This window comes from Halomonas garicola (genome assembly GCF_055382465.1).
In genome coordinates this window covers 2,424,298-2,480,845 of sequence record NZ_AP043931.1, presented here as the reverse complement: position 1 = coordinate 2,480,845, position 56,548 = coordinate 2,424,298, and the positions used below count along the sequence as shown (strand labels likewise).

Below are 56,548 nucleotides of genomic sequence, written 5' to 3'. Positions count from 1 at the left end.
TCTTGGCCAGAAGGCTCAGGTTCTGCAGCCGCGAGCGCAGCTCGTTGGCGTCGGCCACTTCGCGAAACGACGCCGCCTGCAGCATGTAATGGCCGGGCTCGGTGGGCGCCTCGCGGTCGGCGGCGGGCTCTTCGTCGGAGCGGCTCTTGGCGGCGATGACCTGGGCAATGGGGTCGCCGCCCTCGTCGTCCGACGCCGACGGCTCGGGCGGGGTTACCCGGGACGGCACCGCGCCGCCCGGGGCGATGACCTCGGACTCGGGCAGCAGGGTGTAGAACTCGAAGGTGGGCATGCCGTCGTCGTCTTCGGCCTGACTTTCTCCTTCGGCGCCCTTGCCGTCGCGCTGCTCGGAGGCAATGTCGTCCGAGGGCGGGGCGTCCTCTTGCCAGGGGGCGGTGCCGTTCAGGTGCTGGGCGAAGAAAAAGCCGGCGATCACCCCGCCAAGCGCCCAAAACCAGCCCGGCAGGTGCAGGCGGCGCTTTTTGGCCGGCGCCCTGCGCTGGGAGGTGGCGCCCCGGCGGGGCGGCGTCTTGCGCTGCTTGGCCATGGGTTACATCTCCTCGGGTGCGCTGACGCCCATCAGGTCGAGCCCGTTGCGCAGGGTCTGGCGGGCGGCGAGCCCCAGCGCCAGCCGGGCGTTGCGGGTGGCATCGTCGTCCACCATGACCTTGACGGCGTTGTAGCAGGTGTGGAAGTCGCCGGCGAGGTCCAGCAGGTACTGGGCAATTTGCTGGGGTTCGCGGTTTTTGGCGGCGTTTTCCACGGCTTCGGGGTAGCGCGCCAGGCGGTTGAGCACGGCCTTTTCCTGGTCGGTTTCCAGCAGGGACAGGTGATCAAGCGCCTGGGCGTGGTCAAAGGCTTTATCGTCGGCCTCGGCCCGGCGCAGCATGCTGCACACCCGGGCGTGGGCGTACTGGACGTAGTACACCGGGTTGTCGTTGGACTGGGAGCGGGCCAGGTCGATGTCGAACGTAAGCTGGGAGTCCGCCCGGCGCGCGGCGAGGAAAAAGCGCGTGGCGTCGCGGCCAACCTCGTCGATCAGATCGCGCACGGTGACGTAGCTGCCGGCGCGCTTGGAAAGCTTCACCTCGACGCCGGAGCGGGTGACCATCACCATCTGGTGGAGCACGTAGTCGGGAAAGCCCCGGGGGATGCCGGCCTCGAGCGCCTGGAGCCCGGCGCGCACCCGGGTGATGGTGGAGTGGTGGTCGGCGCCCTGTTCGTTGATTACCGTGGTAAAGCCGCGCTGCCATTTATCCAGATGGTAGGCGACGTCGGGCAGAAAGTAGGTGTAGCTGCCGTCGCGCTTGCGCATCACGCGGTCTTTATCGTCGCCGAAATCGGTGGTGCGAAGCCAGGTGGCGCCGTCTTCCTCATAGGTGTGGCCGTTGTCGACCAGCGTGTTGACCGCGGCTTCGACCTTGCCGTTTTCGTAAAGCGAAGATTCGAGGAAGTAGACGTCAAACTCGACGCCGAAGGCCTTGAGGTCAAGGTCCTGCTCTCGGCGCAGCCAGGCCACGGCGAATTCCTGGATGGCGGCGAGGTCGTCGGGGTCGCCGGCACCGGTCACCTCGCGGTCGTCGGCGACCACGGTGTGGCCGGCCAGGTAGTCGCGCGCCACGTTGGCAATGTACTCGCCGCGGTAGCCGTCCGCGGGCCAGTTGGCGTCGTCCGGGGTTAGCCTATTGACCCGGGCCTGGACCGAGCGGGCGAGGTTTTGGATCTGCACGCCGGCGTCGTTGTAGTAGAACTCCCGGGTGACGTCGTAGCCGGTTGCCTCGAGCAGCCGGCACAGGCAGTCGCCAATCGCCGCGCCGCGGCCGTGGCCCACGTGCAGGGGGCCGGTGGGGTTGGCGGAGACAAACTCGACCTGCACCTTTTCGCCCTGGCCGATCAGGCTGCGGCCGAAGGCGTCGCCCGAATCCAGCACCTGGGCGACGATTTGCGCGGCGGCGTCGGTGGCGGCGAAGAAATTGATGAAGCCGGGGCCGGCGATTTCCGTTTTCTGCACCGCGTCGTTTTCCGGGAGCTCGCCGATGATGGCCTCGGCTAGCTCCCGGGGCTTCATGCCGGCGGGCTTGGCGGTGGCCAGCGCGAGGTTGGTGGCGTAGTCGCCGTGGGCCTTGTCTCGGGTCTGATCAACCTTGATCGCCGGCTGGAGGTCGTCAGGCAGCACGCCCTGTTGCTTGAGCGCGCCGAGCGCGCTTTCGAGCAGAGAAATGATGGTGTCTTTCATGTGGGTATCCGGGTACGTCGGTGGCGGCGTGCGCGGGCGCCGGTCGGGGCGCGCCGCTGGTATGGCGATGGAGCGCTTGCGTCTGGGCGCTCATTATCAGCATTTAGCGGCGAGTTTCAAAGCGCCGTTCAGGCCAGCGTCTGGGGGTCGATGTCCAGCGACCAGCGCACTCGGCGGGCCTCAATGCTTGCCTCGAGCCACTGGGTAAGAAAGCTCGCGGCGGCATGCAGGCGGCTGCGCCGGTCAGCGCTTATCATCACGTGCAGGTGGTAGCGGTTCTGGCGCCGCTCCATGGGGGCGGGCACCGGCCCCAGGCATCGGGCGCGAGTATCGGTCTGGGTAAGCCAGTCGCCGAGCGCGGCGGCGGCGCTTTGGGCAAGGGCGGTCGCGGCATCTACGTGGGGGCTTTCTACTCGCAAAAGCGCCATGAAACCGCAGGGCGGAAGCCCGGCCAGGCGGCGCTCTTCCAGCAGCTCCCGGGCAAGCGCGCCGTAGCCGCGCTCGGCGAGAAGTGTCAGGTGCGGGTCGTCCGGGTGCAGGGTCTGTACCAGCACGCGGCCCGGGTCGGCGGCGCGCCCGGCACGCCCGGCGACCTGCTCGAGCAGCTGGGCGTTGTGCTCCATGGCGCGAAAGTCCGCGGCGTAAAGCCCGCCGTCGGCGTTGACCACCACGACGAGAGTGACGTGGGGTAGGTGGTGACCCTTGGCCAGCATCTGGGTGCCTACCAGCAGGCAGGGCTCGCCGCGCTGGATCTCGCGGAGCGCCTGCTCGAAGCTGTCCTTGCGCCTTGTGCTGTCGCGGTCGATGCGGTGGATGACGGTGTCCGGGAACAGCGTCTGCAGCGTTTCTTCGCTGCGCTCGGTGCCGCTGCCCAGCGCTCGCAGGTCGCCGCTCTGGCAGTCGGGACAGGCGTCGGGCAGGCCCCGGCGGCTGTCGCAGTGGTGGCAGGCGAGAAGCGGCGGGGCGCGGTGCAGGGTCATGCGCGCGTCGCACTGGCCGCATTCGGCCATCCAGCCGCAGGCGTGACAGGCTAGCGTCGGCGCAAAGCCCCGGCGGTTGATGAACACCAGCACCTGCTTGCCGGCGTCGAGGGTGGCCTTGACCGCCTTGACGGCGTCGGGCAGAAGCCCGCCCTGGCGGCGACGGTGGCGCAGGTCGATGAGTTCGAGTCTGGCCGGCGGGTGGCGGCTGGCGCGCTGGGTCAGGTGCAGGTGGCGGTAGTGGCCGCCAAGGGCCTGGTGCAGGCTCTCAAGCGACGGTGTGGCGCTGCCCAGCACTACGGGAATGCCGTGGTAGTGGGCCCGGGCGACGGCCAGGTCCCGAGCGTGGTAGCGCAGGCCGTCCTGCTGTTTGTAGGAGCCGTCGTGCTCTTCGTCAACGATGATTGCTCCTGGATTTGCCAGCGGGGTAAAGATCGCCGAGCGGGTGCCGATGATGATCCGCGCTCGGCCGCTGGCGGCGGCCTCCCAGACGTCCAGACGCTCGGCGTCGGTGAGCCCCGAATGCAGCGCCAGCACCGGGGCGTTGAAGCGCTGGCGAAAGCGCGAAAGCGTCTGCGGCGTGAGGCCTATTTCGGGCACCAGCACCAGCGCCTGCTGACCCCTGGCGGCGACCGCTTCGATGAGCTGCAGGTAGACCTCGGTCTTGCCGCTGCCGGTGACGCCTTCGAGCAGGCAGGGATGAAAGTCGGCGAGCCTTTCGTGGAGTGCGGCGAGCACGTCGGACTGCTCTTGATTAAGCGGCAGCGCTGGCGTCGCCAGCAGCGAGCCGCCGGCGGAACCGGCGGCGGCCGTTTCCACTTCCCGGCGCTCGAGGAGCCCCTTGTGCAGCAGCCGATTGAGCACGTCGTGGGTCAGGCCGTGGGCGGTAATCGCCCGGGTGGGTAGCCCGTAGGGGTGCTGCCCCAGCAGTTCCCACAGCTCGGCCTGGCGAGTGGCGCGGCCGAAATCCGGCGCCTCGGGGGCGTCGGGGTGACGGCGCCACAGGGTATGGGTGCGCCCGGCCATGGGAAAGCCCTGGCGCAGCCGCGCGGGCAGGGCATGGTGCAGGGTGTCGCCCAGGCTGTGCTGGTAGTAGCGCGCGGCAAAGCGGCACAGCCACCGCCAGTCCGCGGGCAGCGGGGTATCGTCCAGCGCCTCGCTCACCGCGCGCAGCTTGTGGCGGGGCAGCTCGCTTGTGTCGGCAAGCTCGATGACCACGCCTACTACTTCGCGGTGGCCAAAAGGCACGCGCACGCGAAGCCCCGGCTGCCAGCCGCAGGCCGGCGCCCGGGCGGCGGGGAGGTAGTCGAACAGCCGGCGCAGGGGCGAGGGCAGGGCCACGCGCAGGATGGACGCAGGCGAAACGGCGGGAGTGGGCAATTGGCCTCCGGCGTCAAGTTTGCTAGAATACGCGACCGCTTTGCGCTACGACGAGATCAAGGTCCGGCGCAACGGCTAACCGGTTAGCACGTTTTTCAACCCGTATGCGGTGCCTGGCAGGCGATCAGGTGGCGGCATACAGCTTTGTGAGGCTCACGATGAAACAAGGTATCCATCCGGATTACAACACGGTCACCGCGACCTGCTCCTGCGGCGAGAGCTTTACCGTAGGCTCCACCTCCGGCCATGACTTTTCTCTGGACGTTTGCTCCAACTGCCACCCCTTCTACACCGGCAAGCAGAAGCAGGCGACCACCGGCGGGCGCGTCGAGCGCTTCAACAAGCGCTTCGGCGCCGCCATGAAGCGCGGCTAAACGCCGCCCCGGCACCGCCCGGAAAGACACAACCCACGCTTTCGGCGTGGGTTTTTTGTGTTGGCGAGGAAAACGGCTGCCGCCGGCCGCCCCGTGTCGCGCACTGACCTATGCCATTTGTCGTATTGACGATAAAATCCGCTATGCTTGGGGAGCGAGAACATGCGTTCGGCGCCGTTTTGTGGAATACTTTTCCATAAATCGCTCTGAGCAAGCGAGAGGCGCGCCGGCGGCGACCGACGCTCCCGGCCTTAAGGCGCTTTTTTGCGGCGAAAAGCCGCGAAAGAAACGCGGAAAAGAAGGAAAATAGCCTTTCTTTTGGGGTGGCTGATACATTTGAGGCGGTTTGGTTTTTTCTATACGCTGAAACGCTTTTCCATTTTCAATGCTGAACTGGACTCTGACCATGAAGGATGCATTCAAGCAGGCGGCTCTGGACTACCACGCCAAGCCGATTCCCGGAAAACTTTCGGTAGAGCTCACCAAGCCGACCGCCACCGCGCGGGATCTGGCGCTGGCCTACAGCCCCGGCGTGGCAGAGCCGGTGCGCGAGATCGCCAAGGATGTGGAAAACGCCTACCGCTATACCGGCAAGGGGAACCTGGTCGCCGTCATCTCCAACGGCACCGCCATCCTCGGCCTTGGGAACCTGGGCGCCCAGGCGAGCAAGCCGGTCATGGAAGGCAAGGGCGTGTTGTTCAAGCGCTTTGCCGGCGTCAACTCGGTGGATATCGAAGTGGATACCGAAGACGCCCAGACGTTCATCGATACCGTCGCCAACATTGCCGATACCTGGGGCGGCATCAACCTGGAAGACATCAAGGCGCCGGAATGTTTTGAGATCGAGCGCGAGCTGATCAAACGCTGCAATATTCCGGTCTTCCACGACGACCAGCACGGCACCGCGATCGTCACCGCGGCGGGCATGCTCAATGCTTTGAACATCGCCGGCAAAAAGCTCGAAGACGCCCGCGTGGTCTGCCTGGGCGCTGGGTCGGCGGCCATTGCCTGCATGAACCTGCTGATTGCCTGCGGCGTGCGCCGGGAAAACATCTTCATGCTCGACAGCAAGGGCGTGATTCACACCGGACGCGACAACCTCAACGACTACAAGGCGCAGTTTGCCAACGAGACCGACAAGCGCACCCTGGACGACGTCATCGAAGGTGCTGACGTTTTCGTCGGCCTGTCCGGCCCCAACCTGCTGTCCAAGGAGCAGCTTGGCAAGATGGCAAAAACGCCCGTGGTCTTTGCCTGCTCCAACCCGGATCCGGAGATTCATCCCGACGACGCCCGCGCGGCCCGCCCGGACGTGATCATGGCCACCGGCCGTTCGGACTACCCCAACCAGGTCAACAACGTGCTGGGCTTCCCGTTCATCTTCCGCGGGGCGCTGGACGTGCGCGCCACGGCGATCAACGAAGAAATGAAGGTGGCGGCGGTTCACGCCATTGCCGACCTGGCCCGGGAGCCGGTACCCCAGGAAGTGCTCGACGCCTACGAGCGCGACGAGATGACCTTCGGTCGCGAATACATTATCCCTACGCCGGTGGACATTCGTCTGCTCGATCGCGTGTCTTCCGCCGTGGCCCAGGCCGCCGTGGACTCGGGGGTGGCGCGCAAGCCGTTCCCCGCGCACTATCCGCTGTCGTCCATCAGTGCCGTTTACGGTGGCTAATCCGGCTTTCTAGGCCTGCTTGACGCCAGCGCCGGCGCCCGCCTTTTGTGCGGGCGCCGGCGTTTTTGTGCCTAGCTTTCGGCGGTGGTGTGCAGCCGGGTCAGGCCTTCCTGGGCGGTTGAGGCCACAAGCGTGCCGTCGCGGCGGTAGATATGGCCCTGAGCGAGGCCCCGGGCGCTGCCGCTCCAGGGGGATTCGAGGACGTACAAAAGCCACTCGTCCACGCGAGCGTCGGCGTGCAGCCAGAGGGCGTGGTCGAGGCTGGCGATCTGTAGCCCCGGGTCGCTGAAGCTGACGCCGTGGGGCTCAAGGGCGGTGCTCAGCAGGTTGAAGTCGGACGCGTAGGATAGTAGATGACGATGCAGTGCCGGGGCGTCCGGCAGCGTGCCGTCAAAGCGGAACCACAGGCAGCGCCTGGCGGGGTGGGTCTCGCCCGGCGGCCGGGGAACCGGAAGAAATCGGCTCGGGTGGCCCAGGGTCTGCGCGTGCCGGGCCGCGCTGCTTTTTTGCAGCAGCGCCTCGGGACTCGGCACCTCGGGCATCGGCCGCTGGTGGGTCAGCGGACTTTTTTCCGAGATCTGGAACGAGGCGCTGCAAAAAAAGATCGGCCGGCCTTTCTGGATCGCGGTGACCCGTCGGGTGGTGAAACTACCGCCGTCGCGCACCTTGTCGACCTGGTAGACCACCGGGCGGTGGGAGTCGCCCGGGCGCAAAAAATAGCCGTGCTGGGAGTGGGGGCGACGCTCGTCGGGCACGGTGTGCGACGCTGCGGCCAGCGCCTGGCCGAGCACCTGGCCGCCGTAAAGCTGGGGCAGGCCCAGATCCTGGCTCTGGCCGCGAAACAGCGTCTCTTCGAGCGGCTCAAGATCCAGCAGCGCCACCAGCTGGCCGAGGGCATCGGTGCCGGGTGCAGGCGTGTGATTCATGGGGCAACTCCTTGGGGTATTATGCGACAGTCTGCTTACTTTAACGGAGTTTGTGCGCCATGCGCAGCGATGAGTATTACATGCACCGCGCTCTGGACCAGGCGCATCGGGCGGCGGCCGCCGGCGAAGTCCCGGTAGGCGCGGTGGTGGTAGGCGCGGCGGGCGAGATCATCGCCGCCGCTCACAATGCCCCGGTGACCGCGCTCGACCCCTGCGCCCATGCCGAGGTGCAGGCGCTGCGCGCGGCGGGGCAGACACTTGGCAACTACCGGCTCGACGGCTGCACGCTGTTTGTGACCCTGGAGCCCTGCATGATGTGCGCGGGGGCGGCGGTCAACGCGCGCCTGGAGCGCCTGGTGTACGCCGCCGCTGAGCCGCGTACGGGCATGGTGGAGTCCAGAGCCAACCTGCTGGCGCAGCCGTGGTTCAATCATCGGGTCGCGGTGACGCCGGGGGTGCTGGCGCCGGCATCGAAGCGGCTGCTCAAGCAGTTTTTTGCCGCCAGGCGCGGGTGAGTCTGAAGGGGCCGCTAATTCAGCGGCAGCACCAGGTCGAACGGCATCAGCGTTTCGCCAGAGGGGGCGTTTTCATTGAGCTGGAAGAACTGCTGGCGGCTGCGCTCGACGTATTTCAGCATTTCGTAGTAGCGGCGGATATTGCGCACATAGATGACCGGCTCGCCGCCCCGAGCGTAGCCGTAGCGGGTCTTTTCGTACCACTGGCGCTGCTGTAAAAGCGGCAGGGCCTCGCGCACGTCGCGCCAGCGGTCGGGGTCGCCGCCGCGCATCCGGGCCAGGTCCCGAGCATCGAACAGGTGGCCGAGGCCGACGTTATAGGCGGCCAGCGCCATGAACAGGCGATCATCGCCGGTGACGCTCGCGGGCAGGCGCTTTTCCAGCTGGCGCAGGTAGCGCGCGCCGCCCTCGATACTTTGCGCCGGGTTGCGCCGGTTGGTAACGCCGAGGTCCTGTGCCGTGGGCGAGGTCAGCATCATCAGGCCGCGCACCCCGGTCGGCGAGACGGCATCCGGGTCCCAGTGGGACTCCTGATAGCCCACGGCGGCGAGCAGCTGCCAGTCAAAGCCGGTATCGCGGGCGGCCTGCTGAAAAAGCGTCCGGTAGCGCGGCAGGCGCGAGTCCAGGTGGCCGAGAAACGTCCGCGTGCCGACGTATTCCAGGTAGTCGTCGTGGCCGAAGTAGCGCTTCACCAGCCGGGAGAGCTCGCCGCTTTGCCGAAGGTCGTCGAGAAAGCGATTGGCCTGCTGCAAAAAGGCCAGGTTTTGCCGGCCGGGGAGGGCCCAGACCATGGAGCTTGGCTTGCCCAGCAGAAAGCCGCGCTCGACGTTTTTAAAAAACAGCCGGTTGACGCGAAACTGATGGGCGAAAACCACCGCGGCGTCAAGGTCGTTGTTTTCTACCTGCGCCAGCAGGTCGGCGACTTCAAGCTCGCCGGACTCTTTCCAGCTGAGCGCCGGATAGTCCTTTTGCAGCTCGCGCAGGGTAGCGGCGGTGCCGGCGCCCTCGGCGCCGCGCAGCGTGCCGATCTCAAGCCCGGCCAGGTCTTCGGGGCCGCTAATGCCGTGAAGCCCCCGCCGGTAGACCAGCAGCGGCTGCATGTCGATAATTGGCCGGGTGAAGCTGATGCCCGGCGTGGTCGACGTCAATACCAGCCCCGCGGCGCCCAGATCCCCGCGGTCGCGTACGGCGGGCAGGACGTCGTTCAGGTGGTGGTCGGCCTCGAGGTTGAGGCTGACGCCCAGGTGGTCGGCGAAGCGGCGCGCCAGCTCGTACTCGAATCCGCCAGGGCCGCGGCGCCCCTCATAATAGATCGTGGGCGAGGTGCGGGTGTGCACGGTGAGAAAGCCTCGCTGCTTGATGGCGCGCAGTTGCTTGCCTTCCGGAAGCGGCGGAAAAGCCGGCAGCATCACCAGCAGGAAAACGGCGACACAGGCGAGGTAGCCGCCGGTGCGGGCGGAAAAATGGCGGCTTGGCGTCAGCATGGCGGCGTTAACATGGCAGGGTGTCGGCATTTGACATGGCGCAACGATACTAAGCCCCGGACGGGCTGTCACCCGGGCGATTTCGTCTGTCAGGCGCTTTCCAGTATCATGGCGCGAATTGCCGCTGTGCGGCCTGGTGATTTCCCTGCTCGAATTTTCCTGCTCTAGAGGCTTTCCGGATATGCTCGAACTGCGAGGCGCCCCCGCCCTTTCCGCGTTCCGTCATGCGCGACTGCTTGAAACCCTGCGCGAGCGCGTAGGCGACGTTGAAACGCTGACCGCTGACTATGTCCACTTTGTCGACCACCACGGCGAGCTTCCGGAGGCGGAGCGCGAACGCCTGGTGGAGCTGCTGGACTACGGCTGGGAGGGCCACCACGCCGACCGGTCCCGGGGCGAGACGGCGGTGGAAGGCGCCCAGCGCTTTCTCGTGGTGCCGCGGCTCGGCACTCTGTCGCCGTGGTCGTCCAAGGCGACCGATATCGCCCATAACTGCGGGCTGGAAAAGGTGGCGCGCATCGAGCGCGGCATCGACTACCGGATCACCTTCGCCACGCCGCCGGACGAAGACGCCTTCGAGGCGCTGATTGCGCTGCTGCACGACCGCATGGTGGAAACCGTGCTGTTCGACGCCTCGGATGCGGCCAAGCTGTTTGCCCGCCGCGAGCCCGCACCGCTTGCCAGCATCGACGTGCTGGGCGGCGGCCGCGAGGCGCTGGTGACGGCCAACCGCGAGCTGGGGCTGGCGCTCGCCGAGGATGAAATCGACTACCTGGCGGTGGCCTTTGCCGAGCTCGAGCGCAACCCCACCGACGTCGAGCTGATGATGTTCGCCCAGGCCAACTCTGAGCACTGTCGGCACAAGATCTTCAACGCCGACTGGACCGTTGACGGCGTCGAGCAGCCCCAGTCGCTGTTCAAGATGATCAAGAACACCTTTGCCAGCTCGCCGGACAACGTCTTTTCCGCCTACAGCGACAACGCCGCGGTGATCAAGGGCTCCCAGGGCGGGCGCTTCTTCCCCGCGCCGCTGACCGGCCAGGCCGACGAAACCGCCCGCTATAGCGCCCACCCCGAACCCATCCACATTCTGATGAAGGTGGAAACCCACAACCATCCCACGGCCATCGCGCCGTACCCCGGCGCCGCCACCGGCGCCGGCGGCGAGATCCGCGACGAGGGCGCCACCGGCATCGGCGGCAAGCCCAAGGCGGGGCTTTCAGGCTTCAGCGTTTCCAACCTGCGTATCCCCGAGTTCGTCCAGCCCTGGGAAACCTTCGACTACGGCAAGCCCGAGCGCATCCAGTCGGCGCTTGCGATCATGCTCGAGGGCCCGGTGGGCGGCGCGGCGTTCAACAACGAGTTCGGCCGGCCCAACCTGGCCGGCTACTTTCGTACCTACGAGCAGGACGTGCTCAGCAACGACGGCGTCGAGCGGCGCGGCTACCACAAGCCCATCATGCTCGCCGGCGGCTACGGCAACATCCGCGCCCAGCACGTGCAGAAGGGCGAGATCCCCGTAGGCGGCAAGCTGATCGTCATGGGCGGGCCGGCGATGCTCATTGGCCTTGGCGGCGGCGCGGCGTCGAGCATGGCTTCAGGGGTGTCCAGCGCCGATCTGGATTTTGCTTCGGTGCAGCGGGAAAACCCCGAGCTTGAGCGCCGCGCCCAGGAAGTTATCGACCGCTGCTGGGCGCTGGGGGATCATAACCCGCTGCGCTTCATCCACGACGTCGGCGCCGGCGGGCTGTCAAACGCCCTGCCGGAGCTGGTGAAGGACGCCGGCCGCGGCGGGCGTTTTGCGCTGCGCGACGTCCCCAGCGCCGAGCCGGGCATGAGCCCGCTGGAAATCTGGTGTAACGAAGCCCAGGAGCGCTACGTGCTCGCGGTGGCGCCGGAGGATCTTGAGACCTTCGAGGCGCTGTGCCGCCGGGAGCGCTGCCCCTACGCCGTGGTCGGCGAGGCGCTTGAAGATCATCATCTGGAAATCCACGACGGCCACTTCAACACCCGGCCGGTGGATTTGCCCATGAGCGTGCTGTTCGGCAAGACGCCGCGGATGCAGCGCGAATTCGAGCGTCAGTCGCCCGAGCGCTCGGACATGATGCTCGACAACCTTGATCTCCGCGAAGCGCTCAGCCGCGTGCTGCGCCTGCCGGCAGTGGCGTCCAAGAGTTTTTTGATCACCATTGGCGACCGCTCCATCACAGGTCTCGTGGCACGCGACCAGATGGTCGGCCCCTGGCAGGTGCCGGTGGCCGACGCCGCGGTGACCACGGCAAGCTTTGATACCCACGCCGGCGAAGCCATGGCCCTGGGCGAGCGGGCGCCGGTGGCGCTGCTCGACCCGGCGGCAAGCGCACGGCTGGCCGTGGCCGAGGCGGTCACCAACCTGGCCTGCGCGCCGATTGCGCGCCTTGCCGATATCAAGCTGTCGGCCAACTGGATGAGTGCGGCCGACCACCCGGGCGAAAATCAGGCGCTTTACGATGCCGTCTACGCCGTGGGCATGGAGCTGTGCCCGGACCTGGGCATCGCCATTCCCGTGGGCAAGGACTCCATGTCCATGCGCACCGCCTGGCAGGACACCGACGACAACGACGTCACCCGGGACAAGAGCGTGACGTCGCCGCTGTCGCTGGCGGTCACCGGCTTTGCTCCGGTGGTGGATGCCATGGCCACGCTCACCCCGCAGATCAATCTTGACCAGGACGAGTCCGATCTGATCCTGATCGATCTGGGCGACGGCCAGAACCGCCTCGGCGGCTCGGCGCTGGGCCAGGTCTACGGCCAGCTGGGGAAAGCCTGCCCGGACGTGGACGACGCCGAAGACATCAAGGCGTTTTTCAGCGTCATCCAGGGGCTCAACCGCGACGGCAAACTTCTGGCCTATCACGACCGCAGCGACGGCGGACTGATCGTCACCCTGTTGGAAATGGCCTTTGCCGCCCACTCGGGGCTTGAGATCAAGCTCGACTGGCTTATCGACCAGCCGGTGGATGCGGTCAGCGCGCTGTTTACCGAAGAGCTGGGGGCGGTGATTCAGGTCAGCCGCGAACACACCGCCGAAGTGCTGACGCAGTTTGCCATGGCGGGCATTGAAACCTGCGGCGTGATTGCTCGTCCGCGCTACGACGACCAGGTGCGGGTGACGCTGTTTGAAGAGCCGCTGTTGGAAACCACCCGCCAGCTGACCCAGCGCACCTGGAGTGAGACCAGCTACCGCATGCAGGCGCTGCGCGACAATCCCGAGTGCGCCAAAAACGAGTTCGACAGCCTGCTCGACGCCCGGGATCCGGGACTCTTCGCCGAGCCGTCGTTCGATGTCGACGAAGACATCGCCGCGCCCTTCATCAACCTTGCCAGGCCCGCCGTGGCGATCCTCCGCGAGCAGGGCGTCAATGGCCAGACGGAAATGGCCTGGGCCTTCGACAAGGCCGGCTTTGACGCCATCGACGTGCACATGAGCGACATCCTCGAAGGGCGGGTTTCTCTTGATCAGTTCAAGGGCCTGGCGGCCTGCGGCGGCTTCTCCTACGGCGACGTGCTGGGCGCCGGCGGCGGCTGGGCCAAGTCGATTCTGTTCAACCCCCGGGCCCGGGAGCAGTTTGCCGGCTTTTTCCAGCGCGACGACAGCTTTACGCTCGGCGTGTGCAACGGCTGCCAGATGCTCTCCCAGCTCAAGCCGCTGATCCCCGGGGCAGAAAGCTGGCCGGGCTTCGTACGCAACGAGTCCGAGCAGTTCGAGGCCCGCGTGGCCATGGTGCGGGTCGAGGAAACGCCGTCGATCATGCTCAAGGGCATGGAAGGTTCCATGCTGCCCATTGCCGTGGCCCACGGCGAAGGTCGGGCGCATTTCAACGACAGTGCCCACCTGCGCCAGATGCAGTCCGGCGGGCAGATCGCGCTGCGCTACGTGGATCATTACGGCCAGGTCACCACCCGCTACCCGGCCAACCCCAACGGCTCCGCCTCAGGCATTACCGGGCTGACCACGCCGGACGGCCGCGTCACCGCGATGATGCCGCACCCCGAGCGGGTCACCCGCGCGGTAACCAACTCCTGGCGGCCGAAAGACTGGCAGGACGACGGCGCCTGGCTGCGCATGTTCCGCAACGCCCGGGTATGGCTGGGATAATTCGCCACGCTGTTTAACGCCGACAAAAGCGCCCGCCAATGCGGGCGCTTTTTTGTGACCGGCTTTTATCCGCTACGCTTCATCCGGCCCGTAGATCAGGTTGATAAACTCGGTACGGTCGACGTCGCCGAAGTAGGCGTAGAGGTCAAAGCCGGCAAGCGCCGCCTCGATGTCCTGCCGGTCATAGCGCACGCCGACAAGCGCCTCTTCGATATCGCTGACCGGGTGCTGGCCGAAGAAGTCGCCGTAGATCTTGACGTTCTCGATCGTGCCGCCGCGCTTGACCTTGAGGCGGAAATCAATGATGCCGGCGGCAAAGTGGCGAGTGCGCTGGATATCGAATTCCGGCGAGCGGCCGTAGTTCCACTCCCAGCGGCCGTACTTTTCCTCGACCAGGGCGTTGATGCTTTCCCAGTCCTGCTCGGTCAGACGGTAGGTTTGGCGCTCGGCGCCGTCGGGGAAGATGCCGTCGAGGATTTTTTCCTTGAATGCCTCGGTGGAAAGCGGCGCGTCGAGAAACTCGGCGATGTTGGCCACACGCGACCGGGAAGACTTGTGGCCCTTGGACGTTATCTTGGTCATCTTCACGTCCAGCGCCCGGCTGACCTGGCTCAAGTCGCAGTCCAGCAGCAGAGTGCCGTGGTTGAACATGCGCCTGGTCGAGGAGAACTGGGCGTTGCCGGAGATCTTTTTGTCGCCCACCACGATGTCGTTGCGGCCCTTCATCTCGGCCGCCACGCCCATGCCGTTGAGCACTTCGATGATGGGCGTGGCAAACTGTTTGAAGTTATTCAGCTTGTCTTTGGAAAAGTCGGTGAGAAAGCTGAAGTTGAGGTTGCCCTGATCGTGGTAGACCGCGCCGCCGCCGGAAATCCGCCGCACCACGTGGATGCCGTGCTCGTCGATATAGGCCTGGTGGATCTCTTCCAGGGTGTTCTGGTTGCGGCCGATAATGATGGAAGGCGCGTTGATGTAGAACAGCAGGTAGTCCTCGCCGGCGGGGAGGTGGCGAATGCAGTGCTCCTCAATGGCGAGGTTGACGTGGGGGTCGGTGATGCCTTCGTTGTCGATGTAGATCATGGGCAGCCTTCAGCGTGAAAAGCGTCATGTCAGAAAAGGGAGGCCATTTTAGCATTGATGTCAGTGAATGGCCGGCTCGGCCTTGGCGTGGTCACCGGCTGGGTGCCGGGCTACCTGCTGCTTAACGGCCTTCTGCCGCTGGGTAGCTGAGCCTCTTGCGTCTTTTGGCCTGCCTGACTACTACGCTGTTAGAGGTGGCTAACGCGGAGGCGTCATGAGCAAAGGGCTGATCATAACGGCAGGCGCGCTTTTTCTGGCAGTGGCGGCTGTTACATGGCTATGGCGTTGGCCGGTTCCTGACGCCGTGAGCCAGCCAAGCAGCAGGATGAACTTCGACGGAGTGACCGAGGGGCTTTCCCCCGCGCCGCTATCCCACTATACGGCCCGAGACGGCACGCGGCTTGACTATCGCGACTATGACGTCGACGACCCGACCGCACCGCAAGCAGCGGCGACAGGGACAACGGCAAAGACGCTGGCGATTATCCTCCATGGCTCGGGCAGCGACAGCCGCTACCTCGGCCCGCTGGCCCGGAAACTTGTCGAGCAGGGCGCGGCGCATGTGGTCACGCCGGATATCCGCGGCCACGGCCGCGACCCCAAACGCCGGGGCGACGTGGATGCGGTGGCCCAGCCGCAGCGCGATATCGTCGATCTCATCGAGCATGTCAGGCAGCGCCAGCGGGTCGAGCGCGTGGTGCTCATCGGCCACTCGTCCGGCGGCGGCCTGGCCGTGCGCACGGGTGGCGGGCGCTTTGCTGAGGCGATCGACGACTACGTGCTGCTGGCGCCGTATTTGGGCCACGATGCACCGACGACGCGCCAAAAAGCCGGCGGCTGGGCGCAGGCCAACGTCGGGCGCATTGTGCTGATCGGCCTTTTGGAAAAGCTCGGCGTTCACGCCGCCTCGGGGGCGAAGGTGGTGCGCTTCAACCTGCCGCAAAGCATGCGCGACGAGTACGCCACGCCGGCGTATTCGTACCGTATGCAGCAGGCCATGGCGCCGCGCGACTGGCAGCGCGATCTTGCGGCGATTAGTGGGCGAGTGCTGCTACTGGCAGGGGCCAACGACGAAAGCATGCGCGTCGGACAATACCGCGAAAGCGTGGCGCCGCTGATCGACGGTGAGGTCGATGTGCTGGGTAATATCGCCCATCTAGATATTGTCCGGGCAGAGCTTACGGCCATCCGGGTTGCTCAGTTTGTTCAGCCGCCGGAAGCCCCCGTTTCTGCGGGTAAGTAACGCCTGTGCCCCAGCGCCGACGCTGCATCGGCCCAATGGTCTGTTACCGCTGAGCATTTCGTCTAAGTTGGCCGGGCTGGGTTTGCTCATTGGGTTAGTCCGGCCTATGTTGGAATGGCAACGCTGGAAACGACGACGCGACAGATAAGCTATCGGCTCACCGTCTTTTGGCATTTGCCGCTTTGCCGGTTCAGCCTTTGCCGGTCGTTCTACTGGCGATTGGACACAGCACACAATAATGACAAGAGAGTCTGCGCATATGCCCATCAAGACGTATTCGCGTATGGCTGCACTGGCAGCCTTGCCGCTGGCCATGGCCGCCGCCCAGGCGCAAGCCAACGAAATGGCGATTGCCACCATCCTGCCCGAAAACATGAGCAACAACTCGGTTTATCCGGCCCTGATACGCTTCAAGGACCTGGTCGATACGCGTACCGACGGCGCCATCAAGGTGAACATCTTCGGCAACAGCCAGCTGGGATCGGAAGTCGATACCGCCAAGGAAGTCCAGGGCGGACGCACCCTGCAGTCGACCATTATCACCACCGGCGCCATGTCGTCCTACTACGACGACTACCAGCTGATGACCGCGCCTTTCGTGTTCGACAACTGGCGCCAGGCCTGGGCTTTTCTCGACGGCGACTGGTTTGCCGATCTGATGGCCGGTACCGTTGAAGAAACCAATATGCGTTACCTGGGAACCTTCGACGACGGCGGTGGCTTCGTGGCCTTCACCAACAACGTGCGTCCAATCAAGACGGTGGAGGATCTCGAGGGGCTCAATATTCGCACCGAGGAGAACCCCGGGCACGTCGCCATCATGAAGGCGCTGGGCGCCTCCGCCACGCCGCTGCCCTGGGGCGAAGTCATCACGGCGCTGGAAACCGGCCTGGCCGACGGCCAGTTTAACGCCACGGTGCTCAACACCACCTTTAACTTCGACGAGGTGACCGACTACACCACCCTGACCGGCCACGTCTATAACAGCGCCGCCTGGCTGGTCAGCGAAGACTGGTACCAGAGCCTGACCGAGGATCAGCAGGAAGCCATCATTACCTCGGCACGCGAAGCCATCGAGATTGGCCACGGCATGTCCGCGGCGCTTGCCACGGCCGGCTGGCAGGAGTCCTGCGAGATCTTCAAGGAGTGCTACCTCATGCCCGCCGAGGAGCGCGACCGCATGGCCGAGATCGCACGGCCTGCCTGGAAGGACTGGATCGTCAACGACTTCGGCCTCGAGGCCGAGAAGGTCGACGCCTTCCTCAACGAGGTTGACCGCGTCGGGGAGGAGGTCAAACAGTCGGACATGGCCAACTACGGCCAGTGACGCTTTGTCACCCCCTCCGTCAACGTCGGCCGGCGCTGCCGGCCGGCTTTTGAAGCCTGTGAGGTTTGCCGATGCGCTTTCTGACGCCTCTCCGCCGCCTGAGTGACTGGGTCAACCAGGCGGCGATCGTGCTCTGCGTGGCCTGCGTGCTGGTCATGCTGGGCATTTCCTTCACGGCCTTCACCTACAAGCTGTTTACCGGCAGCAGCCTGAGCTGGACCTACTCCCTGGCGCGGCTTTTCCTGCCCTGGATCGGCTTTCTGTCCATGACCATTTCGCTGCGCTACGGCGAGCACGTGGCCATGACGCTGCTGGTTCGAACCCTGCCCCGGGCCCTTCTGAAGCTGGCCGCGGCCCTCTGCCTTGGGGTGATCGCGCTCTTTGGCGCGCTGCTGCTGTGGTACGGCTGGGGCTATTTCGAAAGCGCCCGCCAAGTCTACATGGTATCCGACCAGATTCAGGTGTCCGCCAAGTTTACTGCCGTGGTGCTGCCCCTGAGCGGCGCCATTATTCTGTTGCACCTGGTGCAGGGCTTTGCCTTGCTCGAACACTTCCTCGATGACGAGACGATCATCGAAGAGCTCATCGATGCCGGCGACGGGGAGAAGCGCTCATGATGCCCGCCATTATTGCCTTTGTGGTGCTGTTGCTGATCGGTACGCCGGTGGCCGTGGTGATGGCGCTCTCCGGCCTGGCCGGCGGTTTTGCCATGGGCGGCGAGCGCATGCTCGGGATCATCGCCGACCGCATGTTTTCCGGGGTTTCGGGATTTATGCTGATCGCCGTGCCTTACTTCATCTTCACGGCCGAACTGATGAATCAGGGGGGCCTGACGCAGAAGCTGATCGCCTTCAACAATGCGCTTTTTGGGCAGGTGCGCGGCGCGCTGGCCCACGTCAATATTTCGGTGTCGGTGTTTTTCGCCGGGCTGACCGGGGCCGCGATCACCGATACCGTGGCCATCGGCAAGATCATGATCCCCGAGATGAAAAAGCAGGGCTACGACGCCGAGTATGCCGCCGCGATTACCGCCTGCTCGTCGATTATCGGGCCGATTATTCCGCCCAGCGTGGTGATGGTGATCTACGCGACCCTGCTGCGCGATATTTCGGTGATCGACCTCTTTGCCGGCGGTATTATTCCCGGCCTGCTGATGGCCGTGGCGCTGCTGGCGGTGAGCTTTTTCCTGGCCTGGAAGCGTGGCTATCCCAAGCAGGCGCCGACGCCGCTCAAGGTGGCGTGGGTCGCTTTCCTGGTGGCCCTGCCGGCGATGATCGTACCGCTGATCATCCTTGGCGGCATCCTCTCGGGGCTGACCACCATCACCGAAGCGTCGGGCTTCGCCGCGGTCTATGCCATCGTCATCGGCGTGGTGTTTTACCGCAACCTGACCTGGCAGAAGATCTGGCAGGCGCTGGTGGTGACCGTGCGCTTCTCGGGGGTGGTGTTTTTTCTGCTGGCGACCTCGGCGGTGCTCGGCTGGTTCGTGACCCGTTCGGGCATCGCCCGGGACGCGGCGGGGCTGATTACCACCCTGAGCGACTCCATGTTCCTTCAGCTATTGCTGGTGTGCGCGCTGCTGCTGCTGATCGGCACCGTGATGGACGTCCTGCCGGCGCTGGTGGTAGTGGCGCCGGTGCTGGTGCCGGCAATGGTTCAGCTGGGCGTGGATCCGCTGCATTTTGCCATCCTGATGATCGTGGTGCTCAACATTTCCAACGTCACGCCGCCGGTGGGGATGACGCTGATGACGGCGGCCCGTATCGCCAACGTGCCCTTTGAGCGGGCGATTATTGCCTCGCTTCCGTTCTATATCGCCTTTGCCGCGGTGATCCTGCTGGTCGTGACGTTCCCGGCGCTGTCCACCTGGATCCCCTCGCTGCTCAAGTAACGCAGGGCTTATCACCCAAGACTTAGCGAACACGAAAGGGTCTATCGAGGTAACGTTGCATGAAGGTTTTCTACCATCCCGACCAGCAGCGCCACGACCCCGGAAGCTTCTGGCTGCAGGGGCGACCCGCGCCGTCGCCGGAACGTCCGCTGCGCGCCGAGCTGCTGACCCGCGGGCTGGCGGCTCTGGGGCTGGCGACCGCCGCGCCCGACGAAGTCGATACCCGGCGGCTGCGCGAACGTTTAAGCCGTATCCATAGCCCGCGCTATCTCGATTTCCTCGAGACCATCCATACCCGCTGGCAGGCGCTGCCGGATGCCGCCGAGACCGTGGTGCCCAACGTGCACCCCTGCGGCGGCGGTGCCCACTATCCGCGCCACCCGGTCGGCCAGGCCGGCTGGCATCTGCACGATATGGCCTGCCCGCTCGGCGCGGATAGCCATGCGGGCGTCCTGGCCAGCGCCGCGACCGCCCAGGCCGCCGCCGAATCGGTGCTCGGCGGTGAGCGCAGCGCCTATGCGCTGTGCCGTCCGCCGGGGCATCATGCAGGCCCGGAGCGGGCCGGAGGCTTCTGCTTTCTCAACAATTCGGCCCTGGCCGCCACGGTGCTGCGCGAACGCTTCGACCGCGTGGCGATTCTCGACGTGGACCTGCACCACGGCAACGGCACCCAGGACATCTTCTACCGGCGCGGCGATATCTGGACCGGCTCGCTGCACGCCGATCCCGCCGATTTTTACCCCTTTTTCTGGGGCGGCGCCGACGAGACGGGCGAAGGCGACGGGCTGGGGGCCAACGTCAATTTGCCGCTCCCCCTGGGCAGCGGCGGGGAGGCCTTTCTGGCCGAGCTTGATCGGCTGATCGAACGCCTGGACGACTTTCAGCCCGGGGCGCTGGTGGTGCCCCTGGGGCTCGACGCCCACAAGGACGATCCGCTGGCCGGGCTGAGGCTGGAAACCGAGGACTTTACCCGCATTGGCCGGCGGCTGGCCGCGCTGGCGCTGCCGACGGTGCTGGTTCAGGAGGGCGGCTACCCCACGGCGGCGCTCGAGCACAACTTGACCGCGTTTATGCGCGGCTTCAGTGTAGCTTGAGCGCAGGCCTAAGCGCGTTGAATCAATATCTTATCCACCATCACCAACAGCGAGGAATATCATGACCCTGACGCACCACGACAGCAGCGAACGCATGAGCAAATACGTCATCCACAACGGCACCGTCTACCTGTCCGGGCAGGTGCCAAGCGACGCTACGGCCAACATGCGCGAACAAACCGAACAGGTGCTGGCGCGCATTGACGATCTGCTTGCCCGGGCCGGCACTGACAAAACCCGGCTGATTTCCGCGCAGATCTGGGTATCCAGCATGGAAGAGTTCGCCGACATGAACAGCGTCTGGGATGCCTGGGTAGCGCCGGGTCGGCCGCCGGTGCGCGCCGCCGTGGAGGCCGGGCTTGCCAACCCCGACTGGAAGGTCGAGATCATGGCCGTCGCGGCGCTTCCGGAAGGCTGATCGTGCGCGTGATCACGGCGGCCGAGGTGGCCGAGGCGCTTGACTGGGAGGCGCTGATCGAGCGTCTGGCGCACGCCTTTTGCGGCGGCGTCGAGTCGCCGGCGCGCCACCACCACGCCATGCAGCGGCCCGATGGCGAAGCCACCATGCTGCTGATGCCGGCCTGGGAGCCGGACGGCTACATCGGCGTCAAGATGGTCAACGTCTTTCCCCAGAATGCGGACTACGGGCTGCCGGCGATTGCCGGCGTCTATCTGCTCAGCGAGGGCGCGCACGGGCGCCCTCTGGCCTGCATCGACGGCGGCGAGTTGACCCGCCGGCGCACTGCCGCGGCCTCGGCGCTGGCCGCTCGCAAGCTTTCGCGGGAAGACGCCGAAACCCTGCTGGTGGTCGGCACCGGGAGGCTGGCGCCCATGGTCATTGAAGCCCACGCCGCCGTGCGTCCGATACGCCGAGTGCGTATCTGGGGGCGCAGCCCCGCCAAGGCCGAGCGCCTCGCCGCCGAGTACGCCGACCGCTTTGACACCGAAGCGGTGACCGACCTGGAAGATGCCTGTGCCGATGCCGACGTGATCAGCTGCGTGACGCTTGCCACTCGGCCGCTGATTCGCGGCCGGTGGCTTTCTCCGGGGGCGCACCTTGACCTGATCGGCGCGTTTCGTCCCGACATGCGCGAGACCGACGCCGACTGCCTGGCCCGCAGCGAGGTGTTTGTCGACACCTACGCCGGCGCGAAGGGGGAGGCCGGGGATATCCTGCAGGCCGTCGACGAGGGCGGCTTTGCCTTGGGCGACATCCGCGGAGAGCTTGCCGAGCTGCTGCAGGGCAGCAGAAAAGGGCGCAGCGGCCCCGAGGCCATCACCCTGTTCAAGTCGGTGGGCGCCTCGCTTGAAGACCTCGCCGCGGCCGTCGAAGTGTGGGAGAAGCGCAAGGCCACCCCCTAAGCCGGCTGGCGCGGGCCGGCCCGGCAGCGGTATCCTGACCGCATGATTGCTGCCGATCCCGCTTCTTCCGCCGCCGCCACGAATCCGCCCGTCCCCACCCTGCGTCCTTACCAGCGCGAGGCCGTTTCGCGGGTGGTGGCGCACTTTCGCGCCACGAGCGATCCCGCCGTGGTGGTGCTGCCCACCGGCAGCGGCAAGTCGCTGGTGATCGCGGAGCTAGCCCGCCTGGCCCGGGGTCGGGTGCTGGTGCTCGCCCACGTGCGCGAGCTGGTCGAGCAGAACCACGCCAAGTACGAGGCCTACGGCCTGACCGCGGATATCTTCAGCGCCGGGCTCAAGCGCAAGGAGGCCGGGCGCCAGGTAGTGTTCGGCTCGGTGCAGTCGGTGGTGAATAGCCCCGAGCGCTTTGCTGACGGCAATTTCACTCTGCTGGTGATCGACGAGTGCCACCGGGTCTCGCTGGATGAAAATACCGGCTACCGCCGGGTGATCGATCACCTGCGCGAGAAAAACCCGAATTTGAAGATTCTTGGCCTGACCGCCACGCCGTACCGGCTGGGGCAGGGCTTTATCTATCATCGCCACCACCACGGCATGGTGCGCGGCGACGACGACTGCTTTTTTCGCGACTGCGTGTTCGAGCAGCCGCTGCGGCTGATGGTCAAGCAGGGCTATCTCGCCGCCCCCACGCGGCTGGACATGGCTATCGAGCACTACGACTTCGCCGGCCTTGCAACCACCGAGAGCGGCGCCTTCAGCGAAGCGGCGATGAACCGCGTGGTAGCGGGCAGCCGCGCCACCCCGGGCATCGTCGCCGATATCATCGCCCGGGCGGAGACGCGCCGGGGGGTGATGATCTTTGCCGCCACGGTGGAGCACGCCGAGGAGGTGCTGGGCTACCTGCCCGACGGCGAGGCCGCCTTGATTACCGGCGCGACCGAGGCGCGCGAGCGCACCGCGACCATTGCTGCGTTCAAGGCGCGCGAGATCAAGTATCTGGTCAACGTCGCGGTGCTGACCACCGGCTTTGACGCGCCCCACGTGGACGTGATCGCGATTTTGCGCCCCACGGAGTCGGCGAGTCTCTACCAGCAGATCATCGGCCGGGGGCTCAGGCTGTCGCCTGCCAAGACCGACTGTTTGATTCTCGACTATGCCGGCAACCCCTGGGACACCTATGCTCCGGAGGTGGGCGAGCCGCGCCCGGCAAGCGACAGCGAGCCCGTCCAGGTCATCTGCCCCGAGTGCGAGCACGCCAACCTTTTCTGGGGCAAGCGTGACGGCGAGCTGATCATCGAGCACTACGGCCGGCGCTGCCACGGGCTGGTGGAAGAGGAGGAGAGTCAGGATGGCGCGGCGTCGGGCGCCGGTAAACCGCGCCAGTGCTCGTTTCGCTTTCGCTTCAAGACCTGCGACGAATGCGGTGCGGAAAACGACATCGCCGCCCGGCGCTGCCACGGCTGCCAGCGGCTTTTGGTTGACGCCGACGACAAGCTGCGCGACGCGCTCAAGCTGAAAGATGCCCGAGTGCTACGGGTGTCCGGTATGCAGATCGAATCCACGACTAATGGCCGGGGCCTGCCGCGGCTGAAAATTACCTACCACGATGAGGACGGCGCCACGCTTGACGAATGGTTCGCCCTGGAAACCGCCGCCCAGCGCCGGGCCTTTCAGGCGGTGTTCTTGCGCCGTCACCTGCGCGCCCCGGGCATCGGCTGGGTGCCGACCACGCCCGAAGAAGTAGTGGCCGGGCGCGAGCGGCTGCGCCATCCGGACTTCGTCGTTGGCCGTCTGGCCGGGCGATATTTCAAGGTCCGCGAGAAGCTTTTCGACTACGCCGGGCGCTATCGCTGCGCCGCCGACGCCGGCTAGCCGTTCGCCAACGGCACAAGTTTGCTAGACTGAGCCACTGTTTTAGCCCCTGAATGCGCCCTTCAAGAGAGACGCCCGCGTGAGCGAGACGCCCGCCGCCGATCATTCGTCCAGCCCCGACGCCGCCGGGACCGCTAGTGAGCCGGTCTCCGGGGCGCTTGCGCTGCTGTTTGACGAGCCGATAACCCAGCTGCCGGAGGATTTGTACATTCCGCCGGAAGCGCTGCGGGTGTTTCTGGAGGCGTTTGAAGGCCCGCTGGACCTGCTTTTGTATCTGATTCGCCGTCAGAACCTGGATATTTTGAGCGTCAACGTTGCCGCGATCACCCACCAGTACATCGAGTACGTGGAGCTGATGAAGGCGATGCAGATCGAGCTTGCCGGGGAATACCTGCTGATGGCGGCGATGCTTGCCGAGATCAAGTCGCGCACGCTGCTGCCGCGCCCGCCCCGGGAAGACGAGGACGAAGAGGAAGACCCCCGGGCCGAGCTGATCCGCCGGCTCCAGGAATACGAGCGCTTGAAAGAGGCCGCCGAGACTCTGGATACCCTGCCGCGCACCGGGCGCGACTGGTTCAGCGCCCGGGTCGAGGTGCCGGCGCTTGACGCCCGGGTGATTCACCCTGAGGTGGAGCTTGACGAGCTGCTCGGCGCCATGAGCGGCATCCTCAAGCGCGCCGAGCTTAACCAGCAGCACCAGATCAGCCGCGAAGTGCTCTCCACCCGGGAGCGCATGCTGCGCATCATGGAGGCGCTGAGCGCCGAGCGCTACACCCCTTTTGAGTCGCTGTTCACCCTGGAAGAAGGCCGCGCCGGGGTGGTGGTCACCTTCATGGCGATTCTGGAGCTGGCCAAGGAGGCGATGATCGAGATCGTGCAGAACGCGCCGCTGTCGCCCATCCACGTTCGCGCCCGGCTCGCCGAGTCTGGCGATACCCAAGACCATGCGCCGGGGCTTGATGACCCAGGCCTTCACGATTCCTCTCACGACCGCGGCGGCGAGTCCGCCTTTGCCGACGAGGACGCGCCATGAGCGAGGGCATCACCCTTGACGACATCATCGAGGCGGCGCTGTTGGCCGCCGGCGAGCCGCTCCCGGTGGACCGGCTGGAAACGCTGTTTGCCGAGGCCGAGCGCCCGGCCCGGGGCGAGCTGCGCCTGGCGCTCTCCCGGCTGCACGAGCGCCACCAAAGCGGCGCGCTGGAGCTGGTGGAAAGCGCTTCCGGCCATCAGCTGCGCATTCGCCCCAGGCTTTCGCCCTGGGTCTCGCGGCTGTGGGACGAGCGCCCGGCACGCTATTCCCGGGCGCTGCTGGAGACGCTTGCGCTGATTGCCTACCGCCAGCCGGTGACCCGGGGCGACATCGAAGAGGTGCGCGGGGTCAGCGTTTCAAGCTCCATCATGCGCACGCTCGCCGAGCGCGGCTGGATCCGCATTGTCGGCCATCGCGACGTCCCCGGCCGGCCGGGCGTTTATGCCACCACCCGGAGCTTTCTCGACGACTTCGGCCTCAAGACGCTGGATGCGCTGCCGCCCATGCACGAGCTGACCGGCGATACCGACGATGAAGAGGCCGCGGAAGAAGCCGGCGGCGACGAGCCGGCAAAACCCCTTGCCGCCGATGAAAAAACGCGCCACGATGCGCCCCCCGAGACGGCAGCGCCGGAAGAAAGCGATGCCGACCACCACGCCGAGACGGCGTTAACCCGGCCGCTGAGCTTCGCCGATCTGGAGGCCAGGCTGGCGGCCCGCGCCGGGCGCGCGGACGATGACGACGAGCGCCCGGACGAGAACCACGCGAGGTCAGACGACCATGAGTCAGAATAAAACCCCCGACAGCAAGCCGGCTCCCAGCGGCGAAAAGCTGCAGAAAGTGCTGGCCCGGGCCGGTTTCGGCTCCCGCCGGGAAATGGAAACCGCCATTACCGCCGGGCGCGTCAAGGTCAACGGCAAGCTTGCAAGCCTTGGCGACCGCGTAGAGCCGCGCGACAGCGTCGCCTTCGACGAGCGCCCGGTGACGCTGAAAGCCGAGCAGGAAACCCCGCGCCGGGTGATCATGTACAACAAGCCCGAAGGCGAGCTTTGCACCCGCAAGGACCCCGAAGGGCGGCGCACGGTATTCGAGCGCCTGCCCCGTCTGAAGGGCGAGCGCTGGATCGCCATCGGCCGGCTGGACATCAACACCAGCGGGCTTTTGCTGTTTACCACCGACGGCGAGCTGGCCAACCGTTTGATGCACCCCTCGACCCAGGTCGAGCGCGAATACGCCGTGCGGGTGATGGGCGAGGTCAAGCAGGAAAACGTCGTTGCCATGGTCGAAGGCGTGATGCTAGAAGACGGCCCGGCGCGCTTTACCGACGTTCAGGAGTTCGGCGGCGAAGGCATCAACACCTGGTTTCACGTGGTGCTGCTGGAAGGCCGCAACCGCGAGGTGCGCCGCCTCTGGGAGTCCCAGGCGCTCACCGTCAGCCGCTTGAAGCGCGTGCGCTACGGCAATATCTTCCTCGACAAGCGGGCCAAGGCCGGCGAATGGGTGGAGCTCGGTCAGGACGAAGTCGACGATCTCGCCGCCCTTGCCGACCTGCCCGCGCGCAAGGTGCCGGAGTTGACCCCGGAGGAGAAAAACCGCTGGAGCCGGGACAAGAACAAGCGCCGCCCGGTACAGGCCATGCGCAAGCCCAAAACGAAACGCCCGCGCCGATAAGTTTATCGGGAAAAGCGAAAAAACGCTTGCGACCGGCAGGCCAGATCCGTAGTATATGCATCCGTTCGAGGGGGTCGTTAGCTCAGTTGGTAGAGCAGTTGGCTTTTAACCAATTGGTCGCAGGTTCGAATCCTGCACGACCCACCATTCGAGCCCTGTGAAGGGTCGTTAGCTCAGTTGGTAGAGCAGTTGGCTTTTAACCAATTGGTCGCAGGTTCGAATCCTGCACGACCCACCAGATTTAGCGCCCCCGGCAGTCTTCTGCCGGGGGCGTTTTGTTTTTGGGGCGCTTGCCAGGCGCGGGCGTTGCCCGGCAATATGGTCGAGAAACGTACGGGCCGGCCACCGCGAAAGACGCGCAGGCCGCCCGCTAGGGCGCGGCGCATGCAAGGCGCGTGCGCCGCGATCAGTGAACAGCAGGGGGATTCCCTGTTTTATCGCAGTGGTAGACACAATGACGATAATGACTTCCCGGGCAGGCGCCGACACGCTTGCCCCGACGGCCTATTGCCCCACCCGTATTGCCGCCGAGGACGAGGCCCGCGTGGCCGAAATCAAGCGGCTGCTGCAGGACGAAAACGCCGTGCTGGTGGCGCACTACTATACCGACGACGCCATCCAGCAGCTGGCCGAGGAAAGCGGCGGCTGCGTGGCGGACTCGCTGGAGATGGCGCGCTTCGGCGCCCGCCACGAAGCCTCCACCCTGGTGGTGGCCGGCGTGCGCTTTATGGGCGAGACCGCCAAGGTTCTGTCGCCGGAAAAGCGCGTGTTGATGCCCACCCTTGAGGCTACCTGCTCGCTGGACATCGGCTGCCCGCCGGACGAGTTCAGCGCCTTCTGCGACGCCCATCCGGACCGCACCGTGGTGGTGTACGCCAACACCTCGGCGGCAGTGAAGGCGCGTGCGGACTGGGTGGTGACCTCCTCCATCGCGGTGGACGTGATTGAGCACCTCCAGGCCAAAGGCGAGAAGATCCTCTGGGCGCCGGACAAGCACCTCGGCGGCTACCTCCAGAAAAAGACCGGCGCCGACATGCTGCTGTGGGACGGCGCCTGCATCGTCCATGAAGAGTTCAAGGCCAAAGGCGTGGAAGACCTCAAGCGCCTTTACCCGGACGCCGCCGTGCTGGTGCACCCGGAATCGCCGGCGCCGGTAATCGAGCTTGCCGACGTGGCGGGCTCGACCTCGCAGCTGATCAAGGCGGCGAAGGAGCTGCCCAACGACAAGCTGGTGGTCGCCACCGACCGGGGGATTTTCTTCAAGATGCAGCAGGCAGCCCCGGAGAAAACCCTGTTCGAGGCGCCCACGGCGGGCAACGGGGCGACGTGCAAAAGCTGCGCCCACTGCCCGTGGATGGCGATGAACGCGCTGGATAACCTGGCCCAGGCGCTGCGCGAAGGCAGCGGCGAGGTGCACGTGGAGGAGGGCCTGCGCCTGAAGGCGCTGACGCCGCTGGAGCGCATGCTCAACTTCAACGCCTGACTTCTCCACTGAGTCATCACGAGCGTAAGCGAAGTGATCTCATGACGCTGCCGCTGGCAGGAAACCCCGAGATAGCTTCGCTTCGCTCGCTATGACACGACTCTGGGGCAGCCCTGCTGTGGCTATGAAAACTCGTCAAGGGCGTCGCGGTATTCGATAAACGCCTCCCGGCGCGATTCGATGCGCGCTTCAAGCCCTGGGTTGTTGCTGCCCCGGGCAGCGTCTCGGGCCAGGTCGAGCTGGCGGATGCCCTTGTCGATGCGCCCGGTCAGCTGCAGGTATTCGGCCCGGGCCAGGCGGCCTTCGGCCGGATGGCCGCTGCCCCCGGCGGCCTCGGCCAGCAGGGTAAAGCCCGCCGGGTCTTCCGGGTGCTGGGCGGTAACGTCCCGCAGCAGCCGGTAGGCAGCCCGGGGGTCGCGGCCGAGCTGGGCCTCGGCCAGGGTGAGCTGGGCGGGGAGGTACCCGGGCATGAAGCGCAAAAGCCGCTGGCTGCGGGCTATGGCGTCGTCGACCCGGCGCGCGTCCAGGGCGATGCTCGCGGCCGAGGCCGGCAGCAGGCCGAGGTCGGGATGCTGCTCGGCCAGACGGTCCAGCCCGTCCAGCGCGCTCTGCGTCTGGCCTCGATCGGCGTCGATGAGCGCTTCGAGGTAGGTGATGGCGGCGTCGGTAGCGTCGTCCTGGCGCAAGGTGATCAGCGCCTGCTGCGGGGCGTTGGCGTGCAGGTGCATGAGTGCCCGGGCGCGCACCATGTCGTAAAGGGTGTCGTCCCTATGGGTGTCGGCGACCTGCAGCTGGGCGGCCCGGGACTGGGCGTCGCTCAGGCGGCTCTCGCTCACCGGGTGGCTGAGCAGAAACTCCGGCGGCGTGTCGCCCTGAAGCCTGGCCATGCGCTGCATGGCCTTGAACATGCGCACCATGTCGTCGGGCGGATAGCCGGCGTCGGCGAGGGTTTTCATGCCCACGCGGTCGGCTTCCTGCTCAAAGCGCCGGGAATAGCGCAGCTGATCCTGGAGCATCGCGGCCTGGGAGCCCATGGCGGTGGCAAGCCCGGCGCTGCCTGCGCCGCTTGCGGCGAGCACCATGCCGGCGAGCATCGCGGCCATGGTCGGCAGCTGGGTTTGCCCGGCGCGCTCGCTGCCCCGGGCGAAGTGGCGCTGGGCCAGGTGGCCAAGCTCGTGGGCGAGCACCGAGGCAAAGGCGCCCTCGTCCGGGGCAAAGGCGTAGAGCCCGGCGTTGATGCCGATGACGCCGCCGGGTACGGCAAAGGCGTTGAGCGAATCGTTATTCACCATCACGCTGATCGGCACCTGCCCGCTGATGCCGCTGTGGGGCGCCAGGCGCGCGATCAGCCGGTCCAGATAGTAGTGGGCGATGGGGTCCTGCCACTGGGGCGCCTGGGCGCGGAACTGGCGCAGCCAGGCGCGACCCAGACGCGCCTCCTTGCTGCTGGCAGCATGGGGGACGCCGCCGAGCGAGGGCAGGTGGTAGTCGGTGGTGGCGGCGCTGGCCGGCGCGCTCAGGGGCAGGCTGACTGCCAGCGCAACCGCGCAGAGCCGGCATGATGCATGGCGCAGGCGTGACATGGCGTCCTCGCAGATAGTCGGTCGTCAGAGTCGATGATGCCGCAGCGACGGGTCCTAAGGCCACCTCGTATGACAGTGCCTTGGGGGTAAAGTGCCGCGCGCAGCCGCCGCCCAAGCCGCGGCGGGCCGTTTCCGGCTGTTACGCTACCGCTTTATGCGCCAGGGGTTTATGCGATAATAGCGGGCTTGAGACACTGCCGCTTGCCGGCCGCCTGAAGGAGACACCATGGTAAATGATAGCGGATCGAACCGTGACGATTCGACGTCGGTGCGCCCGGACCACGTCGGCGCCCCGGATGCCGTGCTCGATGCCACCGGACTTGCCTGCCCGCTGCCGCTGCTCAAGGCCAAGCAGGCGCTTTACGGTCTGGCGGGCGGCCAGCTTTTGGAGGTGCACGCCACCGACGCCGGCTCCTGGCGCGACATGGCGTCGTTTGCCGAGCATAGCGCCCATGTCCTTGAGGATCGCTGCCAGGTAGGCGAGGTCTACTACTACTGGCTGCGCAAGGCCGAAGGTGGCGATCAATGACGCTGCGCGCCATCCTCAAGGGCTGGATGGATCGCTACTTCTCCGATGAAGAAGCGGTCATTCTGCTGCTGGTGCTCATTGCGGGCTTTGCCGCGGTCATCTGGCTTGGCGGCATGCTGGCGCCGTTTTTCACCGCGCTGGTCATCGCCTTTCTGCTCCAGGGCGCGGTCAATGCCCTGACCCGGCGCCGGGTGCCGCATCTGCTGGCGGTCATGCTGGTGTTTCTGGGGTTTCTGGGCATCGTGCTGGCGCTGGCGCTGATTCTGCTGCCGCTGATCTGGAACCAGCTGGTGGGGCTGGTGCAGGAAACCCCGAGGATGTTTGCCAGCGGCCAGAGCTGGCTTGGCGAGCTGCAGGAGCGCTACCCCAACCTGATCACCCCGGACCAGGTGCAAAACTGGGTGGGCGCTGCCAGCCGCCAGATCAGCCAGCTGGGCCAGCGGGCGCTGTCCTTGTCGCTTGCCTCGCTTGGCAACGTGATGGCGCTGATCATCTATCTGGTGCTGGTGCCCATTCTGGTATTTTTCATGCTCAAGGACCGCGATGCGCTGGTCGGCTTCACGCTGTCGCTGCTGCCGCGCAAGCGTACGCTGCTCTCGCGTATCTGGAAGGAGATGGACGCCCAGATCGCCAACTATATCCGCGGCAAGGTGATCGAGATCATCATCGTGGGCTCGGTGGCGTTTGCCACTTTCGCCTTTCTCGGCGTGCCGTATTCGGCGCTTTTGGGGGTGCTGGTGGGGCTTTCGGTGCTGGTGCCGTACATCGGCGCGGCGCTGGCGACGCTGCCGGTGGCGGCGGTGGCGGGGTTTCATTTCGGCCTGAGCGATCAGCTGGCCTACGTGGTGCTGGCCTACGGCGTCATCCAGGCGCTGGACGGCAACGTGCTGGTGCCGGTGATGTTCTCCGAGGCGGTTAACCTGCACCCGGTATCGATCATCGTCGCGGTGCTGTTTTTTGGCGGTATCTGGGGCTTCTGGGGCGTGTTTTTCGCCATTCCGCTGGCCACCCTGCTCAAGGCGCTGGTGTATGCCTGGCCGCGAGGGCTGCGCCAGCGCGACGAGCGTCTGGCGCACGAAGACACGGGCGCCGAGTAACGCCGGGCAGCCGGGCCCGGCGCTCGGCGAAAGTCAGCCTTTGGCGTGCAGAGTCTGGGCGGCGTCGAGCACCTCGTCGACGTGGCCCGGCACTTTCACCCCGCGCCACTCCTGGGCCAGCTTGCCGCCGGCGTCGATGAGAAAGGTGCTGCGCTCGATGCCCTGATGCTCCTTGCCGTACATCTTCTTGAGCTTGATGACGTCGAAAATCCGGCAGACTTCCTCGTCGGTGTCGGCAATCAGCGCAAAGTTGAAGTCCTCTTTTTCCTTGAAGTTTTCCTGGGCGCGAAGGCCGTCCCGAGAAACGCCGAGAATCACCGTGTTGGCGGCGTCGAACGCCGTCTTGCGGTCGCGGAAGTCACCGCCTTCGGTGGTGCAGCCGGGGGTGCTGGCCTTGGGGTAGAAATAGACCACCACCTGTTTGCCGCGCAGCTCCGACAGGGTCACGGCGGCGTTGCCGGTGGCGGTAGCCGTAAAGTCGGGGACGGGCTTATCGAGTTCAACGCTCATGCAATACTCCTTACTAACAGGGACGGTTATCAACCTAAGGGGACAGCCCGATTACACGCAAGCGGGCGCCAGGTGTCAAAAAAATCCTGCGCGGGAGCGACTCGCGGCGCTTTGCGCTGTACAGGCTTTCATCGCCTGAGTACCATTTGGTGTCTGTGGAACCGTAGGGCGTTATACCAAGGCGCCAGCGCGGCTCCTTGAATCCAATGCGTTCGCGCACGCCCTGTGTCCGGCGGCGCGTTTCACCTTTTTTGCGTGAGGTACAAGCGGATGATCACTGGCAGCATTGTCGCCCTGGCGACGCCGATGAAGGCCAATGGCGATATCGACTGGGAGGCGCTTCGTCGTCTGGTGGACTTCCATCTTGAAAACGGTACCGACGGCATCGTCGCCGCGGGAACGACCGGCGAGCCCACCACGATGTCCTTTGCCGAGCACTTTGACGTGATTCGCACCGTGGTGGAGCAGGTCGACGGGCGCATTCCGGTGATTGCCGGCACCGGCGCCAACGCCACGTCCGAGGCCGTTGAGCTCGCCCGCTACGCAAGCGAAGTGGGCGCGGACTACTGCCTGTCGGTATGCCCCTACTACAACAAGCCTACCCAGGAAGGCCTGTATCAGCATTTCAAGGCGGTGGCCGAGGGCAGCAAGCTGCCGGTCATCCTGTATAACGTCCCCGGGCGCACCTGCTCTGATCTGTACAACGAGACCGTCATGCGCCTGGCCGAGGTGGACAACATCGTCGGTCTGAAAGACGCCACCGGTAATCTCGAGCGCGCCGAAGACCTGGTCGCCCGGCTCAAGGGCAGCGGTTTTATGCTCTACTCCGGCGACGACGGCACCGCCTGCGACTTCATGCTGATGGGCGGCCACGGCGATATTTCGGTCACCGCCAACGTCGCCCCCCGGGCCATGCACGACCTGTGCACCGCGGCGGTTGCCGGCGATGCCGAAACTGCGCACTCGATCAACACCCGGCTGATGCCGCTGCACACCAACCTGGGGATCGAAGCCAACCCCATTCCGGTCAAGTGGGCGCTCAACCGTATGGGCTACGCCGAGGCCGGCGGGCTACGCCTGCCGCTGACGTGGCTGTCGGAAAAGTACCACGCTACCATCAGCGAAGCGCTGCAGATGGCTGAAGTGGTAGAGGACTGAAACAGCGGTCGACCAGGCCCGCAATACCAACGGAATTTGCTCAACGGATAAGGTGGCTGGATGAACGCAGCGCTCAGATGGATACCGCTGGCACTGGCAGGCGCACTGGCGCTTGCCGGCTGTGCCCGGGACGGCTTTTACGACGACCGCAATCTCGACTACGTCGAGTCGGCGCCCGCGCCGCCGCTTACGCTGCCCGAGACCCGGGATCAGAGCCGCTACCAGAGCGCTCTGCCCGTGCCGGCAGATAGCGACTCGTCGGCGGCGCGCCCCGAAGAGCCGGTGGAAGCGCGTGCGCCGCGTCCGCTGACCGCTGCGCGGGGGCTGAAGGAAAACTACGTCACCTCCCGGGAAATCAACGACAGGCGCTGGCTGGTGGTGGCGGACGACGCGGCCAGCGTCTGGCCCCAGCTCGAGCGCTTTGCCCGTACCCGCGCCGGGGGGATCGAGCGCAGCCAGCCGTCCCGAGGGGTGCTGGAAACCCGCGAGGGCACCCTGCGGCTGGGTAACGCCGTTCGCCCCGGGGCCAGCGAAGTGCACTGCGAGCGCGCCGGCCAGTCACGCGCCGACTGCCTGGAGCGCCTGGAGCGCTACCTGGCCAGCCAGTCCGGCGGCGAGGACACCCTGTCGTCGCTCAACGCCCAGCGGGTTGACGAGCAGCGCGCGGTGCAGCTGAGGCGTTCGGGGGATGACGTCAGCGTGCGTATTCCCTATTCCGCAGACCGCGCCTGGGCAGAAATCGCCCACTACCTGGAGCTGGACTTCAACCAGCCCGGCGAGCGCGAGCTGCTGGAAAGCGACGCCGCCGGCCACGCCTTTACCGTGAACTATCAGACCCTGGATAACCGCCGGCGCGGCGTGCTGGCCCAGCTCAACCCCTTCGCCGATGACAGCGCTCGCAAAGTGCGCCTGGCGCTCGACGAGCAGGGCGATCAGAGCCGGCTGCGCGTTGAGGGCACCGATGAGCAAACGCTCAGCGTGGACGCCAAACGCGAGCTGCTCGAGCGCGTGTCCGGCTACTTGCGTTGATGAGCGTCGTGTGTGATCGCATCGAGCCGGGAAAATGACCGCAGGGGAGTCAAGATGAAGGAGCCAAGATGAAAAAGCGCCAGGAGCTTTACGCCGGCAAGGCCAAATCCGTTTACACCACCGACGCGCCGGATCGGCTGGTGCTCGAGTTTCGCGATGACACCAGCGCCTTTGACGGCAAGCGCAAGGAGGCGCTTGAGCGCAAGGGCATGGTCAATAACGTCTTCAACGCCTTCATCATGGAGCGCCTGGAAGACGCCGGCATTCCCACCCATTTTGACAAGCGCCTGTCCGACACCGAAAGCTTGGTCAAGAAGATGGACATGATTCCGGTGGAGTGCGTGGTGCGCAATATCGCCGCCGGGGGGCTGGTCAAGCGCCTCGGCGTCGAAGAAGGGATGGCGCTCGAGCCGCCGACGTTCGAGCTTTTTCTGAAGGACGACGAGCGCGGCGATCCGCTGATCAACGAGTCGCTGGCAGAAACCTTCGGCTGGGCGACGCCCGAACAGCTCGGCGAGATGAAAACGCTGACGTTCAAGGTCAACCAGGTGCTCAGGCAGCTGTTTGCCGAGGGCGAACTGCTGCTGGTGGACTACAAGCTCGAGTTTGGCGTCTACGACGGCCGCATTATCCTCGGCGACGAGTTTTCCCCGGACGGCTGCCGGCTGTGGGACGCCAACACTCGGGAGAAGCTGGACAAGGACCGTTTTCGCCAGGGGCTCGGCGGCGTAATCGAAGCCTACGAAGAGGTCGGCCGCCGCATCGGCGTCGTCTTCCCCGAGGGCCAACGCGCGCCCTGACGCCTCATGCCCGGCCGGGCAGCGGCTCAATGGCCACCACCGCCAGGAGGGTGGCCGTCTTTTCCCCAAGCGCCCGGAACTTCACGTCCACATCGCGCAGGCGCACGCCGTATACCCGCGCTGCGGGCTCTCGCCCGTGCCGGTACGCCGGCCGCGGATCCTGTCGGAGTACCTGTTCAATCAGCGCCTTGAGCGAGGCGCCGTCGTCGCGGCGGTCAAGCGCGGCGCACGCGTCGGGGTAAAACGCCACCTCCACCTCGGGCGGCGGCGCCGGCGCAAAGCCGGCCCGGGCCTCCGGGCGGGCCTCCACCCAGGGAAGGTAGGGCTTAATGTCGACCACCGGCGTCTGGTCCACCAGGTCGCAGCCGCCGAGCGTCAGCCTGACCCCGCCCTGGGTCTCCACCTTTTCCAGCGTGACCAGCGAAAGCCCCAGGCGGTTGGGCCGGTTGGGGCTGCGGCTGGCAAAAACCCCTACCTTCTGATTGCCGCCCAGGCGCGGCGGGCGCACCAGCGGCGTAAAGCCGTTACCGCCCCGCGGCGTCTTGTGGAAGAGAAACGTCAGCCACAGGTGGCTGAACGCGGAAAGGCCGCGTACCGCCAGCGGGTCGTCAAACGGCGGGACAAGCGCAAGCGTGGCTCTTGCCGCCGGGGCCAGGCCGGGCTGGCGGGGGACGCCGAACCTGTCCGGATAGTCGCTTTCAATAATGCCCACCGGGAACGGCGGCTCGCCGGCAAAAGGGGTCGTTGAGGGCAAGGCTGGCTGGCGAGGATGGGGCATGGCTTGGGCGTCTCGCTGCGGGGCGCGCTGACGCCCGGAAATGGGGAGAAAAGATGAAGATCGGCGCAGTATAAGGTACGTTGACCCTTCGTTGGTGAAAGAAGGATTTTTCACATGACGACGTTTTGTGTGAACGACGACGAGGCAGACATGAGCGATAGCGACGCGCCGGCGACGGCAGCTACGCCGCGCATCATTTACCGTGAAGCGCTGGTGCGCGACGGGGCAGACCAGGCCGAAGTGTTTTATCACGCGGTCATGCAGAGCGCGGCCAGCCACTATTCGTTAACCCAGCGCCGGGCCTGGGCCCAGGCGCTGCCCTGGGAAGCCTGCGCCTGGGTCGCCCGCCACCCGCTTTACACCACCCTGGTCGCGGTATGCGACGGGCGCTGCGTGGGCTTTCTGGAGCTGGATATGCCCGAGGCCAGGGTGGAGACCCTTTATGTCTGGCCGTCCCTTGGCGGGCACGGCATCGGCACCACGCTTTTGATCCATGCCGAACGCCTGCTGCTTGAGCAGGGGAGCGAGGCCGTGGAGATCGAGGCGAGTCTCATGCTGGTCGAGCGCCTTGAGCGCCGGGGCTGGGAAAACCTCGGCGAGCAGTGGGTCGAGCGCGGCGGCGAAAAGCTCAAGCGCTACCGGCTGCAAAAGCGCCTCCACGCCGTGGAAACCTGAGCCGGCACCGCCGTAAGGCGACCGAATCAGGACGCGCCTTGCTCCACCAGCCGCATGGACAAGTCGACGGCCTTGATGTCCTTGGTCAGCGCCCCGCTTGAGATACCGTCGACGCCGGTATCGGCAATGGCCTTGAGCGTGGTGTCGTCGACGTTGCCCGACGCTTCAAGCACGGCGCGACCGCCGGTGCGGGCCACGGCCTCGCGCAGCTCGTCAAGGGAGAAGTTGTCGAGCATGACGATGTCGGCCTCGGCGGCCAGCGCCTGGTCAAGCTCGTCGAGATTTTCCACCTCCACTTCAACGTCAAGCTCGCTTGAAAGCCGGCGGGCGTGGCTTACCGCCGCGGCAATGCCGCCGCAGGCGGCGATGTGATTTTCCTTGATCAAAAACGCATCCCACAGCCCGATGCGGTGGTTATGGCCGCCGCCGCAGGTCACGGCGTATTTCTGCGCCAGGCGCAGGTTGGGCAGGGTCTTGCGCGTATCCAGCAGCCGCACGCCGGTGCCTTCGAGCAGGTCGACGTAGCGCCGGGTGGCCGTGGCCGTGGCCGAGAGCGTCTGCAGCACGTTGAGCGCGGCGCGCTCGCCGGTGAGCAGACTGCGCGCCGGGCCCTCAAGGGTCAGAAAGCACTGGCCGGGCGTGAGCCGATCGCCGTCGGCGGCTTGCCAGCTGAGCGCTACGCTACTGGCAAGCCGGCGGTATATTTCGTCCACCCAGGCGACGCCGCAGAGCACGCAGTGCTCCCGGGTGATCACTCGGGCGCTGGCCCACTGCTGTTCGGGAATCAGGTCGGCGGTGATGTCGCCGGGGCCGAGATCCTCGGCCAGCAGGTGAGCGACACCCGAGCGTATATCTTCAGCAAGAGCGGTGTAATAGTGCATGGCAGCGTGCCTTCCCAAACGTTGTCCTTCCCACGCGTCGTGTAAAGCGATGGGTGAAAGCCGGTATTATAGTGGACCGACGCGGTAGTAAAAGAGTTCGGACAAAAGGAGGTCCTGTGTCCCGGGACAATGTATCCACAAGCCGCTGGGCCAGCGCGCGCTGGCGGGCCTCGCCCAACGCCGATGAGCGCCCCGCAGGCGAAGTCTCGCTGATCGTGCTGCACGCCATCAGCCTGCCGCCGGGGGAGTTCGGCGGCGATGCCATCGAGGCGCTGTTTACCAACCGGCTGGACGCGGCTGCCCACCCGTTTTTTGCTCGAATTGCCGGCGTGCGCGTCTCGGCCCACTTTTTGATTCGCCGCGACGGCGAGTGCGTGCAGTTTGTCGAGCCCGAGCGTCGGGCCTGGCACGCCGGCCGCTCGCGCTGGCGCGATCCGCAAAGCGAAGCGCTGCGTCAGGCCTTAAATGACTTTGCCGTGGGTATTGAGCTTGAAGGCGACGACGAAACGCCTTTCACCCGCGCTCAGTACGCCCGGCTTGCCGAGCTGGTTGCCTGGCTCGAGGCGCGCTTTACTGCCCTGGATGCCGCACGCATCACCGGCCATGCGCATGTAGCGCCGCTACGCAAAACCGACCCAGGCCCGGCGTTCGACTGGGCGTATTTTTACCAGCAGCGCCGCCGGCTGAGCGATTCCGGCGGCGATGACGAGCCATATTGAGTAGTTTAGCTACGCATGCGTTGATTTGCGACGTCGAGCATAACGTCTTGAAAAAATCCGGTATTGCCGCGAACGGCGGGGCGCTGCGAAAGTTTTTATCGCGGCGGCGATTGGCAGGGCGGCGACTTTGCGGTATCGTTTTCCACAGAAAATAACGTTATTTTCCCATTTTTATGTAGTTTTGCTACATTTTGCCGAACGCTACGTCTTGAATGTAGAATGGATTTCCATTGTGCGCTGGAAAGGCGCGCCGGCGAACGCAGGCCTGTGGTGGCACAACGACTACCGCGGCCACCCGGCCCCCGGGTTCGCGGGGCCACTGTCATTTATCGTCATTCGGAGAGACCTTTATGAGTCTTGAGACACGAGAAGATCTTGACCCGGTCGAGTCCACGGAGTGGCTGGAAGCTCTGGAATCGGTGCTGGATCGTGAAGGAGAGGGTCGCGCTCGCTACCTGCTGACCCGCCTGGCCGACCGCATGCGCCAGGACTCGGGCGTGGCGCCGTTCTCGGTGACAACCCCGCACCGCAACACTATCCCGCCGCATCATGAAGCGCGCATGCCGGGCGACCTGGACATGGAGCGCCACATTCGCTCGCTGATCCGCTGGAACATGGCGGCCATGGTCACCCGGGCCAACAGCCGGAATCCGGGCATCGGCGGCCACCTGGCGAGCTTCATGTCGGCCGCCACGCTTTACGACGTGGGCTTCGGCCATTTCTTCCGCGCGCCCCACGACGACCACCCCGGGGATTTGGTGTATATCCAGGGCCACAGCTCGCCGGGCATTTACGCGCGCTCTTTCCTGGAAGGCCGTTTGTCCGAGGCGCAAATGGACCGGTTCCGCGAAGAAGTGGACGGTGACGGCCTCTCGTCCTACCCGCACCCCTGGCTGATGCCGGAGTACTGGCAGCTGCCCACGGTGTCCATGGGGCTTGGGCCGATCATGTCCATCTACCAGGCGCGCTTCATCAAGTACTTGCACAACCGCGACCTGCAGGACATGAAGGACCGCCAGGTCTGGGCGTTTCTCGGCGACGGCGAGTGCGACGAGCCGGAAACCCTCGGCGCCATTCACCTGGCCAGCCGCGAGAAGCTCGACAACCTCAACTTCATCATCAACTGCAACCTGCAGCGCCTGGACGGCCCGGTGCGCGGCAACCAGAGCATCGTCACCGAGCTCGAGGGCATCTTCCGCGGTGCCGGCTGGAACGTGATCAAGCTGATCTGGGGCCGCAAGTGGGACCACCTGTTTGAGAAAGACAAAAGCGGCATGCTGCAAAAGCTGATGGACGAAACCGTCGACGGCGAGTACCAGAACTGCAAGTCCAAGGGCGGCGCCTACACCCGGGAGAATTTCTTCGGCAAGTATCCGGAAACCGCCGCGCTTGTCGAGGACATGACCGACGAGGAAATCGGCCAGCTGGACCGCGGCGGCCACGACCCGGTCAAGGTGTACTCGGCCTACTACGAGGCGTTCCATAACGCCAACGAGCGTCCCACGGTGATCCTTGCGCACACCGTCAAGGGCTACGGCCTGACGGCAGAAGGCGGCGAAGCCGACAACGAAGCGCACCAGATCAAGTCGATTGACGACATCGACGTCATGAAGAAGGTGCGTGACCGCTTCGAGATTCCGCTGACCGACGCGCAGCTGGAAAAGGAAATGCCGTACTACCGGCCGGATGATGATTCCCCGGAAATCAAGTACATGAAGCTTCAGCGCGAGCGCCTGGGCGGCCACCTGCCGACGCGTCGTGCGGACTTCGAGGCCATCGAGATCCCCGGTCTTGACGACAAGATCTTTGCCTCGCAGCTGGAAGGCTCCAGAGGCCGCGAGTTCTCCAGCACCATGGCGTTCGTGCGCATCCTCAACGGCCTGATCAAGAACAAGCAGTTTGGCAAGCGCGTAGTGCCCATCGTGCCCGACGAGTCGCGCACCTTCGGCATGGAAGGCATGTTCCGCCAGTTCGGCATCTACGCTGCCGAAGGCCAGAAGTACGAGCCCATGGACAAGGGCCAGCTGATGTACTACCGCGAGTCCCAGTCCGGCCAGGTGCTGCAGGAAGGCATCACCGAAGCGGGGGCGATGTCTTCGTGGATCGCGGCGGCGACGTCCTACAGCAACAGCGGTCTGCCGATGCTGCCGTTTTACATCTACTACTCGATGTTCGGCTTCCAGCGCATCGGTGACCTGGCCTGGGCGGCCGGCGATATGCAGGCCCGAGGCTTCATGATTGGCGGTACCGCCGGGCGCACCACGCTCAACGGCGAAGGCCTGCAGCACCAGGACGGCCACAGCCTGATCCAGGCGTCGACCATCCCCAACTGCCGCACCTACGACCCGACCTACGCCCACGAAGTCGCGGTCATCGTCCAGGACGGCCTCAAGCGCATGTGTCAGGACAAGGAAAACGTCTTCTACTACATGACGGTGATGAACGAGAACTACGAGCACCCGGCGCTTGACGAAGTGCCCGCCGAGGACATCATCAAGGGCATGTACCTGCTTGGCCATACCCAGGGCAAGAAGGGCAAGGGTCACGTTCAGCTGCTGGGCTCCGGCACCATCCTGCGCGAAGTCGAGGCCGCCGCCGAGCTGCTCGCCGAAGACTGGGGCGTGGGCAGCAACACCTGGAGCGCGACAAGCTTCAACGAGCTGCGTCGCGAAGCGCTGGAGATCGACCGTCAGGCGTTCCTCAAGCCCGATAAGGAACCGGCCAAGCCGCACGTTACCGCGTGCCTGGCAGGCCGTCAGGGCCCGGCGATTGCCGCCACCGACTACATGAAGCTCTACGCCGATCAGGTGCGCGCCTGGGTGCCCATGGACTATCATGTACTCGGCACCGACGGCTACGGCCGCTCCGATTCCCGCGAGAAGCTGCGCCATTTCTTCGAAGTGGACCGCTACTTCGTCACCGTAGCGGCGCTGAAAGCGCTGGCCGACCGCGGTGATATCGACCGCAAGGTCGTAGGCGAGGCGCTGAAGAAGTACGGCATCGATGCCAACAAGTCCAACCCGCTGACCAGCTGATCCGCTGCCCGGCGGGGGTAACCCCGCCGGCTCGACCCGATTTGGAAGGAGCGCGACCTTGAGTAGCGAAAACATCAAAGTGCCCGACATCGGCGGCGACGATGTCGAAATCATCGAGATTGCGGTGTCGGAAGGCGACGTCATCGAAGAAGAAGATGCGCTGATCACCCTAGAGTCCGACAAGGCCAGCATGGACGTACCCTCGCCGAAAGCCGGCAAGGTGCTAAAAGTGCTGGTGAAAGAGGGCGACACCGTCTCCGAAGGCGACGACATCGTCGAGCTTGAAGTCGAAGACGGCGATGACGCCGGTGACGACCAGGGCGAAGAGGCGTCGGAAGAAGAGACGGCGGAAAAGGACGAGTCGCCCAAGCAGGAAGAAACGCCCAAGCAGGAAGAGGCGCCGCAAAAGAAGAAGGCCGGCGGCGGCAAGCAGACCGTCGACGTTAAAGTGCCGGACATCGGCGAAAGCGCGGAAATCATCGACGTCGCGGTCAGCGAAGGCGACGACGTCGAGGAAGAAGACGCGCTGATTACGCTGGAGTCCGACAAGGCCTCCATGGACGTGCCCAGCCCCTACACCGGCAAGCTGGTATCGCTTTCCGCCAAGGAGGGCGACAGCGTCTCCGAAGGCGACGTCATCGGCCAGATGGAAATCGAAGGTGAAGGCGGCGATGACGGCCAGGCCGACCAGGCATCGGCCGAGGGCGACGCCCCGGCGGCAGACGAGCAGGCGCCCGCTGACGACGAAGACGGTGATGACGACGATGAGGACGAAGCCGCCGACGACGGCGAGCCGACGCGCCAGGAAATCCGCGTGCCGGACATCGGCGACAGCGCGGAAATCATCGAAGTCGCGGTCAGCGAAGGCGACGACATCGACGAGGAAGACGCGCTGATCACGCTGGAGTCGGACAAGGCCTCCATGGACGTGCCAAGCCCCTACAAGGGCAAGCTGGTGGAAGTCTCCGTGAAGGTCGGCGACAGCGTGTCTGAAGGCGACGTCATCGGCATTGTCGAAGTCGCCGGGGCCAAGAAAAAGCCTGCGCCGAAGAAGCAGCAGTCCGAGAAAAAGCCAGCGCCCAAGGAAGACAAGCCGCAGAGTGCTTCTGCGCCGAAGGCGGAGACGTCCGAGGCATCGCAGCCAAGCGCCGCGCCGGCCGGCAAAGACGGCAAGCGCGTGCACGCCGGCCCCGCGGTGCGCATGCTCGCCCGGGAGTTCGGCGTGGATCTGGCCCAGGTATCGCCCAGCGGGCCCAAGGATCGCGTGCTGAAAGAAGACGTTCAGGCGTTTGTCAAAAGCGCGCTTTCCGGCAAGTCCCAGGCGTCAGGCCAGGCGCCGGCGGCCGGCGGCAGCGGCATTCCGCCGATTCCGGACCAGGACTTCAGCCAGTTCGGCGAGGTGGAAGAGAAGCCCATGGGCCGCCTGCTCAAGATGGGCGCGACCAACCTGCATCGCAGCTGGGTGAATCTGCCCCACGTGACGCAGTTTGACGACGCCGACATCACCGAGCTTGAAGCCTTCCGCAAGTCGATGAAGGCCGAGGCCGAAGCCCAGGGCGCCAAGCTCACGCCGCTGCCGTTTCTGGTCAAGGCGAGCGCCTTCGCGCTCAAGCAGTTCCCGCAGTTCAACGTCAGTCTCAAAAGCGACGGCGAAACCATGGTATGGAAGAAGTATATCCATATCGGCATCGCCGTAGACACGCCGCAGGGCCTGATGGTGCCGGTACTGCGCGACGCCGACCAGAAGTCGCTTTTGGAAATCGCCCGGGAAATGGGCGAGCTGGGCAAGAAAGCCCAGGACAAGAAGCTCAAGCGCGAGGAAATGTCCGGCGGCTGCTTCACGGTTTCAAGCCTTGGCTCCATTGGCGGTACGGCGTTTACGCCCATCGTCAACGCCCCGGAAGTGGCCATTCTGGGCGTGTCCAAGGCGCAGATGAAGCCGGTGTGGGACGGCGCCGAGTTCCAGCCGCGCCTGATGATGCCGCTGTCGCTGTCCTACGACCACCGTGCGGTCAACGGCGCCGACGCGGCGCGCTTCACGGCGTTTCTGGCCGACGTCCTCGGCGATATCCGCCGCCTGCTGCTGTAACCGGCAAACGGCGTATCGATGCACAAACGGCGCCTGCGGGCGCCGTTTGTGTTTTGGCACATGCAGCGGACCCGGTCCTGCGCCGGAGCCGGCGCGGCGTTTGACAGCCCGGCTTTACGGCTAATAGCAGGCCGGCTCTACGGCTAATAGAGAGTTGTGTCACCGGACAAGCGCCGTTATTGTCGGTGCCTTGCTTTTTTCTTCTCTATCATTCAAGGAACAGTGGCTATGCGGTTAATTCTTTTGGGCGCCCCCGGCGCCGGCAAGGGAACCCAGGCGCAGTTTATCTGCGAGCAGTACAAGATCCCCCAGATTTCCACCGGCGACATGCTGCGCACGGCGATCAAGGACGGAAGCGAGCTGGGCCTCAAGGTTCAGGACATCATGAACAGCGGCGGGCTGGTGTCCGATGACATCATCATCGACCTGGTCAAGGACCGCATCAGCCAGCCGGACTGCGAAAACGGCTTTCTGTTCGACGGCTTTCCGCGCACCATCCCCCAGGCCGACGCCATGAAGGAAGCCGGCGTCAAGCTCGACCACGTGCTGGAAATCGCCGTGGCCGACGAGGAGATCGTCAATCGCCTCGCCGGGCGCCGCGTGCATCCGACCTCCGGGCGCACCTACCATATCGACCACAATCCGCCCAAAGAGCCGGGGATGGATGACGTCACCGGTGAAGCGCTGATCCAGCGCGAGGACGACCAGGAATCCACCGTGCGCAACCGTCTGGCCGTTTACCACGACCAGACCGCGCCGCTGGTGGACTACTACCGTCAGTGGGCCAAGGAAGACCCCGAGGCCGCGCCCGAGTACCACTGCGTGGAAGGCGTGGGCAGCGTCGAGGATATTACCCGCCAGGTTACCGAGGCGCTGGGGACAAAGGTCGCGTAATGGCGCTTAACCTGCTTGCCATGGACGCTTCGTCGGGCGCCTGCTCGGCGGCTTTGCTGCGCCGCGACGGCGCAGGCGAGCGCTGCCTTGCACGCTTCGCCCTGACGCCCCGGGAACATACCCGGCGCCTGCTGCCCATGGTGGACGAAGTGCTGGCAGAAGCCGAGCTGTCACCGAGTCAGCTGGACGCCGTGGCCTTCGGCCGCGGGCCCGGCTCGTTTACCGGCCTGCGCATTGCCGCCGGCGCCGCCCAGGGGCTGGCCTTTGGCCTGGAGCGCCCGCTGCTGGGCGTCTCCACCCTGGAGGCGCTGGCGCTTCAGGCCCACGAGCGGTTTGGCGCCAGCCGGGTCGCCACCCTGATCGACGCGCGCATGGGCGAGGTCTACGCGGCCTTCTGGCACTGCGCCGACGGCGCCACGACCCGGCGCGGGGAAGAAGCCGTGCTGGCGCCGGGGAAGCTTAAGCTGCCGGACGACGAGGCGCTGTCGTGGGCCGCCGTGGGTTCGGGGCTTGCCCTGCGCGACGGCTTTGCCGCATCGCTTGGCGCGCGCCTTGAGCCGCTGGATACGGACTTGCCAACCGGGGCGCTTGAGCCCCGGGCCGAAGAGATGGCGTGGCTTGCCGCCCGGGATTTCGACGCCGGCCGCGGCCAGCCGGCGCACCTGGCCCAGCCGGTCTATTTGCGCAACGAGGTGGCGTGGAAAAAAACCGCTTAAGCGAGGCCGGGCTGGCGCTGCCCGAAGGGCTTGTTCTGGAGCGGCGCGCCGAAGGGCTGGTGCTCGCCGGCGATGAGGCGCGTGACGGCAAGCCGCTGCGGGTGGACTACGTCGGCGGTAAGGCCGGCCACCGGCGCCGCTTTGGCGGCGGGCGCGGCCAGCTGATTGCCCGGGCCTGCGGGCTGGCGAACGGGGTGACGCCAAGCGTGGTGGACGCGACCGCGGGGCTTGGCCGGGACGCCTTTGTGCTCGCAAGCCTGGGCGCGCCGGTGCTGCTGGTCGAGCGGGTGGCGGCGATTGCCGCCCTGCTGGCCGACGGCCTCGAGCGCGCCGCGGCGCACCCCGAGACCGCCGCCATCGCCGCACGGATGCAGCTTGCGCCGGGGGACGCCGCCGTCGAGCTTGAAGCGCTGGTGACCGCGGCGGGCTTTGCCCCCCAGGTCGTGCATTTGGACCCGATGTTTCCCCACCGGGAAAAATCCGCGCTGGTGAAAAAGGAAATGCGCCTTTTTCGCCGGCTTGCCGGCGACGATCCCGATGCGCCGCGGCTGCTTCAGGCCGCGCTTGACGTCGCCACCCACCGGGTGGTGGTCAAGCGCCCGCGCAAGGCGCCGGCCATTGCCGGGCCGGCGGTGGCCCACGTAGTGGAAGGCAAAACCAGCCGCTACGATATTTACGTCCACCGCTCGCTGCGGCCCAAGCGCGGCTAGCCTTTCTTGCCCGACGTTTTCTTCTGGCCCGCCTTGTGCTGCTTGGGCCGGGGCTTGGGCTTGCCGCCGGACTCCGACGGCACGCGGTAGTGCAGGTATAGGTCCAGCACCAGCTCGGGCAGCTGGGCGGTGAGCGCTTCCAGCCGCTGGCTGTCGCCGGCGAGCTCGGCAATATCGGGCTCGTCGTCAAACAGGCCGGACAGCAGCATGAACGGCAGCAGCAGGGCGGCGGCGGCCTCTTCGTCATCGGCAAACCAGGCGCTTTCATTAACAAACACGCCTTCCATGAAGCCCGCGCACCAGTCGCCAACCGGCGTTTCTTCCGGGGGCAGGCCGTCGAGCACCGGCTCGAACGGTAGCTCGGGAAGCCCGCCCTGTTCCAGCAGCGCCATGGCGTTATCGCGCAGCGCGGCCAGCAGGCCGGTGATCTCTTCGCGCTCTGCCCGGTCGGCGTAGTCCGGCTCCCCCTGAAACAGCTCGGCCTGCCACTGGTCGTCGGGCGTGTGGCTTGGGGCGACCGCCAGGGCAACCATGAAGCCGTGGGTCGAGATCAGGTCCAGGGCGTCTTCGTCCACCCGGCCGGAGTCGAGAAAGTCGTCGAGCCGCTCAAGGGCGTCGTCGCCCAGCAGCGGCTCCGGGGGCGCGGAAGCGTCGTCGCTCTGGCTGGGGGGAGAAGGGCGCTGTGACATGCAAGGCCTCATGGGTTGGCGTGGAAAATAGCAGGGAAACAGTAGGGAAAAACAGGGTGTCGAGTTTATCATCAAAGGCGGCCGCGCCGCTTCCCGCCTGGCCCGACGAGGCGCTGGCCGGGCTTGACCGCGAGGCGCTGGAACAGGCCGCCCGCCGCCGGGTGGCCGAGGCGCTCGAGCGCGCCCGGGAGGTTCACCCGGCGCTGCCCGCGCCCCGGGTGTGGTTTGATCTCAAGGGCGCCTCCGCCGGCCAGGCGCACCTGGGGCGCGGCGGGCTGCGCTTCAATCCGGTGCTGCTGGAAGAAAACCGCACGGCGTTCTTTACCGACGTTATCCCCCACGAAATGGCCCACTGGCTGGTGTTCCACCTGGAGAACGGCCCGCGGCTCAAACCCCACGGGCGCGAATGGCAAACGGTGATGCGCGATCTTTATGCCCTGACGCCCCGGGTGACCCACCGGCTGGACGTCAGCCGGGCACGATCGGCGCCGTACCGCTACGCTTGCCGCTGTGGCGATCACTACTTCACCCCCCAGCGCCATGCCCAGCGGCATAAAGGGCGGCGCTATCGCTGTCGGCAGTGCGCTCAGACGTTGGTCTATCTTGGCCGCACGCTGCCCGAAAATTCTTTATAGTCACCTGTTAATAAAGGGAATTTTTTTAATACCAAGGTCTAAATGGAAGGCCGCTTCGAGACCTATATGCTGGGAGCGAAGCACATAAAGTCGGCACGCTTAACCAGAACGCGGGCGGACGCTGTTTTGCCTGGTTCTCACCCTGATCAAGAGGTTCGTTATGACTGAGCAGCAAAAGAACATCTATCCGGTTCCCGAAGCGCTGGCGAAGCGTGCCTGGATCGACAAGGCCGACTACGAGGCGCTTTATCGCCAGTCCATCGAAGATCCTGAGGGCTACTGGGCGGAGCAGGCCAAGCGGCTCGACTGGATCAAGGCGCCTACCAAGATCAAGAATACGTCGTTTGACGTAAACAACGTCGATATTCGCTGGTTTGAAGACGGCACCCTCAACGCCAGCGTCAACTGCCTCGATCGTCACCTCGAAACCCGCGGCGACCAGCCGGCGATCATCTGGGAAGGCGACGACCCGGCGAACGACAAGACGCTCACCTATCGCGAGCTTTACGAGCGGACCTGCCAGCTGGCCAACGCCTTCAAGGAGCTGGGAGTTAACAAGGGCGACGTGGTTACCCTCTACATGCCGATGATCCCCGAGGCCGCCATCGCCATGCTCGCCTGCGCGCGTATCGGGGCGATTCACTCGGTTATCTTCGGCGGCTTCTCACCGGACGCCATTGCCCAGCGTGTGACCGGCGCGAAGTCCAAGCTGGTCATCACCGCCGACGAGTCGGTGCGCGGCGGCAAGCATGTGCCGCTCAAGGACAACGTCGATGCCGCGCTGACCCGTGATGGCACCGAGGTGTGCGAAAACGTCCTGGTGGTCAAGCGTACCGGCGGCGAGATCGACTGGCATGAGGGTCGCGACATCGAGTATGACGATCTCGTCTCCCGGCAGGCCACCGACTGTCCGGCCGAGGAGATGAGCGCCGAGGATCCGCTGTTCATCCTCTATACCTCGGGCTCCACCGGCGCGCCCAAGGGCATGAAGCACACCACCGGCGGCTATCTGGTGCACGCCGCCATGACCCATCAGTACGTCTTTGACTATCACGATGGCGATATCTACTGGTGCACCGCCGACGTTGGCTGGATTACCGGGCACAGCTATATCGTCTACGGGCCGCTGGCCAACGGGGCGACCACGCTGATGTTTGAAGGCGTACCCAGCTACCCGACGCCCGGCCGCATCGGCGAGGTGGTCGACAAGCACAAGGTCAATATTCTCTATACGGCGCCCACTGCTATCCGTGCTCTGCGCGCCCACGGCGACGACGTCATGGATACCAGCAGCCGGGAGAGCCTGCGAGTGCTGGGTACCGTGGGCGAGCCCATCAACCCCGAGGCCTGGGAGTGGTACTACCGGGTCATCGGCAACTCGAAGTGTCCGGTCGTCGATACCTGGTGGCAGACCGAGAACGGCGGCATCCTGATTTCGCCGCTGCCCGGGGCCACCGACCTCAAGCCGGGCTCCGCCACCCTGCCGCTGTTCGGCGTCAAGGCGGGTATCATCGATAACGACGGCAACCTGCTGGAAGGCGAGGCCGAGGGCAACCTGGTGATTCTGGACGCCTGGCCGGGGATCGCACGCTCCATCTGGGGAGATCACGAGCGTTTCGTGCAGACCTACTTCTCGACCTACCCGGGCATGTACTTCACCAGCGATGCGGCCCGCCGCGACGAGGACGGCTACTACTGGATCACCGGGCGGGTCGACGACGTGCTCAACGTCTCCGGCCACCGCATGGGCACCTCCGAGATCGAGTCGTCGCTGGTTGCCCACGATAAAGTGGCCGAAGCCGCCGTGGTCGGTTTCCCCCACGACATCAAGGGTCAGGGCATCTATATCTATGTCACCCTCAACGAAGACTTCGAACCGAGCGACGAGCTCAGGAAGGAGCTGGTCCAGTGGGTGCGCAAGGATATCGGCCCCATCGCCTCGCCGGACATCATCCAGTGGGCCGCCGATCTGCCCAAGACGCGTTCGGGCAAGATCATGCGCCGCATCCTGCGCAAGATTGCCGCCAACGAGACCGAAGGCCTGGGCGATACCAGCACGCTTGCCGACCCCAGCGTCGTCGACGAGCTGATCGAGCACCGCGCCAACCGCTGAGTCGCGGCGCCTTTCGCTAAACCCCTCCAATGCCGGCCGCGTGCCGGCATTGTCGTTTTCGGGCGGCAGCGGCGTGTCAAGGCGCCCTGCGCGGATAAAAAAGCGACGGGCGTGCCCGCTGCCCTTGGGCAGGATGAAGCCCTTGGGGTACCATTCGACAGGTGCCGCCGCCGTTATCGGTGCGACAGTCACCTGACGGCCGCTCAAGGATCCGGAGGAGACCCCATGGCTATTGCCCACAAGTTCATCGTCGCTGACGACCATCCGCTGTTCCGCGCCGCGTTGACCCAGGCGCTGCGCCAGCTGGCGCCCGAGGCGGACATTGTCGAAGCCGACACCATGGAAGCCACCAAGGAGGCGGTCAACCGGCATCCGGATGCTGACCTGGTGCTGCTCGACCTGCACATGCCCGGCGCCAACGGCTTTTCCGGGCTGATCCAGCTGCGCGGGCAGATGCCCGACATTCCGGTGGTGGTCATCTCGGGCAGCGACGAGCCCTACGTGGTGCGCCGGGCACTGGACTACGGCGCCTCGGGCTTCATCCCCAAGTCGTCCTCGCTTGCGCTGATTGCCGAGGCGGTGGGCGAAGTGCTCGACGGCGAAGTCTGGCTGCCCGAGGCGCTTGCCGGCGTGCTCGACGACACCAACGAGGAAGAGGCGCGCTTTGCCGAGGCCATTGCCTCGCTTACGCCCCAGCAGTTTCGCGTGCTCAACATGCTCACCGAAGGCCTGCTGAACAAGCAGATCGCCTACGAGCTCAACGTTTCGGAAGCCACCATCAAGGCCCACGTCACCGCCATCCTGCGCAAGCTCGGCGTGCACTCGCGCACCCAGGCGGTCATCGCCGCCCAGAAGCTTGAGGTAGAGCCGCCTAAGCTTGAATCCTGAGGCAAAGCGCTAGGCTTGCGGCTGCGCCCCGCGGCTGGCCTGCAGCGTGCGGGTCAAAAGCGCCCGCAGGGCCGCCGGGCGTACCGGCTTTTGCAGCAGGTGGTGGCCGGCGCGGCGAACCTCGTCGGCCACCGCTTCGCTGCGGTCGGCGGTGATCACGATGCCGGGCACTTCGCCCTGCAGGCGCTCGCCCAGGGCCTCCAGCGCCATCAGGCCGGTCACTTCGTTATCCAGGTGGTAGTCGGCGAGTATCGCCTCCGGGTCGCCCTCCATATTGCGCAGAATCGACTTGGCGCCGCCGATGCTGGTGGCGGTGAATACCTCGCACCCCCAGCCGCCGAGCATGGCGGCCATGCCTTCAAGAATCAGCGATTCGTTATCGATGCACACAATGCGCGTGCCGGCGAGCTTGTGGCCCGCCCGGCGGCTCGGCTCGGGCGCGGCGTCTGCGACGGCCCGGGCGTCCACCACCGGCACGCTGACGCTGAAGACGGTGCCCGCCCCTTCCCAGGAGCGCACCGCGATGGGGTGATCCAGCACCCGGCTCATGCGCTCGGCAATGGACAGGCCCAGCCCCAGCCCTTTCTCGTTTTCGCGGTGGCGCGAGGTCTGATCCAGGCGGCGAAATTCCTGGAAAATTTCCGCCTGCTTGGCCTCGGCGATGCCCGGGCCGGTGTCCCAGACCTCGATGCGCAGCCGCTCCCCGGCGCGCCGGCACCCGAGCAGCACGCGGCCCTCCCGGGTATAGCGCAGGGCGTTGGAGAGAAAGTTCTGCACGATGCGGCGCAGCATCTGGGCGTCGGAGTCCACCCACTGTCCGGTGGGCACCACGGTCAGGTCCAGCCCCCGGTCGGCGGCCATGACGTCGAACTCGGCGCGCAGCGGGTGGAAAATATCGGCCAGGGCAAAGTGGCTGCGCCGGGCCGTGAGCGCGCCGGCATCGAGCTTGGAAATATCCAGCAGCGTGCCTAATAGCTCTTCGGCGGCCTGCAGCGAGTTGTCGATATGGTCGATAGTGTGGCGGTCGCCCTTGGCGGTATGGTTCTGCGCCAGCGCCGAGGTAAACAGCCGCGCGGCGTTGAGCGGCTGCAGCAGGTCGTGGCTGGCGGCGGCGAGAAAGCGCGTCTTGGAGGCGTTGGCATCCTCCGCCAGCTGCTTGGCGCGGGATAGCTCCTGGGTGCGCTCGTGCACCCGCTCTTCCAGGGTTTCGTTGGTTTCCTTGAGGGCGATCTCAGCCAGGCGGCGCTCGGTGATGTCCTGGTAGAGGGCAAAAAAGCCGAGGATGGCGCCGCCGTCGTCAAAGTGCGGGGTGTAGGTCACCAGCATATGGTGGCGCTCGCCGCCGATGGGCATGGCCACTTCAAAGCTGACCCGCTCGCCGGCAAGCGTTCGCTGGAACCAGTCGGCGCGCTCCCGGGCGCGGTCGGCGGGCATGACGTCGGCAAAGCGCCGGCCGATCACCGCGTGGCGGTCCACGCCGAAGGCCTGCTCGTAGGCGCGGTTGGTAAACAGGTAGCGGCAGTCCTTGTCGAAGTAGGCGATCAGCGCCGGCACGTTGTCGGTGTAGATGCGGATGTTGTTTTCCGAGCGGATCAGCGCCTCTTCGGTGCGCTTTTGCCGGGTAATGTCCTGATAGGTATAGACAAAGCCGCCGCCGGGCATGGGGGTGCCCTGGACCTCCAGCACGCTGCCGTCCTGACGGTAGCGCACGTAGCGGTGGGGCTGGCCCTCGCGGATATTGTCGAGCAGAAGCTCGACGTGTTCCTCGGGATCCCCGGGGCCGTATTCGCCGCTGTGGGCGTTATAGCGGAAAATGCGGTCGATGGGCGCGCCCACCCGGATCAGGTGGTCGGGAAAGCGGAACAGCTCCAGATAGCGCTGGTTCCACACCACCAGCCGCAGGTGCTGGTCGACCACGCTGATGCCCTGGCTGATGTTTTCGATGGTGGCCTGGAGCAGAGCGCGGTTGAACTCGAGCACCTGGGAGGCCTCATCGACGATGGAAATGACGTCGGAGATGCCGATGCCGCGCCCCTGCAGCGCCGAGTTGACCACAATGCGCGCCGACGACGCGCCGAGCACCGAGGCCAGGAAGCGCTCGGTGAACTGGATGACGTCGATGGAGGCTCGGGCGTCGTCGTCAAGGGTGGTGCCGTTGCGCCGAGCGTAGTTGTTAAAGGCAGTGGCCACCTGGTTTGCGCCGAGAAAACGTTCGCACAGCACTTTCAGGTCGCCCACCGTGGTGGCGCCGAGCCAGGGGCGGTTGACCGAGGTCTGACGGGTTTCCACGCTGTCCACAAATAGCGACGCCTGGATGCGCTCCACCACCCGCTGGGTGCTCAGCTGGGAGATAAAGATGTAGCAGAACAGGTTGAGCCCCAGCGAAAGCATGACCCCGTGGGTGAAGGGGTCGCCCAGCTCCAGGCCAAAAAGCTCAATGGGCGAGAGCCAGCCGATGCCCAGCGGGCCATCAATGACCCAGCCGCCGGGCAGTACGCCAGCGTTGGCAAGCGCCGGGCCCAGCAGGCTGTAGACCCAGACGGCAAAGCCTGCGTTCAGCCCCACGATAACCCCCAGCCAGTTGCCGCGCTTCCAGTAAAGGCCGCCGATCAGCGCCGGGGCGAACTGCGCAGCGGCGGCAAAGGAGAGCATGCCGATGGCGGAAAGCGACGTAAGTTCGGCCAGCAGGCGGTAGAAGCCGTAGGCCAGGATCAGCACGGCGACGATGGTAAAGCGCCGCACGCGCAGCACCAGGCGACCGTAGTCTCGGGCCTGGGTGTCGAACCAGCGCAGGCGAAAAAGCGCGGGAATAACGATCTCGTTGGAGACCATGATCGACACCGCCACGGTAGCGACCAGAACCATGCTGGTGGCGGCGGAAAAGCCGCCGATGAAGGTCAGAAGCGGCAGCCAGCCGTGGTCTGATGCCATGGACAGCGCCAGCACGTAGGTGTCGGGCTGGATATCGGTATCGCCAAATAGCCACAGTCCGGCGCCGGCCAGAGGCACCACAAAAAACGCTACCGCCGCCAGGTAAAGCGGAAACAGCCAGCGCGCCCGCCGGGCGTCGTCCGGGTGGGTGTTTTCCACCACGGCGACGTGGAACTGGCGCGGCAGGCAGAAAATCGCCAGCATGGCGAGCAGCGTCTGGGCCCAGAAACCGTGGGCGAAATCCTGTTCGGCCAGCTGGCGCTCCAGCTGGAGCTGGCCGTCGGCGTAGCGGGCAAGCTCGCCCAGCCCGTCGAACATGCCCCAGGTCACCACCGCGCCGAGAATCACGAACGCCGCCAGCTTGACCAGCGACTCGAAGGCCACGGCGTGGATCAGCCCTTCGTGGTGTTCGGTGGCGTCGGTGTGGCGGGTGCCGAATAAAATGGCGAACAGCGCCATGACCGCGGCAATGTAAAAGGCAGCGTCGCCAAACAGCGGCGCGTGCTGGGCGCTGGCGCTGTCGGTGAGGATGCTGAACGACGTGGCCACGGCTTTGAGCTGCAGGGCGATGTAGGGCAGCGTGCCGATCAGCGCGATCAGGCTGGCAAAGACCGCCAGCGACTGGGCCTTGCCGTAGCGCGAGGCGATGAAGTCGGCAATCGAGGTGATGTTCTGGTGCTTGGCGACGCGAATCATCTTGGAAAGCACCGGCCAGAACAGCAGAAACGTCAGCACCGGCCCGACAAAAATGCTGGCAAAGGACCAGCCCGAGGTGGCCGCCTGGCCCACGGCGCCGTAAAACGTCCAGGACGTGCAGTAAATCGCCAGCGCCAGGCTGTAGATCAGCGGGCGGCGGCGGCTGGCCCCGTGGGTGTGGGCCCGGCGGTCGCCGTACCAGGCAATGCCGAACAGCACCGCAATGTACAAAAGCGATACCGCGATGAGTAGCCCTGCATAAAACATCGAACGCTCCCGCCGTGGCGCACCGCGGCCCGGGCCGCCGGTAGAAAACGCCCATTCTAGGTGAAATGGGCGTAGGCGTCAGGCGGCCGGAGTGAAGGAGTGGCCGTATCAGACCTCCCGGGGCGGCCGGCACGCGGTGATGTACAAGGGGGCGCTGTCGCGCAGGGTGCGAAGCTCATTCATCGCCGGCTTGCCGGAGTCATCATCCAGCGGCACCAGCTCCCGAGTGTCGCAGTTGATCAGGTAGGGGGTGGGGGTGACCACGTCGGCATAGTGGCGCTCGAAGTGATAGACGATCAGCTCGGTGACGGGCGTTTCCTCCCGGGCGCCGTGGTGGATGTTGTCGCGGTCGACCACGCTGAACGCGTCCACCATGGGAAAGATAAACGTCCAGGGCCGCCAAACGGCGCTGCCGGTCTCCTTGGAAATCACCACGGCGCTTTCCGGCAGCTGCTGCTGCTTGTGCTCGAACCAGCGGTATTCCGCGTTGATCTGATAGCCCAGCATGCCCAGTCCGGCGCAGACCGGAACGATCCATTTGGGCAGGCGTTTGCCGCTCAGGGTGCGCAAAAACAGGCCGATGCCCGCGGCGGCCAGGCCGGAAACCACGGCGGCGATCAAGTGCCAGAGCATGGCGTCTCCTCGATGACGGGGCGCTAACGCCGGCGCGAGGCGTTGACGCGGTGGAAAAAAGGCGGACTTCCTTACGGAAGCCCGCCGGGTCAGAGTGGCAATAGCCAGATGGCCGCGTATCAGCGCGGTGTCATCATGCGTCAGTGCCGACTCAGGTGCGGCGCGTTGCCGGCCCCTTTGGGATAGCGCACGCTTTCCACCAGCAGCTGGATTTCCCTGGGCGGTGCGGCTGTGACGCTGGAAACGGCGAAGGCCACGGCGAAGTTCATCATCGCCCCCAGCGCCCCGAAGGACTGCGGGGAGATGCCCAGCACCCAGTTTTCCGGCGTGTTGGCCAGCATGTTGGTGCCGGGAATGAAGAACCAGCCCAGGTAGGTGAAGATATACAAAAGCGTGGTCAGAAGCCCGGTAAGCATACCGGCTACGGCACCGCGGTTGTTGATGCGCTTGGAGAAGATACCCATCATCAGCACCGGGAACAGCGAGGCACCGGCGATCCCGAAGGCCAGCGCCACGGTTTGCGCGGCAAAACCGGGCGGATTGAGTCCCAGGTAGGTGGCGAGCAGGATCGCCCCGGCCATGGAGATCCGCGCGGCGAGCATTTCTCCCTTTTCGGTGATGTTGGGATTAAGGGTGTTTTTGATCAGGTCGTGGCTTACCGCCGATGAAATCGCCAGCAATAGCCCCGCCGCCGTCGAGAGCGCTGCCGCCACGCCGCCGGCCGCAATCAGGCCGATGACCCAGGGCGGCAGGTTGGCGATTTCGGGGTTGGCCAGCACCAGGATGTCGTTGTTGACCGCAAGCTCGTTGCCTTCCCAGCCGAACTCCTCGGCCTTGTCGGCAAAGGCGTCGCTGTCGTCGTTGTAGAGCTGGATGCGATCGTCGCTGTTCTTGTCCTCGAAGGTGATCAGGCCGGTGTCTTCCCAGGAGCGGATCCAGCCGGGGCGATCTTCATAGAGGATGGGGTTTTGCGCGGCGGCGTCGTAGTCCTCGGTCTGCTGCGCCATGTCGGGGTATACGGTGGTCAGGAGGTTGAGCCTGGCCATGGAGCCTACCGCCGGCGCGGTGACGTACAAAAGGGCGATGAACACCAGCGCCCAGCCCGCCGACCAGCGCGCGTCCGCCACCTTGGGTACGGTGAAAAAGCGAATGATGACGTGGGGTAGCCCGGCGGTACCCACCATCAGCGACAGCGTAAACAGCACCATATTGAGCTTGTTGTCGACGTCGGCGGTGTAGGCGTTGAACCCCAGCGCAGTCACCACCTGGTCGAGCTTGTCCAGAAGCGGCATGCCGGATTCGGTATGGGTACTGAACATGCCGAACATGGGGATGGGGTTGCCGGTGAGGTGCATGGCGATGAATATCGCCGGAATGGTGTAGGCGATGATCAGCACCACGTACTGGGCTACCTGGGTATAGGTGATGCCCTTCATGCCGCCGAACACCGCGTAGAGGAACACGATCAGCGCGGCAATCCAGATGCCCAGGGTGTTGGACACCTCAAGAAAGCGCGAGAACGCCACGCCGGCCCCGGTCATCTGGCCGATGACGTAGGTGGTCGACGCAATGATCAGACAGACCACGGCGATCAGGCGCGCCGTGTTGCTGTAGAAGCGGTCGCCGATAAAGGCCGGAACGGTGAATTTGCCGAACTTGCGCAGGTAGGGAGCAAGCAGCATGGCAAGCAGCACATAGCCGCCGGTCCAGCCCATCAGGTAGGTCGAGTTGGCGTAGCCGCCGGCGGCCAGCAGCCCTGCCATGGAAATAAACGACGCCGCCGACATCCAGTCCGCCGCCGTGGCCATGCCGTTGGTAATGGGGTGCACGCCGCCGCCGGCAACGTAGAAGTCCTTGGTCGAGCCGGCGCGCGCCCAGACGGCGATGCCGATGTAGAGCGCGAAAGAGGCGCCCACAAAGAGTATGTTGATGATGAACTGATCCATGCTGGCTTACTCCCCGAGGCTGTATTTGGCGTCGAGCCGGTTCATCTTCCAGGCGTAGAAGAAGATCAGCGCGATAAAGGTCAAAATCGAGCCCTGCTGGGCAAACCAGAAGCCCAGGTCGGTACCGCCGATGGGGATACCCGCCAGCAACGGGCGAAACAGAATGGCGCAGCCGTACGAGACAAAGGCCCAGACGACCAGGCAGCCAAGGATGGTGCGCACGTTGGCTTTCCAATAGGCCGCAGCGTTGGTGTTGTCATCTGCCATGGCGTAGTTCTCCGCTTGTGATTGTTTAAGGTTGGAGACGGTATGTAAGTGCCGTCGCGCACGGGCGGTGGCCCGGCACAACGTGCTTTTATAGTGGGCAAAAAGCGCCAAAAAGAAATCCAGACTTTGGTCTCTACACTAAGGTATCAATCGCCCGGCACTCTCCATGGTGTAGGCCGTGGTGTGGATCGTGGTGTGGGTCGTGGTGGAGGTGATGCTGATATAAGCGGCGCTGATGAATATGACGATGGTATAGGTGCCGGCGCGCGCCATAGCGACGATACTGCCGGTATCTGCCTTTCTTGTTGCCGGGGGTGTCATGGTTGATGTCGAGCTGTCCCAGCCGCCTTTTTCCCTGCTCGACGCGGCGGGGCGCGAGCATGCCCGGCGCGGCATGGACATCGCCTGTTTCGAGCGCGGCGACATCCTGCTGGATACCGGGCAGGCCGGCGAGTTTCTTTACCTGATCCACCGGGGCGAGGTTGCCGAGGTGGACCCGACGCTGCCCGACGC

Annotated in this window: 48 protein-coding genes and 2 tRNA genes (2 of these 50 running past the window's edge); 34 read left to right on the top strand and 16 right to left on the bottom strand. The window is 65.4% G+C overall.

The annotated features are described in order from the left end of the window. The 3 genes from ACZ46Y_RS11930 to ACZ46Y_RS11920 form a co-directional block, all read right to left on the bottom strand. Window positions 1-547 carry the 5' portion of an SPOR domain-containing protein gene (locus ACZ46Y_RS11930; RefSeq protein WP_311952308.1) on the bottom strand. The gene continues 140 nt to the left of window position 1, outside the view, so only the first 547 of its 687 coding nucleotides appear in the window; the start codon lies at window positions 545-547; its stop codon lies beyond the left edge, outside the window. 3 nt (window positions 548-550) lie between these two features. Further along, window positions 551-2,236 carry an arginine--tRNA ligase gene (gene argS / locus ACZ46Y_RS11925; RefSeq protein WP_311952304.1) on the bottom strand — a complete coding sequence of 562 codons (1,686 nt, stop codon included), beginning with the start codon at window positions 2,234-2,236 and terminating at the stop codon, window positions 551-553. 128 nt (window positions 2,237-2,364) lie between these two features. Next, entirely contained in the window at window positions 2,365-4,596 is a 2,232-nt protein-coding gene (locus ACZ46Y_RS11920) for a primosomal protein N' (RefSeq protein ID WP_311952302.1), read from the bottom strand. A 158-nt stretch (window positions 4,597-4,754) separates the two neighbouring features. Here ACZ46Y_RS11920 and rpmE point away from each other — a divergent pair, with 158 nt between their 5' ends. Both rpmE and ACZ46Y_RS11910 read left to right on the top strand, forming a co-directional pair. After that, window positions 4,755-4,970 (top strand): 50S ribosomal protein L31, encoded by a 216-nt coding sequence (rpmE, locus tag ACZ46Y_RS11915; RefSeq protein WP_311952299.1) that lies wholly within the window; start codon window positions 4,755-4,757, stop codon window positions 4,968-4,970. Between the two features lie 406 nt (window positions 4,971-5,376). Then, window positions 5,377-6,648: a malic enzyme-like NAD(P)-binding protein gene (locus ACZ46Y_RS11910; protein WP_311952297.1), complete on the top strand. Its 1,272-nt coding sequence runs from the start codon at window positions 5,377-5,379 to the stop codon at window positions 6,646-6,648. Between the two features lie 71 nt (window positions 6,649-6,719). Here the strand turns inward: ACZ46Y_RS11910 and ACZ46Y_RS11905 are convergent, their stop codons facing one another. After that, window positions 6,720-7,574: an acyl-CoA thioesterase II gene (locus ACZ46Y_RS11905; RefSeq protein WP_311952295.1), complete on the bottom strand. Its 855-nt coding sequence runs from the start codon at window positions 7,572-7,574 to the stop codon at window positions 6,720-6,722. Between the two features lie 59 nt (window positions 7,575-7,633). On the opposite strand from ACZ46Y_RS11905, the gene tadA reads away from it, so the two are divergent. Beyond that, window positions 7,634-8,089 carry a tRNA adenosine(34) deaminase TadA gene (tadA, locus tag ACZ46Y_RS11900; protein ID WP_311952292.1) on the top strand — a complete coding sequence of 152 codons (456 nt, stop codon included), beginning with the start codon at window positions 7,634-7,636 and terminating at the stop codon, window positions 8,087-8,089. Between the two features lie 14 nt (window positions 8,090-8,103). Here tadA and mltF read toward each other — a convergent pair whose 3' ends face one another. Beyond that, window positions 8,104-9,603: a membrane-bound lytic murein transglycosylase MltF gene (gene mltF / locus ACZ46Y_RS11895; RefSeq protein ID WP_376717562.1), complete on the bottom strand. Its 1,500-nt coding sequence runs from the start codon at window positions 9,601-9,603 to the stop codon at window positions 8,104-8,106. Window positions 9,604-9,754: 151 nt separating this feature from the next. Here mltF and purL point away from each other — a divergent pair, with 151 nt between their 5' ends. Further along, window positions 9,755-13,711, top strand: coding sequence for a phosphoribosylformylglycinamidine synthase (gene purL / locus ACZ46Y_RS11890; protein ID WP_311952290.1), 3,957 nt, complete (start codon window positions 9,755-9,757; stop codon window positions 13,709-13,711). Between the two features lie 72 nt (window positions 13,712-13,783). Here the strand turns inward: purL and ACZ46Y_RS11885 are convergent, their stop codons facing one another. Next, complete coding sequence (locus ACZ46Y_RS11885; RefSeq protein ID WP_311952286.1) at window positions 13,784-14,791, bottom strand: lipoate--protein ligase; 1,008 nt, start codon at window positions 14,789-14,791, stop codon at window positions 13,784-13,786. Between the two features lie 325 nt (window positions 14,792-15,116). Here ACZ46Y_RS11885 and ACZ46Y_RS11880 point away from each other — a divergent pair, with 325 nt between their 5' ends. The 14 genes from ACZ46Y_RS11880 to nadA all read left to right on the top strand — a co-directional run bounded on the left by ACZ46Y_RS11880 (window position 15,117) and on the right by nadA (window position 27,767). Further along, on the top strand, window positions 15,117-16,034 hold the full coding sequence (locus ACZ46Y_RS11880) for an alpha/beta hydrolase (RefSeq protein ID WP_311952284.1): 918 nt from the start codon (window positions 15,117-15,119) through the stop codon (window positions 16,032-16,034). Between the two features lie 259 nt (window positions 16,035-16,293). Next, complete coding sequence (dctP, locus tag ACZ46Y_RS11875; protein WP_376717561.1) at window positions 16,294-17,361, top strand: TRAP transporter substrate-binding protein DctP; 1,068 nt, start codon at window positions 16,294-16,296, stop codon at window positions 17,359-17,361. A gap of 71 nt (window positions 17,362-17,432) precedes the next feature. Then, complete coding sequence (locus tag ACZ46Y_RS11870; protein WP_311952279.1) at window positions 17,433-17,978, top strand: TRAP transporter small permease; 546 nt, start codon at window positions 17,433-17,435, stop codon at window positions 17,976-17,978. Continuing rightward, a complete protein-coding gene (locus ACZ46Y_RS11865; RefSeq protein ID WP_311952276.1) occupies window positions 17,975-19,252 on the top strand; it encodes a TRAP transporter large permease in 1,278 nt (425 codons plus the stop codon). The genes ACZ46Y_RS11870 and ACZ46Y_RS11865 overlap by 4 nt, the downstream gene beginning before the upstream one ends. 59 nt (window positions 19,253-19,311) lie before the next feature. Next, window positions 19,312-20,346 carry a histone deacetylase family protein gene (locus ACZ46Y_RS11860; RefSeq protein WP_311952274.1) on the top strand — a complete coding sequence of 345 codons (1,035 nt, stop codon included), beginning with the start codon at window positions 19,312-19,314 and terminating at the stop codon, window positions 20,344-20,346. A gap of 61 nt (window positions 20,347-20,407) precedes the next feature. Continuing rightward, the gene (locus ACZ46Y_RS11855; protein WP_311952272.1) at window positions 20,408-20,764 is read left to right on the top strand and encodes a RidA family protein; all 357 of its coding nucleotides are present in this window, start codon (window positions 20,408-20,410) and stop codon (window positions 20,762-20,764) included. A 2-nt stretch (window positions 20,765-20,766) separates the two neighbouring features. Continuing rightward, on the top strand, window positions 20,767-21,708 hold the full coding sequence (gene lhpI / locus ACZ46Y_RS11850) for a bifunctional Delta(1)-pyrroline-2-carboxylate/Delta(1)-piperideine-2-carboxylate reductase (RefSeq protein WP_311952269.1): 942 nt from the start codon (window positions 20,767-20,769) through the stop codon (window positions 21,706-21,708). Window positions 21,709-21,750: 42 nt separating this feature from the next. Further along, window positions 21,751-23,580, top strand: coding sequence for a DNA repair helicase RadD (locus tag ACZ46Y_RS11845; RefSeq protein ID WP_311952267.1), 1,830 nt, complete (start codon window positions 21,751-21,753; stop codon window positions 23,578-23,580). 79 nt (window positions 23,581-23,659) lie between these two features. Further along, window positions 23,660-24,613 carry a segregation and condensation protein A gene (locus ACZ46Y_RS11840; protein ID WP_311952264.1) on the top strand — a complete coding sequence of 318 codons (954 nt, stop codon included), beginning with the start codon at window positions 23,660-23,662 and terminating at the stop codon, window positions 24,611-24,613. Next, window positions 24,610-25,407 (top strand): SMC-Scp complex subunit ScpB, encoded by a 798-nt coding sequence (scpB, locus tag ACZ46Y_RS11835; RefSeq protein ID WP_311952261.1) that lies wholly within the window; start codon window positions 24,610-24,612, stop codon window positions 25,405-25,407. Before ACZ46Y_RS11840 ends, scpB begins: the two co-directional genes overlap by 4 nt. Further along, window positions 25,394-26,284: a 23S rRNA pseudouridine(2605) synthase RluB gene (rluB, locus tag ACZ46Y_RS11830; RefSeq protein WP_311952258.1), complete on the top strand. Its 891-nt coding sequence runs from the start codon at window positions 25,394-25,396 to the stop codon at window positions 26,282-26,284. Before scpB ends, rluB begins: the two co-directional genes overlap by 14 nt. Window positions 26,285-26,355: 71 nt before the next feature. Then, window positions 26,356-26,431 (top strand) — tRNA-Lys (locus ACZ46Y_RS11825). A 15-nt stretch (window positions 26,432-26,446) separates the two neighbouring features. Continuing rightward, window positions 26,447-26,522: transfer RNA gene (locus ACZ46Y_RS11820), tRNA-Lys, on the top strand. A 216-nt stretch (window positions 26,523-26,738) separates the two neighbouring features. After that, window positions 26,739-27,767 (top strand): quinolinate synthase NadA, encoded by a 1,029-nt coding sequence (gene nadA, locus ACZ46Y_RS11815; RefSeq protein WP_311952255.1) that lies wholly within the window; start codon window positions 26,739-26,741, stop codon window positions 27,765-27,767. A gap of 122 nt (window positions 27,768-27,889) precedes the next feature. On the opposite strand, the gene ACZ46Y_RS11810 is transcribed toward nadA, so the two are convergent. After that, window positions 27,890-29,350: a M48 family metalloprotease gene (locus ACZ46Y_RS11810; RefSeq protein WP_311952252.1), complete on the bottom strand. Its 1,461-nt coding sequence runs from the start codon at window positions 29,348-29,350 to the stop codon at window positions 27,890-27,892. A 226-nt stretch (window positions 29,351-29,576) separates the two neighbouring features. On the opposite strand from ACZ46Y_RS11810, the gene ACZ46Y_RS11805 reads away from it, so the two are divergent. Both ACZ46Y_RS11805 and ACZ46Y_RS11800 read left to right on the top strand, forming a co-directional pair. Next, the gene (locus ACZ46Y_RS11805; protein WP_311952248.1) at window positions 29,577-29,879 is read left to right on the top strand and encodes a sulfurtransferase TusA family protein; all 303 of its coding nucleotides are present in this window, start codon (window positions 29,577-29,579) and stop codon (window positions 29,877-29,879) included. Beyond that, window positions 29,876-30,976, top strand: a complete 1,101-nt coding sequence (locus ACZ46Y_RS11800; RefSeq protein WP_311952244.1) for an AI-2E family transporter — start codon at window positions 29,876-29,878, stop codon at window positions 30,974-30,976. The genes ACZ46Y_RS11805 and ACZ46Y_RS11800 overlap by 4 nt, the downstream gene beginning before the upstream one ends. Window positions 30,977-31,009: 33 nt before the next feature. On the opposite strand, the gene ACZ46Y_RS11795 is transcribed toward ACZ46Y_RS11800, so the two are convergent. Further along, window positions 31,010-31,486 (bottom strand): peroxiredoxin, encoded by a 477-nt coding sequence (locus tag ACZ46Y_RS11795; RefSeq protein WP_311952240.1) that lies wholly within the window; start codon window positions 31,484-31,486, stop codon window positions 31,010-31,012. Window positions 31,487-31,756: 270 nt separating this feature from the next. Between ACZ46Y_RS11795 and dapA the strand changes: the two genes are divergently transcribed. From dapA to purC, 3 genes are all read left to right on the top strand, one after another. Further along, complete coding sequence (gene dapA / locus ACZ46Y_RS11790) at window positions 31,757-32,644, top strand: 4-hydroxy-tetrahydrodipicolinate synthase (RefSeq protein WP_311952237.1); 888 nt, start codon at window positions 31,757-31,759, stop codon at window positions 32,642-32,644. Between the two features lie 60 nt (window positions 32,645-32,704). Continuing rightward, window positions 32,705-33,673, top strand: a complete 969-nt coding sequence (locus ACZ46Y_RS11785; RefSeq protein WP_311952234.1) for a lipoprotein, NlpB — start codon at window positions 32,705-32,707, stop codon at window positions 33,671-33,673. Window positions 33,674-33,741: 68 nt separating this feature from the next. Continuing rightward, the gene (gene purC / locus ACZ46Y_RS11780; protein WP_311952231.1) at window positions 33,742-34,473 is read left to right on the top strand and encodes a phosphoribosylaminoimidazolesuccinocarboxamide synthase; all 732 of its coding nucleotides are present in this window, start codon (window positions 33,742-33,744) and stop codon (window positions 34,471-34,473) included. A gap of 4 nt (window positions 34,474-34,477) precedes the next feature. Here purC and tsaA read toward each other — a convergent pair whose 3' ends face one another. Beyond that, on the bottom strand, window positions 34,478-35,251 hold the full coding sequence (gene tsaA, locus ACZ46Y_RS11775) for a tRNA (N6-threonylcarbamoyladenosine(37)-N6)-methyltransferase TrmO (RefSeq protein ID WP_311952228.1): 774 nt from the start codon (window positions 35,249-35,251) through the stop codon (window positions 34,478-34,480). 150 nt (window positions 35,252-35,401) lie between these two features. On the opposite strand from tsaA, the gene ACZ46Y_RS11770 reads away from it, so the two are divergent. Next, entirely contained in the window at window positions 35,402-35,926 is a 525-nt protein-coding gene (locus tag ACZ46Y_RS11770; RefSeq protein WP_311952537.1) for a GNAT family N-acetyltransferase, read from the top strand. Window positions 35,927-35,952: 26 nt separating this feature from the next. Here ACZ46Y_RS11770 and nadC read toward each other — a convergent pair whose 3' ends face one another. Then, window positions 35,953-36,807: a carboxylating nicotinate-nucleotide diphosphorylase gene (gene nadC / locus ACZ46Y_RS11765; protein ID WP_311952225.1), complete on the bottom strand. Its 855-nt coding sequence runs from the start codon at window positions 36,805-36,807 to the stop codon at window positions 35,953-35,955. A 116-nt stretch (window positions 36,808-36,923) separates the two neighbouring features. On the opposite strand from nadC, the gene ampD reads away from it, so the two are divergent. From ampD to ACZ46Y_RS11735, 6 genes are all read left to right on the top strand, one after another. Then, window positions 36,924-37,526 carry a 1,6-anhydro-N-acetylmuramyl-L-alanine amidase AmpD gene (gene ampD, locus ACZ46Y_RS11760; RefSeq protein ID WP_311952221.1) on the top strand — a complete coding sequence of 201 codons (603 nt, stop codon included), beginning with the start codon at window positions 36,924-36,926 and terminating at the stop codon, window positions 37,524-37,526. Between the two features lie 350 nt (window positions 37,527-37,876). Then, window positions 37,877-40,561 (top strand): pyruvate dehydrogenase (acetyl-transferring), homodimeric type, encoded by a 2,685-nt coding sequence (gene aceE / locus ACZ46Y_RS11755; protein ID WP_311952219.1) that lies wholly within the window; start codon window positions 37,877-37,879, stop codon window positions 40,559-40,561. A gap of 58 nt (window positions 40,562-40,619) precedes the next feature. Further along, complete coding sequence (gene aceF / locus ACZ46Y_RS11750; protein WP_311952216.1) at window positions 40,620-42,650, top strand: pyruvate dehydrogenase complex dihydrolipoyllysine-residue acetyltransferase; 2,031 nt, start codon at window positions 40,620-40,622, stop codon at window positions 42,648-42,650. A gap of 228 nt (window positions 42,651-42,878) precedes the next feature. Then, window positions 42,879-43,544 carry an adenylate kinase gene (gene adk / locus ACZ46Y_RS11745; RefSeq protein ID WP_311952214.1) on the top strand — a complete coding sequence of 222 codons (666 nt, stop codon included), beginning with the start codon at window positions 42,879-42,881 and terminating at the stop codon, window positions 43,542-43,544. Then, window positions 43,544-44,260: a tRNA (adenosine(37)-N6)-threonylcarbamoyltransferase complex dimerization subunit type 1 TsaB gene (tsaB, locus tag ACZ46Y_RS11740; RefSeq protein WP_311952213.1), complete on the top strand. Its 717-nt coding sequence runs from the start codon at window positions 43,544-43,546 to the stop codon at window positions 44,258-44,260. The genes adk and tsaB overlap by 1 nt, the downstream gene beginning before the upstream one ends. Further along, window positions 44,242-44,970: a class I SAM-dependent methyltransferase gene (locus ACZ46Y_RS11735; protein WP_376717560.1), complete on the top strand. Its 729-nt coding sequence runs from the start codon at window positions 44,242-44,244 to the stop codon at window positions 44,968-44,970. The genes tsaB and ACZ46Y_RS11735 overlap by 19 nt, the downstream gene beginning before the upstream one ends. Here ACZ46Y_RS11735 and ACZ46Y_RS11730 read toward each other — a convergent pair. After that, the gene (locus ACZ46Y_RS11730; RefSeq protein WP_311952211.1) at window positions 44,967-45,659 is read right to left on the bottom strand and encodes a YecA/YgfB family protein; all 693 of its coding nucleotides are present in this window, start codon (window positions 45,657-45,659) and stop codon (window positions 44,967-44,969) included. The genes ACZ46Y_RS11735 and ACZ46Y_RS11730 overlap by 4 nt on opposite strands. Before the next feature lie 56 nt (window positions 45,660-45,715). On the opposite strand from ACZ46Y_RS11730, the gene ACZ46Y_RS11725 reads away from it, so the two are divergent. From ACZ46Y_RS11725 to ACZ46Y_RS11715, 3 genes are all read left to right on the top strand, one after another. Further along, a complete protein-coding gene (locus tag ACZ46Y_RS11725) occupies window positions 45,716-46,294 on the top strand; it encodes a SprT family zinc-dependent metalloprotease (protein ID WP_311952210.1) in 579 nt (192 codons plus the stop codon). A gap of 160 nt (window positions 46,295-46,454) precedes the next feature. Then, window positions 46,455-48,407 carry an acetate--CoA ligase gene (acs, locus tag ACZ46Y_RS11720; RefSeq protein ID WP_311952208.1) on the top strand — a complete coding sequence of 651 codons (1,953 nt, stop codon included), beginning with the start codon at window positions 46,455-46,457 and terminating at the stop codon, window positions 48,405-48,407. A 225-nt stretch (window positions 48,408-48,632) separates the two neighbouring features. Further along, window positions 48,633-49,295, top strand: a complete 663-nt coding sequence (locus tag ACZ46Y_RS11715; RefSeq protein ID WP_311952207.1) for a response regulator transcription factor — start codon at window positions 48,633-48,635, stop codon at window positions 49,293-49,295. A 9-nt stretch (window positions 49,296-49,304) separates the two neighbouring features. On the opposite strand, the gene ACZ46Y_RS11710 is transcribed toward ACZ46Y_RS11715, so the two are convergent. From ACZ46Y_RS11710 to ACZ46Y_RS11690, 5 genes are all read right to left on the bottom strand, one after another. Next, complete coding sequence (locus ACZ46Y_RS11710; RefSeq protein WP_311952206.1) at window positions 49,305-53,189, bottom strand: PAS domain-containing hybrid sensor histidine kinase/response regulator; 3,885 nt, start codon at window positions 53,187-53,189, stop codon at window positions 49,305-49,307. 108 nt (window positions 53,190-53,297) lie between these two features. After that, window positions 53,298-53,822, bottom strand: a complete 525-nt coding sequence (locus ACZ46Y_RS11705) for a hypothetical protein (RefSeq protein ID WP_311952204.1) — start codon at window positions 53,820-53,822, stop codon at window positions 53,298-53,300. Window positions 53,823-53,962: 140 nt separating this feature from the next. Beyond that, on the bottom strand, window positions 53,963-55,768 hold the full coding sequence (locus tag ACZ46Y_RS11700; RefSeq protein ID WP_311952203.1) for a sodium:solute symporter family protein: 1,806 nt from the start codon (window positions 55,766-55,768) through the stop codon (window positions 53,963-53,965). 6 nt (window positions 55,769-55,774) lie between these two features. After that, window positions 55,775-56,035 (bottom strand): DUF4212 domain-containing protein, encoded by a 261-nt coding sequence (locus ACZ46Y_RS11695; protein WP_311952201.1) that lies wholly within the window; start codon window positions 56,033-56,035, stop codon window positions 55,775-55,777. Between the two features lie 138 nt (window positions 56,036-56,173). Then, window positions 56,174-56,356, bottom strand: a complete 183-nt coding sequence (locus ACZ46Y_RS11690) for a hypothetical protein (protein WP_311952200.1) — start codon at window positions 56,354-56,356, stop codon at window positions 56,174-56,176. Between ACZ46Y_RS11690 and ACZ46Y_RS11685 the strand changes: the two genes are divergently transcribed. After that, on the top strand, window positions 56,355-56,548 hold the 5' portion of the coding sequence (locus ACZ46Y_RS11685; RefSeq protein ID WP_311952197.1) for a DUF294 nucleotidyltransferase-like domain-containing protein. It continues 1,621 nt past the right edge of the window; the window shows 194 of its 1,815 coding nt (coding positions 1-194); the start codon lies at window positions 56,355-56,357; its stop codon lies beyond the right edge, outside the window. The two genes, ACZ46Y_RS11690 and ACZ46Y_RS11685, sit on opposite strands and share 2 nt — an antisense overlap.

Coding starts and splice junctions, on each gene's coding strand:
- rluB (WP_311952258.1), top strand. CDS start 25,394: ATGAGTCAGAATAAAACCCCCGACAGCAAGCCGGCTCCCAGCGGCGAA.
- ACZ46Y_RS11865 (WP_311952276.1), top strand. CDS start 17,975: ATGATGCCCGCCATTATTGCCTTTGTGGTGCTGTTGCTGATCGGTACG.
- ACZ46Y_RS11870 (WP_311952279.1), top strand. CDS start 17,433: ATGCGCTTTCTGACGCCTCTCCGCCGCCTGAGTGACTGGGTCAACCAG.
- ACZ46Y_RS11690 (WP_311952200.1), bottom strand. CDS start 56,356: ATGACACCCCCGGCAACAAGAAAGGCAGATACCGGCAGTATCGTCGCT.
- ACZ46Y_RS11715 (WP_311952207.1), top strand. CDS start 48,633: ATGGCTATTGCCCACAAGTTCATCGTCGCTGACGACCATCCGCTGTTC.
- argS (WP_311952304.1), bottom strand. CDS start 2,236: ATGAAAGACACCATCATTTCTCTGCTCGAAAGCGCGCTCGGCGCGCTC.
- nadA (WP_311952255.1), top strand. CDS start 26,739: ATGACGATAATGACTTCCCGGGCAGGCGCCGACACGCTTGCCCCGACG.
- ACZ46Y_RS11845 (WP_311952267.1), top strand. CDS start 21,751: ATGATTGCTGCCGATCCCGCTTCTTCCGCCGCCGCCACGAATCCGCCC.
- tsaA (WP_311952228.1), bottom strand. CDS start 35,251: ATGCCCCATCCTCGCCAGCCAGCCTTGCCCTCAACGACCCCTTTTGCC.
- ACZ46Y_RS11810 (WP_311952252.1), bottom strand. CDS start 29,350: ATGTCACGCCTGCGCCATGCATCATGCCGGCTCTGCGCGGTTGCGCTG.
- ACZ46Y_RS11730 (WP_311952211.1), bottom strand. CDS start 45,659: ATGTCACAGCGCCCTTCTCCCCCCAGCCAGAGCGACGACGCTTCCGCG.
- dapA (WP_311952237.1), top strand. CDS start 31,757: ATGATCACTGGCAGCATTGTCGCCCTGGCGACGCCGATGAAGGCCAAT.
- rpmE (WP_311952299.1), top strand. CDS start 4,755: ATGAAACAAGGTATCCATCCGGATTACAACACGGTCACCGCGACCTGC.
- ACZ46Y_RS11855 (WP_311952272.1), top strand. CDS start 20,408: ATGACCCTGACGCACCACGACAGCAGCGAACGCATGAGCAAATACGTC.
- ACZ46Y_RS11860 (WP_311952274.1), top strand. CDS start 19,312: ATGAAGGTTTTCTACCATCCCGACCAGCAGCGCCACGACCCCGGAAGC.
- acs (WP_311952208.1), top strand. CDS start 46,455: ATGACTGAGCAGCAAAAGAACATCTATCCGGTTCCCGAAGCGCTGGCG.
- ACZ46Y_RS11880 (WP_311952284.1), top strand. CDS start 15,117: ATGAACTTCGACGGAGTGACCGAGGGGCTTTCCCCCGCGCCGCTATCC.
- ACZ46Y_RS11710 (WP_311952206.1), bottom strand. CDS start 53,189: ATGTTTTATGCAGGGCTACTCATCGCGGTATCGCTTTTGTACATTGCG.
- purC (WP_311952231.1), top strand. CDS start 33,742: ATGAAAAAGCGCCAGGAGCTTTACGCCGGCAAGGCCAAATCCGTTTAC.
- ACZ46Y_RS11785 (WP_311952234.1), top strand. CDS start 32,705: ATGAACGCAGCGCTCAGATGGATACCGCTGGCACTGGCAGGCGCACTG.
- ACZ46Y_RS11700 (WP_311952203.1), bottom strand. CDS start 55,768: ATGGATCAGTTCATCATCAACATACTCTTTGTGGGCGCCTCTTTCGCG.
- tsaB (WP_311952213.1), top strand. CDS start 43,544: ATGGCGCTTAACCTGCTTGCCATGGACGCTTCGTCGGGCGCCTGCTCG.
- ACZ46Y_RS11905 (WP_311952295.1), bottom strand. CDS start 7,574: ATGAATCACACGCCTGCACCCGGCACCGATGCCCTCGGCCAGCTGGTG.
- ACZ46Y_RS11805 (WP_311952248.1), top strand. CDS start 29,577: ATGGTAAATGATAGCGGATCGAACCGTGACGATTCGACGTCGGTGCGC.
- ACZ46Y_RS11705 (WP_311952204.1), bottom strand. CDS start 53,822: ATGCTCTGGCACTTGATCGCCGCCGTGGTTTCCGGCCTGGCCGCCGCG.
- adk (WP_311952214.1), top strand. CDS start 42,879: ATGCGGTTAATTCTTTTGGGCGCCCCCGGCGCCGGCAAGGGAACCCAG.
- ACZ46Y_RS11885 (WP_311952286.1), bottom strand. CDS start 14,791: ATGATCTACATCGACAACGAAGGCATCACCGACCCCCACGTCAACCTC.
- ACZ46Y_RS11770 (WP_311952537.1), top strand. CDS start 35,402: ATGAGCGATAGCGACGCGCCGGCGACGGCAGCTACGCCGCGCATCATT.
- ACZ46Y_RS11795 (WP_311952240.1), bottom strand. CDS start 31,486: ATGAGCGTTGAACTCGATAAGCCCGTCCCCGACTTTACGGCTACCGCC.
- tadA (WP_311952292.1), top strand. CDS start 7,634: ATGCGCAGCGATGAGTATTACATGCACCGCGCTCTGGACCAGGCGCAT.
- purL (WP_311952290.1), top strand. CDS start 9,755: ATGCTCGAACTGCGAGGCGCCCCCGCCCTTTCCGCGTTCCGTCATGCG.
- ACZ46Y_RS11910 (WP_311952297.1), top strand. CDS start 5,377: ATGAAGGATGCATTCAAGCAGGCGGCTCTGGACTACCACGCCAAGCCG.
- scpB (WP_311952261.1), top strand. CDS start 24,610: ATGAGCGAGGGCATCACCCTTGACGACATCATCGAGGCGGCGCTGTTG.
- ACZ46Y_RS11800 (WP_311952244.1), top strand. CDS start 29,876: ATGACGCTGCGCGCCATCCTCAAGGGCTGGATGGATCGCTACTTCTCC.
- dctP (WP_376717561.1), top strand. CDS start 16,294: ATGCCCATCAAGACGTATTCGCGTATGGCTGCACTGGCAGCCTTGCCG.
- mltF (WP_376717562.1), bottom strand. CDS start 9,603: ATGCCGACACCCTGCCATGTTAACGCCGCCATGCTGACGCCAAGCCGC.
- nadC (WP_311952225.1), bottom strand. CDS start 36,807: ATGCACTATTACACCGCTCTTGCTGAAGATATACGCTCGGGTGTCGCT.
- aceE (WP_311952219.1), top strand. CDS start 37,877: ATGAGTCTTGAGACACGAGAAGATCTTGACCCGGTCGAGTCCACGGAG.
- ACZ46Y_RS11695 (WP_311952201.1), bottom strand. CDS start 56,035: ATGGCAGATGACAACACCAACGCTGCGGCCTATTGGAAAGCCAACGTG.